This is a genomic window from Amycolatopsis sp. cmx-4-83 (assembly GCF_046548815.1).
In the GTDB taxonomy this organism is placed as follows: domain Bacteria; phylum Actinomycetota; class Actinomycetes; order Mycobacteriales; family Pseudonocardiaceae; genus Amycolatopsis; species Amycolatopsis pretoriensis_A.
Window position 1 is genome coordinate 508,698 of the sequence record NZ_JAEBEF010000003.1, and the last position, 54,343, is coordinate 563,040.

At 71.7% G+C, this 54,343-nt stretch carries 56 protein-coding genes and 3 pseudogenes (2 of these 59 only partly in view); 40 read left to right on the forward strand and 19 right to left on the reverse strand.

All coding sequences use genetic code 11. The features are described 5' to 3' along the window. The 6 genes in view from serC to ACLJQM_RS11845 are tightly spaced (at most 38 nt apart) and all read left to right on the forward strand, a layout consistent with a single transcriptional unit that may run on beyond the window. Positions 1–423, forward strand: the 3' end of a protein-coding gene (gene serC / locus ACLJQM_RS11820) for a phosphoserine transaminase (protein ID WP_360778185.1). Its footprint begins 810 nt before the window's first position; only the last 423 of its 1,233 coding nucleotides appear in the window; its start codon lies off the left edge, out of view; the stop codon is at positions 421–423. Beyond that, positions 416–1,570, forward strand: coding sequence for an FAD-dependent oxidoreductase (locus tag ACLJQM_RS11825; RefSeq protein WP_360778183.1), 1,155 nt, complete (start codon positions 416–418; stop codon positions 1,568–1,570). Before serC ends, ACLJQM_RS11825 begins: the two co-directional genes overlap by 8 nt. Before the next feature lie 38 nt (positions 1,571–1,608). Beyond that, positions 1,609–2,379, forward strand: a complete 771-nt coding sequence (locus ACLJQM_RS11830) for a class II aldolase/adducin family protein (protein ID WP_360778181.1) — start codon at positions 1,609–1,611, stop codon at positions 2,377–2,379. Continuing rightward, on the forward strand, positions 2,372–2,884 hold the full coding sequence (locus ACLJQM_RS11835; protein WP_360778179.1) for an NUDIX hydrolase: 513 nt from the start codon (positions 2,372–2,374) through the stop codon (positions 2,882–2,884). The genes ACLJQM_RS11830 and ACLJQM_RS11835 overlap by 8 nt, the downstream gene beginning before the upstream one ends. After that, positions 2,881–3,585: an HAD family hydrolase gene (locus ACLJQM_RS11840; protein ID WP_410631213.1), complete on the forward strand. Its 705-nt coding sequence runs from the start codon at positions 2,881–2,883 to the stop codon at positions 3,583–3,585. The genes ACLJQM_RS11835 and ACLJQM_RS11840 overlap by 4 nt, the downstream gene beginning before the upstream one ends. Continuing rightward, entirely contained in the window at positions 3,575–4,825 is a 1,251-nt protein-coding gene (locus tag ACLJQM_RS11845) for an MFS transporter (RefSeq protein WP_360778175.1), read from the forward strand. Before ACLJQM_RS11840 ends, ACLJQM_RS11845 begins: the two co-directional genes overlap by 11 nt. On the opposite strand, the gene ACLJQM_RS11850 is transcribed toward ACLJQM_RS11845, so the two are convergent. Then, positions 4,747–5,529: an AfsR/SARP family transcriptional regulator gene (locus ACLJQM_RS11850; protein WP_360778173.1), complete on the reverse strand. Its 783-nt coding sequence runs from the start codon at positions 5,527–5,529 to the stop codon at positions 4,747–4,749. The genes ACLJQM_RS11845 and ACLJQM_RS11850 overlap by 79 nt on opposite strands. 368 nt (positions 5,530–5,897) lie before the next feature. Here ACLJQM_RS11850 and ACLJQM_RS11855 point away from each other — a divergent pair, with 368 nt between their 5' ends. From ACLJQM_RS11855 to ACLJQM_RS11865, 3 genes are read left to right on the forward strand one after another with little or no spacing between them, the layout of a single operon-like run. Continuing rightward, positions 5,898–7,028, forward strand: a complete 1,131-nt coding sequence (locus tag ACLJQM_RS11855; protein WP_410631375.1) for a glycosyltransferase family 4 protein — start codon at positions 5,898–5,900, stop codon at positions 7,026–7,028. Between the two features lie 19 nt (positions 7,029–7,047). Further along, the gene (locus ACLJQM_RS11860; RefSeq protein WP_410631214.1) at positions 7,048–7,815 is read left to right on the forward strand and encodes a class II aldolase/adducin family protein; all 768 of its coding nucleotides are present in this window, start codon (positions 7,048–7,050) and stop codon (positions 7,813–7,815) included. Positions 7,816–7,850: 35 nt separating this feature from the next. Next, positions 7,851–8,288, forward strand: coding sequence for an NUDIX hydrolase (locus tag ACLJQM_RS11865; RefSeq protein ID WP_360778169.1), 438 nt, complete (start codon positions 7,851–7,853; stop codon positions 8,286–8,288). Here the strand turns inward: ACLJQM_RS11865 and ACLJQM_RS11870 are convergent. The 8 genes from ACLJQM_RS11870 to ACLJQM_RS11905 form a co-directional block, all read right to left on the reverse strand. Beyond that, the gene (locus ACLJQM_RS11870) at positions 8,252–9,319 is read right to left on the reverse strand and encodes a class I SAM-dependent methyltransferase (RefSeq protein ID WP_360778167.1); all 1,068 of its coding nucleotides are present in this window, start codon (positions 9,317–9,319) and stop codon (positions 8,252–8,254) included. The two genes, ACLJQM_RS11865 and ACLJQM_RS11870, sit on opposite strands and share 37 nt — an antisense overlap. Positions 9,320–9,839: 520 nt before the next feature. Then, complete coding sequence (locus ACLJQM_RS11875) at positions 9,840–10,412, reverse strand: alkaline shock response membrane anchor protein AmaP (protein ID WP_410631215.1); 573 nt, start codon at positions 10,410–10,412, stop codon at positions 9,840–9,842. Then, a complete protein-coding gene (locus ACLJQM_RS11880) occupies positions 10,409–10,936 on the reverse strand; it encodes a DUF6286 domain-containing protein (RefSeq protein ID WP_410631216.1) in 528 nt (175 codons plus the stop codon). Before ACLJQM_RS11880 ends, ACLJQM_RS11875 begins: the two co-directional genes overlap by 4 nt. After that, on the reverse strand, positions 10,933–11,298 hold the full coding sequence (locus tag ACLJQM_RS11885; protein ID WP_360778161.1) for an Asp23/Gls24 family envelope stress response protein: 366 nt from the start codon (positions 11,296–11,298) through the stop codon (positions 10,933–10,935). The genes ACLJQM_RS11880 and ACLJQM_RS11885 overlap by 4 nt, the downstream gene beginning before the upstream one ends. After that, on the reverse strand, positions 11,295–11,471 hold the full coding sequence (locus ACLJQM_RS11890; RefSeq protein ID WP_360778159.1) for a hypothetical protein: 177 nt from the start codon (positions 11,469–11,471) through the stop codon (positions 11,295–11,297). Before ACLJQM_RS11890 ends, ACLJQM_RS11885 begins: the two co-directional genes overlap by 4 nt. After that, entirely contained in the window at positions 11,468–11,776 is a 309-nt protein-coding gene (locus ACLJQM_RS11895) for a hypothetical protein (protein WP_360778157.1), read from the reverse strand. The genes ACLJQM_RS11890 and ACLJQM_RS11895 overlap by 4 nt, the downstream gene beginning before the upstream one ends. Beyond that, positions 11,773–12,246, reverse strand: coding sequence for an Asp23/Gls24 family envelope stress response protein (locus tag ACLJQM_RS11900; protein WP_410631217.1), 474 nt, complete (start codon positions 12,244–12,246; stop codon positions 11,773–11,775). The genes ACLJQM_RS11895 and ACLJQM_RS11900 overlap by 4 nt, the downstream gene beginning before the upstream one ends. Positions 12,247–12,504: 258 nt before the next feature. Beyond that, on the reverse strand, positions 12,505–13,203 hold the full coding sequence (locus tag ACLJQM_RS11905) for a hypothetical protein (RefSeq protein ID WP_410631382.1): 699 nt from the start codon (positions 13,201–13,203) through the stop codon (positions 12,505–12,507). Here ACLJQM_RS11905 and ACLJQM_RS11910 point away from each other — a divergent pair. From ACLJQM_RS11910 to ACLJQM_RS11930, 5 genes and pseudogenes are all read left to right on the forward strand, one after another. Next, positions 13,130–13,342, forward strand: a complete 213-nt coding sequence (locus ACLJQM_RS11910) for a glycoside hydrolase family 15 protein (protein ID WP_360778151.1) — start codon at positions 13,130–13,132, stop codon at positions 13,340–13,342. The genes ACLJQM_RS11905 and ACLJQM_RS11910 overlap by 74 nt on opposite strands. 119 nt (positions 13,343–13,461) lie before the next feature. Then, positions 13,462–13,698 carry a hypothetical protein gene (locus ACLJQM_RS11915; RefSeq protein ID WP_410631218.1) on the forward strand — a complete coding sequence of 79 codons (237 nt, stop codon included), beginning with the start codon at positions 13,462–13,464 and terminating at the stop codon, positions 13,696–13,698. After that, entirely contained in the window at positions 13,695–14,084 is a 390-nt protein-coding gene (locus ACLJQM_RS11920; RefSeq protein ID WP_410631219.1) for a hypothetical protein, read from the forward strand. Before ACLJQM_RS11915 ends, ACLJQM_RS11920 begins: the two co-directional genes overlap by 4 nt. Positions 14,085–14,196: 112 nt before the next feature. Then, positions 14,197–14,721, forward strand: a pseudogene (locus ACLJQM_RS11925) (pentapeptide repeat-containing protein); the annotation flags it as partial. Further along, positions 14,712–15,086, forward strand: a complete 375-nt coding sequence (locus tag ACLJQM_RS11930; protein ID WP_410631220.1) for a pentapeptide repeat-containing protein — start codon at positions 14,712–14,714, stop codon at positions 15,084–15,086. The pseudogene ACLJQM_RS11925 and the gene ACLJQM_RS11930, both read left to right, overlap by 10 nt. A gap of 90 nt (positions 15,087–15,176) precedes the next feature. Here ACLJQM_RS11930 and ACLJQM_RS11935 read toward each other — a convergent pair whose 3' ends face one another. The 3 genes from ACLJQM_RS11935 to sigK are packed head-to-tail and all read right to left on the reverse strand — an operon-like array spanning position 15,177 to position 16,739. Then, on the reverse strand, positions 15,177–15,371 hold the full coding sequence (locus ACLJQM_RS11935; protein WP_410631221.1) for a hypothetical protein: 195 nt from the start codon (positions 15,369–15,371) through the stop codon (positions 15,177–15,179). Positions 15,372–15,426: 55 nt separating this feature from the next. Further along, entirely contained in the window at positions 15,427–16,143 is a 717-nt protein-coding gene (locus ACLJQM_RS11940; RefSeq protein WP_410631222.1) for an anti-sigma factor domain-containing protein, read from the reverse strand. Further along, complete coding sequence (sigK, locus tag ACLJQM_RS11945) at positions 16,140–16,739, reverse strand: ECF RNA polymerase sigma factor SigK (protein WP_410631223.1); 600 nt, start codon at positions 16,737–16,739, stop codon at positions 16,140–16,142. Before sigK ends, ACLJQM_RS11940 begins: the two co-directional genes overlap by 4 nt. A 217-nt stretch (positions 16,740–16,956) precedes the next feature. Between sigK and ACLJQM_RS11950 the strand changes: the two are divergent. The 4 genes and pseudogenes from ACLJQM_RS11950 (at position 16,957) to ACLJQM_RS11965 (ending at position 21,582) form a co-directional block, all read left to right on the forward strand. Continuing rightward, positions 16,957–17,936 (forward strand): annotated as a pseudogene (locus tag ACLJQM_RS11950) (beta-ketoacyl-ACP synthase III). A 49-nt stretch (positions 17,937–17,985) separates the two neighbouring features. Next, on the forward strand, positions 17,986–19,569 hold the full coding sequence (locus tag ACLJQM_RS11955; RefSeq protein ID WP_410631224.1) for a molybdopterin-dependent oxidoreductase: 1,584 nt from the start codon (positions 17,986–17,988) through the stop codon (positions 19,567–19,569). A 110-nt stretch (positions 19,570–19,679) separates the two neighbouring features. Further along, positions 19,680–20,348, forward strand: coding sequence for a fasciclin domain-containing protein (locus ACLJQM_RS11960; RefSeq protein ID WP_410631225.1), 669 nt, complete (start codon positions 19,680–19,682; stop codon positions 20,346–20,348). A 382-nt stretch (positions 20,349–20,730) separates the two neighbouring features. Next, positions 20,731–21,582, forward strand: a complete 852-nt coding sequence (locus tag ACLJQM_RS11965; protein WP_410631226.1) for an aminotransferase class III-fold pyridoxal phosphate-dependent enzyme — start codon at positions 20,731–20,733, stop codon at positions 21,580–21,582. A 319-nt stretch (positions 21,583–21,901) separates the two neighbouring features. Here ACLJQM_RS11965 and ACLJQM_RS11970 read toward each other — a convergent pair whose 3' ends face one another. Further along, positions 21,902–22,852: a LysR family transcriptional regulator gene (locus ACLJQM_RS11970; protein ID WP_410631227.1), complete on the reverse strand. Its 951-nt coding sequence runs from the start codon at positions 22,850–22,852 to the stop codon at positions 21,902–21,904. 76 nt (positions 22,853–22,928) lie between these two features. Between ACLJQM_RS11970 and ACLJQM_RS11975 the strand changes: the two genes are divergently transcribed. Next, complete coding sequence (locus tag ACLJQM_RS11975) at positions 22,929–23,774, forward strand: alpha/beta fold hydrolase (RefSeq protein WP_410631228.1); 846 nt, start codon at positions 22,929–22,931, stop codon at positions 23,772–23,774. Further along, positions 23,771–25,147 (forward strand): MFS transporter, encoded by a 1,377-nt coding sequence (locus ACLJQM_RS11980; RefSeq protein WP_410631229.1) that lies wholly within the window; start codon positions 23,771–23,773, stop codon positions 25,145–25,147. Before ACLJQM_RS11975 ends, ACLJQM_RS11980 begins: the two co-directional genes overlap by 4 nt. 78 nt (positions 25,148–25,225) lie before the next feature. Here ACLJQM_RS11980 and ACLJQM_RS11985 read toward each other — a convergent pair. Beyond that, a pseudogene (locus tag ACLJQM_RS11985) lies at positions 25,226–25,690 on the reverse strand (tannase/feruloyl esterase family alpha/beta hydrolase); the annotation flags it as partial. On the opposite strand from ACLJQM_RS11985, the gene ACLJQM_RS11990 reads away from it, so the two are divergent. The 4 genes from ACLJQM_RS11990 to ACLJQM_RS12005 all read left to right on the forward strand — a co-directional run bounded on the left by ACLJQM_RS11990 (position 25,598) and on the right by ACLJQM_RS12005 (position 30,228). Beyond that, on the forward strand, positions 25,598–26,803 hold the full coding sequence (locus ACLJQM_RS11990) for an IS110 family transposase (RefSeq protein WP_410631230.1): 1,206 nt from the start codon (positions 25,598–25,600) through the stop codon (positions 26,801–26,803). The pseudogene ACLJQM_RS11985 and the gene ACLJQM_RS11990 sit on opposite strands and share 93 nt — an antisense overlap. Before the next feature lie 643 nt (positions 26,804–27,446). Next, a complete protein-coding gene (locus ACLJQM_RS11995) occupies positions 27,447–28,568 on the forward strand; it encodes a hypothetical protein (RefSeq protein WP_410631231.1) in 1,122 nt (373 codons plus the stop codon). Between the two features lie 119 nt (positions 28,569–28,687). Continuing rightward, positions 28,688–29,020, forward strand: a complete 333-nt coding sequence (locus tag ACLJQM_RS12000; protein ID WP_360783569.1) for an ArsR/SmtB family transcription factor — start codon at positions 28,688–28,690, stop codon at positions 29,018–29,020. After that, positions 29,017–30,228 (forward strand): GNAT family N-acetyltransferase, encoded by a 1,212-nt coding sequence (locus ACLJQM_RS12005; protein ID WP_410631232.1) that lies wholly within the window; start codon positions 29,017–29,019, stop codon positions 30,226–30,228. The genes ACLJQM_RS12000 and ACLJQM_RS12005 overlap by 4 nt, the downstream gene beginning before the upstream one ends. A gap of 43 nt (positions 30,229–30,271) precedes the next feature. Here the strand turns inward: ACLJQM_RS12005 and ACLJQM_RS12010 are convergent, their stop codons facing one another. Next, positions 30,272–30,742 carry an ArsI/CadI family heavy metal resistance metalloenzyme gene (locus ACLJQM_RS12010; protein WP_410631233.1) on the reverse strand — a complete coding sequence of 157 codons (471 nt, stop codon included), beginning with the start codon at positions 30,740–30,742 and terminating at the stop codon, positions 30,272–30,274. Positions 30,743–30,826: 84 nt separating this feature from the next. Here ACLJQM_RS12010 and ACLJQM_RS12015 point away from each other — a divergent pair, with 84 nt between their 5' ends. The 4 genes from ACLJQM_RS12015 (at position 30,827) to ACLJQM_RS12030 (ending at position 33,675) form a co-directional block, all read left to right on the forward strand. Next, positions 30,827–31,189: a metalloregulator ArsR/SmtB family transcription factor gene (locus ACLJQM_RS12015; RefSeq protein ID WP_410631234.1), complete on the forward strand. Its 363-nt coding sequence runs from the start codon at positions 30,827–30,829 to the stop codon at positions 31,187–31,189. Continuing rightward, positions 31,186–32,331, forward strand: coding sequence for an ACR3 family arsenite efflux transporter (gene arsB / locus ACLJQM_RS12020; protein ID WP_410631235.1), 1,146 nt, complete (start codon positions 31,186–31,188; stop codon positions 32,329–32,331). Before ACLJQM_RS12015 ends, arsB begins: the two co-directional genes overlap by 4 nt. Further along, a complete protein-coding gene (locus tag ACLJQM_RS12025) occupies positions 32,315–32,719 on the forward strand; it encodes an arsenate reductase ArsC (RefSeq protein WP_410631236.1) in 405 nt (134 codons plus the stop codon). The genes arsB and ACLJQM_RS12025 overlap by 17 nt, the downstream gene beginning before the upstream one ends. Before the next feature lie 320 nt (positions 32,720–33,039). Beyond that, complete coding sequence (locus tag ACLJQM_RS12030) at positions 33,040–33,675, forward strand: cation:proton antiporter (RefSeq protein ID WP_410631237.1); 636 nt, start codon at positions 33,040–33,042, stop codon at positions 33,673–33,675. A gap of 597 nt (positions 33,676–34,272) precedes the next feature. Here ACLJQM_RS12030 and ACLJQM_RS12035 read toward each other — a convergent pair. Beyond that, positions 34,273–34,887 carry a TetR family transcriptional regulator gene (locus ACLJQM_RS12035; RefSeq protein ID WP_410631238.1) on the reverse strand — a complete coding sequence of 205 codons (615 nt, stop codon included), beginning with the start codon at positions 34,885–34,887 and terminating at the stop codon, positions 34,273–34,275. Positions 34,888–34,988: 101 nt separating this feature from the next. On the opposite strand from ACLJQM_RS12035, the gene ACLJQM_RS12040 reads away from it, so the two are divergent. The 5 genes from ACLJQM_RS12040 to ACLJQM_RS12060 all read left to right on the forward strand — a co-directional run bounded on the left by ACLJQM_RS12040 (position 34,989) and on the right by ACLJQM_RS12060 (position 37,099). After that, positions 34,989–35,279 carry a muconolactone Delta-isomerase family protein gene (locus ACLJQM_RS12040; protein WP_410631239.1) on the forward strand — a complete coding sequence of 97 codons (291 nt, stop codon included), beginning with the start codon at positions 34,989–34,991 and terminating at the stop codon, positions 35,277–35,279. A gap of 12 nt (positions 35,280–35,291) precedes the next feature. Next, positions 35,292–35,807: a cupin domain-containing protein gene (locus ACLJQM_RS12045; protein ID WP_410631240.1), complete on the forward strand. Its 516-nt coding sequence runs from the start codon at positions 35,292–35,294 to the stop codon at positions 35,805–35,807. Positions 35,808–35,955: 148 nt separating this feature from the next. Further along, a complete protein-coding gene (locus ACLJQM_RS12050) occupies positions 35,956–36,315 on the forward strand; it encodes a hypothetical protein (RefSeq protein WP_360783583.1) in 360 nt (119 codons plus the stop codon). 106 nt (positions 36,316–36,421) lie between these two features. Continuing rightward, complete coding sequence (locus tag ACLJQM_RS12055; RefSeq protein WP_247022402.1) at positions 36,422–36,646, forward strand: DUF6480 family protein; 225 nt, start codon at positions 36,422–36,424, stop codon at positions 36,644–36,646. Between the two features lie 150 nt (positions 36,647–36,796). Continuing rightward, positions 36,797–37,099, forward strand: a complete 303-nt coding sequence (locus ACLJQM_RS12060; RefSeq protein ID WP_247022403.1) for a hypothetical protein — start codon at positions 36,797–36,799, stop codon at positions 37,097–37,099. A 58-nt stretch (positions 37,100–37,157) separates the two neighbouring features. On the opposite strand, the gene guaB is transcribed toward ACLJQM_RS12060, so the two are convergent. Further along, positions 37,158–38,669, reverse strand: a complete 1,512-nt coding sequence (guaB, locus tag ACLJQM_RS12065) for an IMP dehydrogenase (RefSeq protein ID WP_360783691.1) — start codon at positions 38,667–38,669, stop codon at positions 37,158–37,160. Between the two features lie 305 nt (positions 38,670–38,974). On the opposite strand from guaB, the gene ACLJQM_RS12070 reads away from it, so the two are divergent. From ACLJQM_RS12070 to ACLJQM_RS12100, 7 genes are all read left to right on the forward strand, one after another. Beyond that, positions 38,975–39,922 carry a RimK family alpha-L-glutamate ligase gene (locus tag ACLJQM_RS12070; RefSeq protein WP_360783588.1) on the forward strand — a complete coding sequence of 316 codons (948 nt, stop codon included), beginning with the start codon at positions 38,975–38,977 and terminating at the stop codon, positions 39,920–39,922. A 73-nt stretch (positions 39,923–39,995) separates the two neighbouring features. Continuing rightward, entirely contained in the window at positions 39,996–40,706 is a 711-nt protein-coding gene (locus ACLJQM_RS12075) for a DUF6875 domain-containing protein (RefSeq protein WP_360783591.1), read from the forward strand. After that, a complete protein-coding gene (locus tag ACLJQM_RS12080; protein WP_410631241.1) occupies positions 40,703–47,626 on the forward strand; it encodes an amino acid adenylation domain-containing protein in 6,924 nt (2,307 codons plus the stop codon). The genes ACLJQM_RS12075 and ACLJQM_RS12080 overlap by 4 nt, the downstream gene beginning before the upstream one ends. Beyond that, positions 47,623–48,444 carry a hypothetical protein gene (locus ACLJQM_RS12085; RefSeq protein WP_410631242.1) on the forward strand — a complete coding sequence of 274 codons (822 nt, stop codon included), beginning with the start codon at positions 47,623–47,625 and terminating at the stop codon, positions 48,442–48,444. The genes ACLJQM_RS12080 and ACLJQM_RS12085 overlap by 4 nt, the downstream gene beginning before the upstream one ends. Next, on the forward strand, positions 48,441–49,679 hold the full coding sequence (locus ACLJQM_RS12090; protein WP_360783600.1) for an MFS transporter: 1,239 nt from the start codon (positions 48,441–48,443) through the stop codon (positions 49,677–49,679). The genes ACLJQM_RS12085 and ACLJQM_RS12090 overlap by 4 nt, the downstream gene beginning before the upstream one ends. Continuing rightward, positions 49,676–51,508 carry an asparagine synthase (glutamine-hydrolyzing) gene (gene asnB / locus ACLJQM_RS12095; protein WP_410631243.1) on the forward strand — a complete coding sequence of 611 codons (1,833 nt, stop codon included), beginning with the start codon at positions 49,676–49,678 and terminating at the stop codon, positions 51,506–51,508. Before ACLJQM_RS12090 ends, asnB begins: the two co-directional genes overlap by 4 nt. Positions 51,509–51,534: 26 nt before the next feature. Next, the gene (locus ACLJQM_RS12100) at positions 51,535–52,728 is read left to right on the forward strand and encodes a tryptophan 2,3-dioxygenase family protein (RefSeq protein ID WP_410631244.1); all 1,194 of its coding nucleotides are present in this window, start codon (positions 51,535–51,537) and stop codon (positions 52,726–52,728) included. A 328-nt stretch (positions 52,729–53,056) separates the two neighbouring features. On the opposite strand, the gene ACLJQM_RS12105 is transcribed toward ACLJQM_RS12100, so the two are convergent. Both ACLJQM_RS12105 and ACLJQM_RS12110 read right to left on the reverse strand, forming a co-directional pair. Next, positions 53,057–53,350 carry a DUF1330 domain-containing protein gene (locus ACLJQM_RS12105; RefSeq protein WP_360783608.1) on the reverse strand — a complete coding sequence of 98 codons (294 nt, stop codon included), beginning with the start codon at positions 53,348–53,350 and terminating at the stop codon, positions 53,057–53,059. Positions 53,351–53,374: 24 nt separating this feature from the next. After that, on the reverse strand, positions 53,375–54,343 hold the 3' portion of the coding sequence (locus ACLJQM_RS12110; RefSeq protein WP_410631245.1) for an MFS transporter. It continues 417 nt past the right edge of the window; the window shows 969 of its 1,386 coding nt (coding positions 418–1,386); its start codon lies beyond the right edge, outside the window; it ends in the stop codon at positions 53,375–53,377.

The following is a 54,343-nucleotide window of genomic DNA, read 5'->3' on the forward strand; positions in this document are numbered from 1 at the left end:
ACCTTCAACACCCCGTCGGTGGCGTCGCTGTTCTTGTTCGCCGAGCAGATCGACTGGCTGCTCGGCCTCGGCGGGCTGCCTGGTGCCGCGGCCAAGGCGGCGAGCACGGCCGAGCTGGTCTACGGCTGGGCCGAGGATTCGCCCTACGCGGCACCGTTCGTCACCGAACCGGAGCAGCGGTCGCCGGTGGTCGCGACCATCGAGTTCGCCGAGCACATCGACGCGGCGGGCCTGGTCGCCGGACTGCGGGCGCACGGCGTTCTCGACTTGGAGCCCCACCGCAGTTTCGGCCGGAACCAGCTGCGCATGGGCATGTTCCCGGCGATCGACATCGCCGACGCCGAGGCGCTGTTGGCCTGCATCGACCAAGCCGTCGCACAGCTCGGCCGGCCGGCCGAGCGGGGAAGGAGGTCCAATGCCTGACGCACCCACCGCAGTGGTCGTCGGTGCCGGGATCGTCGGCGCGTCCATCGCGCACAGCCTGGTCCAGAGGGGGTGGTCGGTCACCGTCGTCGAACAGTACCTGCCGGGACACGTGCGGGGCTCCAGCCACGACACCTCCCGGGTGCTCCGGCTGTCCTACGGCGGCGGCCGCGACATCGACGTCTGGTACACCCGCCGGGCCTGGCGGGCCCGGGAACTGTGGCAGGAGATCGGGGCGGAGGAGGGCATCGAGCTCTTCCACAACGTCGGGGTCGTCTGGTTCGCCAGGGGGGAGGCCGAATTCGAGGAGCAGAGCGCACGCAGTCTCGAGAAGCTGGGCCTCCCGGTCGAGCGGCTGGCCCCGGAGGCGGCTCGCGACTTCTTTCCCGACGTGCGCTGCGACGACCTCGAATTCGTGCTGCACGAACCGAGCAGCGGGGTGTTGCGGGCCCGGCTGGGCGTGCTGACCCTGATGCGCCGCACCCTGCGGGCGGGAGCCAGGCTGCGCATCGCCGAGGCCCGGCCGGACGCGGAAGGCCGGGCCGTCGTGGACGGCGAGGTGCAGGCCGCCGACCGGACGATCTGGGCCTGCGGCCCGTGGCTGGGACGTTGGTTCCCGCAGCTGGTGGACATCGAATCGGTCCGGCAGAACGTCTTCTACTACGGGGTGGAGCCGCACTGGCGCACCCCCGGCGTCCCGGTGTGGGTCGACGGCGGCGCCTACGGGGCCGGGGACATCGACGACAGCGGCTTCAAGGTCGGTGGCGCGCTCGGCGCCGCTCCGGTCATCGATCCGGATCTCGCCGACCGCCGTCCCGATCCGGAAGCCGAGAAAGCCGCTCGGGGAGCGCTCGCCCACCGGTTCCCCGCGCTGGCCGGCGCGCCGCTGGTGTCCCGGCACGTCTGCCAGTACGAGCTGACCGCCGACCAGCACTTTCTGCTCGCGCCGGTGCCGGGATCGGGCGGCGGCTGGCTGGCCGGCGGGGGCGGGCACGCGTTCAAGTTCGGTCCTGCCTTCGGTGAGTACACCGCCGACCTGATCGAGGGTGGCGAACAGCCACTGCCCGAGTTCGGGCTGGGACCGCGGGAGAAATTCCAGAGCAGGAAGAGCACGACCCCGGGACAACTGGCACGTCAGCACCGCTGATCTTCCCGGATCGGTAGCCACACGACGAAGGAGAGAACATGTTGTACGAAGCCGAACGGCAGCTGCTCGTGGAAAGCATCACCGACATGGCCCGTTGGGGGCTGATCGAGACCACCGGCGGCGGTCTGAGCGTCCGGGCCGACAACGGCGACATCATCGTCACCGCCACCGGCTCGGCCTTCGCCCGCTGGAAGGTCACCCCGCGCGACATGACGGTGATCTCGGCGACCGGCGAACTGCGGGAGCGCACCGGGGGAGTGGCCCCGGTGGGCGCGCTGATCCACATGGCCGCCTACGAGATGTTCCCCGACTGCCGCGCGATCGTGCACGCGCACAACGCCTACGTGCTCGCGTTCGCCTCACTGGGCATGGGCATCCCTTCCTGCGTCAACCAGCTGGACACCCTGGGCGAGGTGCCCTGCTTGATCGCCGACGACACCGCGGTCAAGGGCGGGGTGCTCAGCGGTGAGTCGGACCGCCCCGAGATCAAGCTGCCCGACGGCATCGCCCAGCGGCCGGAAATCGCGGCAGTCGACACCTACCAGCTCATCCCGCAGCTGAAGGAGAAACTGGGCCCGCGGGCGGGCGAACTCAAGCGCCACGGCCTGGCGTGCGTGCTCTACCGCCATGGTGCCTTCACGTTCGCCCGTGGACTGACCGAGGCGGTGGAGAACCTGGCCAGGGTGGAGATGAGCGCGCGGACGGCGGTCTTCCAGGCGATCCTGCGCGGCGGGCTGGCCGGGGTCGAGCCCAACCTCCTGTTCCCGAAGGCCGGGCTGGGTGCCGAACAGCAGCTCGCGGATGTCTGACGGTCTCGCCGAAAGCGCGTACTACGCGCAACTGGCCCGGACCAGGGGCGCCGCCGGGGCGGTGCAGCTCGACGGCACCGGCCGGGTGCTCCTGGTCCGGCCCGCGTACAAGCCGGTCTGGGACCTGCCCGGCGGCGTGATCGAGGCCGGCGAGTCCCCGCTGGCCGCGTGTACCCGTGAGGTGCGGGAGGAACTCGGCATCACCCCGGTCATCGAGCGGCTGGTCGGAGTGGTGTGGTTCCCGCCCCGGCCACGCCGCGCGCCGTCGAACCTGTTCGTGTTCGCCGGCCGGCTGCCCGAGCCCGTCCAGGCGGTCATCGAGCCGGATCCCGGCGAGATCGCCGAATTCGGCTTCTTCCCGGTGTCGGCGCTCCCGGACGTGGAACCGCACACCGAACGCCGGGTCCGCTCGTGCGTCGAGGGATATCTCGGCGGAGGGACGGTCTACTACGAGGAGCCGACGAAACCGGCCTGGTACGGCGGTTCCGGGGAGAGGCCGGGATGAGCCCCCGTGAACCGATCGAAACCGTGCTGCTGGACGCCGGGGGAGTGCTGATCATGCCTGCCGCTGAAGCGGTGATCACGATCCTGCGGGCCGCGGGGGTGCGGGCCGACGTGGGTGTGATCGACCGTGCCCACTACGCGGCCACCGCGGCGAACGACGCGTCTCCTCCCCGTGATCGCCTGCTGTACCTGAGGGCGTTTGCCCGGGCGTGCGGGGTGCAGGACGAGCGTGTCGAGCGGGTGGCCGCTGAACTCTCCACCGCGATCGACGGTCCGACGTGGACCCGAGAGCTGCGTGGGGCCGCGAAGTCGTTGCGAGCGCTGAGTTCCTTGCCGGTCGTGCTCGGCGTGGTGTCCAACTCGGTCGGGGTGGTGGCCGCACAGCTGCGGCAGGCCGGCATCTGCCAGGTCGGGCCGGGAGCCGGGACCCCGGTGGCCCTGGTGATCGACTCCGCGCTGGTCGGGATCGCCAAACCGGATCCCGGGATCTTCCACCTCGCGCTGCGGGAGCTGGACGCCCGGCCGGGGCGGACCGTCTACGTCGGCGACACCGCCCGGATCGATGTGGACGGCGCGCTCGCCGCCGGGATCCGGCCCCTGCACCTCGATCCGCACCTCGACTGCCCCGATCCGCCGGGTCGGCACGAACACCTGCGCAGCCTCGGCGACCTGGCCGCGTGGGTGCACGCTCATGGACGGTAGCGCCGGCCGCACCCCGAACCGCTGGATCCTGCTCACTGTGAGCCTGATCGCCTGGGCGGTCGGTGCCACCGCCGTTTTCCAGCTCTCCCTGGTGCTGCCGGCCTTGCGAGCGGAGACCGGGATGTCGCTGGCGCTGGCCGGAGCTCTGGTCGGGGTCGCCAACGGCGGACTGACCGTGTCCATGCTGGGCTGGGGCCTGGTGGCCGACCGCTTCGGCGAACGACGTGCCATGTCCTGCGGCCTGACTCTCTGCGCCTTCTTCCTGTGCGTGGCCGCCGCCACCGGTGGTGTCGCGGCCCTGTTCGGTGTTTTCGCCCTCGTCGGGATGACCGCGAGCTCGGTCTACGCACCGAGCGGGCAGGCGGTGGTGCGGCGGTTTCCGGCCCGGCAGCGCGCTTTGGCTCTCGGCTTGACCCAGACCGCGACACCGCTCAGTTCGGCGCTGGCCGCGGCGGTCGTTCCGGGCGTCGCGGCTGCCTGCGGCTTGCCCGTCCTCTGGCTCGGTATGGCCGGGCTCTGCCTGCTGACAGCGGCGGTGGTGTTCCTGTTCGGCGGCCGGTCCCGGCCGGGCGATCCCCCGGCCGGTCCGGCGTCCGGCGATGCCGCGCCGGTGCCGTGGCGGCGGATGTACGGGGCCTGCGCACTGCTCATCCTGCCGCAGTCGGCGCTGCTCACCTTCAGCGTCAGCTACCTCGTGGACGATCGGGGCTGGAGCCCGGTGCGGGCGGGCTGGCTGCTCAGCGGGGCGTTGCTGCTCACCGTGCTCACCCGGCCGCTGGTCGGCTATGTCGCGGACCGTCTCGGCGCCCCGCTGGGACTGATGCGGATCTTCGCCTTCGGCAACGCCGTCGTGCTGCTGCTCGTCGTGCTCGGTGCGCTGACCGGGACCTGGCTGGGCACGGTCATGGTGTTCGTCGCCTGCGTCTCGACGGTCACCGGGTACGGGCTGGCCTCCACGGTGGTCGCCTCGTTCGCCGCGCGGGCCCGGCTGGGTCGTGCGCTGGGAGTCCAGCACACGCTGCAGAGCCTGGTGACCACCGCCGGCCCGGTGGTGCTGAGTGCCGTCATCGGCGGAGCCGGCTACGCGGGGGCGTTCGTCGTCATCGCGGTCGCCCCACTCGCCGGTGGGGCGCTCCTGCCGGTGACGGCCGAACGGCTCGGTCAGTCCCGGCAGCAATGCTCGAGCACTTCGCTGGAGGGCGCACCGGCGAGGATCGCCTGGTGGACGCGTCGGAGATAGGCGGAGGGCTCCACACCCGTCTGCGAAACCAGGTTCCGACGCGCGTCCAGGTACGCGTCCAGGGCCTCTCCCTTGCGGCCGGACCGGTACAACGCGAACATGTACTGCGACCAGGTGAGTTCGGAGATCGGGGAAGCCGTGACCAGCTCGCGGAGCTCACCCACCACTTCCTTGTGCAACCCGAGTCGTAGCCGGGCCTGGACGAGGTCGTTCAACACGTCGATCCGGCGCCCCTCCAGCGCCGTGACAGGCGCCATCAGCGCGGGGGTGACGCGGACGTCTTCGAGCGGTTTTCCGCGCCACAGAGCCAATGCGCCGCTCAGGCACTCGGCGGCCAGCTCGTGGTCGGACCGGCGCAGTGCGGCCCGGCCCTGCGTCGCGAGCCGGTCGAAGACCGACAGATCGAGTTCGTCGGCGCGCACGCGCAACAGGTACCCGGGCATCCTGGTGATCAGGCGGTCGCGCCCGGCGTCGCCGGCGGTGTCGAGCAGTCGGCGGACACCGGCGACATAGCTGTAGACGTTCGCGATCGCCGAGCGCGGAGCCGGGCCGTCCCACAGCATCGCGGTGAGCCGGTCCACCGACACGATGTGGTTGGCATTGAGCAGCAATATGCTCAGTAGTGCTCGTTGCTTCGGCGTCCCGAGGCCGCTCACCCGGCTCGCCGGGCCGACCTCGACCGGACCCAGCACGCGGAAATCCATTGTCATGCCCCCCACTGCTCCCGAGGATCGACTGACGACAGCGCATTCACGAGGTGCCACGCTGAAATGAATCGTTCCGTCTCGCACGCCCCTGGTGACACCCGGCTGTAAGGGATTCTCAGATGAGACGGGCCCGACCTCCCCTCCCTGTGGCACACCATTCCTTTCCGCCGCACCGTGATCGGCCAACGTTCGGGAAGGCGGAACGGTTTGGCCGAGCAGTCGGATGCCACCCGATCGGACCAAACTCGGCCGCGCCGCGATTGTGGAATTTTTGTGGCGTTCCCGTGGGTTCGGTTGGCAGAGTTGACCCAATGGTCAGTCGATGGGTACCGCGGTCACCAGCGAGCAGAACGGCCTTGCGGCGCGTGGTGCTGACGTGGCTGACAACGGCGTCCGGCGGCGCGGAGCGGTCGACACTCGAACTCGCGCAAGGTCTTCGCGAACTGCTCGGGGTGGACGTCGCCGTCGTGTGGTGGGACAACGGCGGCGCTCTCCGGCCGGGCCCGCAGGACGTCCGCATGAGGCAGGTCGCGGATCTCGACGCCTACGAACAGGCGCTGGTCACCGAACTCGGGGTGGACCCGGCCGGGACGGTGCTCATCGGAGCGCACCGGACGGCGATGGTCGACATCGCGCTGGCGGAGTCCTTCGCCGTGCCGGTGATATCGGTGCTGCGGGGAATCCTCGTCGCGGACCAGGGCCTGCGGACCGTCGATCCCCGGGAGCGGCGGCTGGTTCCGCGCCTGCCCGGCGAACTCGACTGGGACATCCTCTCCCGGGCCGGCTGCTGGGTCGGCGTCAGCGAGGCCGCGACGAGAAGCATCCGGGAATCGTCTCCGCGCCCGGTCAACGCGGTCACCATACACAACGCCGTCCGCCTCGACCTGTACCGGAAAGCGCGGAAGCCACCGCTGCCACGCAGGTTTTCGGTGGTCGCCCGCACCGAGCCGTGGAAGCTGATCGACCAGGTGATCCGTGCTTTCGCGCGCCTGCCCGAGGAACTCGCCGCGCGCGCACAGCTCAACATCTACGGGACCGGGACGGCGTTACCGGAGCTCCGGCGGCTGGCGGAAGAACTCTGCCGCGGCCAGGACGTCCGGTTCCGGGGTCACGTACCGGATCACCGGTGGCTGGCCGGTACCGATGTCCTCGTCACGGCCTGTGACATCGAGGGCTTCGGCCGTTCGGTGCTTGAAGCAGGCGGAGCCGGGATCCCCCAGATCGTGCCGGATCGCGGGGGCAGCACCGAACTGGTGGTGCCCGGGATCACCGGTCTGGTTTACCCCGCGGGCGATCCCGCCGGTCTCACCGCCGCTCTGGCCGAGGCCGCCGGGTGGCCCGCGAGCCGTCTCGACGCGCTGGGCAGCCGAGCCCGGCTCAACGCCCGATCGTTCTCCCAGACCCGTTGTTTCCTCGCCTACGCCCGGCTCGCGCAGGAAGTTCCCGAGTGGAGCCGGCACCCCTCACCGCTGTCCGCAGCCGACCGGACGGCATAGATCGAAAGGATCACCAGAAATGGGTCACGAAGCCGAACGCCACCACATCATCCGGTCCGTCAGCGACATGACGCGCTGGGGTACCCTGGATCCGGCCGGTGGTTCGGTCAGCGTCCGCGCCGGCTCCGGCAACATCGTCAGCACCACCGCGAGCTCCGCTTTCGTGCGGTGGGACATCACCGCCCGCAACCTGATGGTGTACAGCCCCGAGGGCTCGATCGTGGAGCGCGCCACGGACCTGGCGCCACCGGACGCGCCGCTGCACATGGCGATCTACCGGGAGTTCCCGAACTGCAACGCCATCGTGCACTCCCACGCGCCCTACAGCCTGGCGTTCGCCTCGCTCGGTCTCGGCGTGCCATCCTGCACGAACAAGCTCGACACGATGGGTGAAGTGCCCTGCTTCACCTCGGACGATCCCGCCGTCAAGGAGGATGTGCTCACCGGGCGGGTCGACATCGAGGTCGCCGAATGCATGGGATCACGCCCGGACGTCATCGCGGGCTACCTTCTCACCGTGAACCCCCAGATGTTGGAACACTTCGGCCCCCGCGCCGGCGAACTGGACCGGCACGGCCTCGGTTTCGTGGTCTACCGGCACGGTGTGTTCGTCTTCGCCCGCCACCTCGACGAGGCCGTCGAGAACCTGACGAGGATCGAGGTCAGCGCCCGGACAGCGCTGTTCCAGGCCACCCTGCACGGCGGGATCAGCGGGATCAAACCCGACGCCTTGCACAACCCCGGCGGCACCTGGTCGGACAGCGTGTACTCGGGGAACAGCCGCTGAACGCGCGACCGGGCACCAGGGGCGCGTCCGCGGGCATGCTGTTCGACGACCACGGACGCGTTCTCGTCGTCAAGCCCACGTACAAACCGGGCTGGGGCTTGCCGGGCGGGGTGATCGAGGAGGGCGAGTCGCCGCACGCGGCGTGCGTGCGCGAACTTCGCGAGGAACTCGGCATCACCCCGGTGCTCGGTCCGCTGGCCGGAGTGGACTGGGTACCTCCGCGGCCGGGCCGCGACGAGGCAAACGTGTTCGTCTTCGCCGGCCGGATCCGCGACGAGCTGCTTCCCGCGATCCGGCTTCCGGCTGATGAGCTGTCGGCGTGGCAGTTCGTCGACATGCGCCGGTTCCGGGAGCTGATGGCGCCGCGGATCGCCCGGCGGATCGAGGTGTGCCGCCGCGCGCACGACGTCGGCCGGGTGGCCTACATGGAATTCGGCTACGAGGTCTTGCCCGTGCCGTCCGGCCCGCAGTGATCGGCTGTCCGGCGGAACGCGAGCCACCCGAAGCAGCCGAACCAGAACTCGCTTTCCAGCACGAAACCCGCTGCCCGCGCCTCGGCGACCACCTGCGCGCGGGTACGCGGGCGCGCGACCGGATTTCTTTGTGCATAACGGAGATCGACCAGTTCCTGATCGTAGCTGCCAGTGCGGAAGTACGCCATCGCCAGGCACACCACACCGCCGGCTCGCACCAGCCGCATCATGCTCCGCCACATCGGCGCCGAATCCCGGAGGTAGTGATAAGCGCCGACCAGCATCGCACCGTCGAAGCACTGCGCACCGGGAAGGGTGAGTGGCTGTTCCAGATTTCCCCGGACAACGCAAGTGCGGGGGTCATCGGCGGTGCGTTCGGCCGAGACCCGGACGAAGTCCGCGCTGACCTCCACGCCAACGAACCGGCCCGCACCGCCGCCGTTCGCGTGCCGCGCGAGTTCGAGCAGGCCCAATCCGGTCCCGGAAGCCAGGTCGAGTAGGTTCACGCCCGTGGAAACCAGTGTGCGCACCGCACTCATTCGAGCGTACCGGTAATACGGCAACTGCATTCCCTGATCCCAGAGATCGGCGTTCGAGGCGTCGAAGCCCGACAATGCCTGCTTTTCCTCTCGGGTCAGCGATGCCACCACCCGGCCGAAACTCCCGCTGTACCCGAGCTCCCGGTAGCTCGATTTACCGGTGGCCAGCCGGATCAGCTCGTCGTCGATGGACCGCGGCGGCGCGTAATCGGCCACCGCACCGAAGCGCGTGGGCTGATCACCGACCCGACGAACCGCTCCGCACCTGTTCAGTGCTCCGAGCAGCAACTCGGCCACCGCGACCTTGCCCGGCACAACTCCGTGCCTGGCCACGAACTGCGCCACGGTCAGTGGCGTCTCGAGCTCGGCGAGCACACCATTGTCCAAGGCCGCGCGGTAGACGAACTCGTAGCCGGACCGGCGGTATTCCAGGTAGGCGGCAGCCATCCGCTCCGGCTGGATTCGCAAGAGTTCTTCGTCGGTCAAGTCCATGACTCATCCTTCACGGGGAAGAGTTGATGAGTGATCCCCCGTGGGGATTCTACGCGGTATCCGGGGTGTCGGAAGTGCATTCCGAGCCCAATTCCGCGATTCTCGATCGGAAGGTGGCAGCCGTATCGGAACAGCGGCACGCTCTCTCGCGGTCAAGGTCTGTCCGGGTGAAACCGGCTGTTGGCCGAGCCGAGCGCGAGCCCGCACTGCCCGGTCGCGGCGCGATCCGGCCCGGCCGGCGCCGGACGACCTGGCGGGGGACCTGGACAGCCCGCTCGTCGACGTCCACGGCGCGGGTCGAGAGCCGGCGGCGGTGTCGCCGAGAACCCGGACGTGGTTGCCGGGCTCGACTGCGGCCCGCCGGTTCGCGGCCGGGTGCTTCTCGTGCTCGTCTGTGGCGGCCGATCTCGGACTGGGTCGGCATCGGACCACTGCGGTGAAGAAACTCTTGTGCGACCGGTTCCGCGCGTCGAGCTGCTCACCCAGCTCCGGCCCGGGGTCGCTGACCGGGCGTGGCCGGTCAGCGGATCCGTGGTCCGACGCCGGTGGTGAAGCGGAACTCGAGGACCACCGGGAGGTCGTCGAGGTCTAGTGCCTGCCGCAGCCTGGGCAGGCCGTCGAGGTCGAGTCGTTCGCGGATCGTTGTGGGGTCGCCGTCCTGGGTTACGGAAACCACCAGGGCCAGGGTTGGTTCTTCCCGGGTGCCGGCCAAGGTGGCGCGGGCGGTGTGGACGCCCGGGTACGTGCGTAGTTCGGCTGTGAACGGCGCCACCGCGACGTCGGCCGCGAGTTCGGTGCGGCCGTGGATGGGTTCGGTGTCGAACCGCCATGCCCGTGTCCGTGGCCGGGGCGACAGCTGCGCGAGCATCCAGCGCAGCATGAGGAGACCGAGCACGACGGCTGTCCCGGCGGTGACGTAGAGCGCCCACGTCGGCGGGGCGGCGGTCCCGGTCACGAGCGGGGCCGAGGGGTCGACGACGCGCAGGCGGCCGAAGTGGGTCGCGAGCGCGAAGCCGCCCGCGGCCAGCGAGATCAGCCCGAGCAGGAACAAGGCGACCCGGTTGAGCCGCGCCGGGCGGTTGAGGCTGGTCATGGGTTCCTCCTCGGGGCTCGGACGCGCACGGTCACGGTGGGCCGGCCGGCCGGGCCGATCTGCTCGAGCCGCTGGGTGACCGCCGCGTGGACGGCGTCGGCCAGGCCCTCCGGCCGGCTCCGGGTGGTGTCGACCCGGATCTTCGCCCGTCGCTTGCCGAGCTTGACCCGGGCGCGGGCGACACCGTCGACCCCGGCCGCCGCGGCGCGCAAGGTCGACCGGTAGCCGCCCCGCGCGGCGCCGGCGTCGAAGAGGCCGTTCAGCGGCAGCACGGTGGCCGCGCCGGGAACGACCGCGGCCAGTACCAGCACGAGACCGAGCAGCGCGAGGACCCCGCCGGCCACGGCCGGGAGCACGTCGGTCCAGCGCAAGTCGTGCAGCGTGCCGGCCACCGCGTCGTAGCTGAGCCACGGCCGTTCGCCCAGGAGCATCTGGACCGCGACCACGGTGATCACCACGCAGGCGCCCAGCAGCACCAGCGCGCTGAGGAGAGCCGGAACACTCCGGCGGGGCCGCCGCTTCATTCGATCCTCCTGCCCGTGGTGACGTCGGTGTGCAGGGCGGTGACGGTGAGGTCGACGCGCGTGACGCTGAGGCCGGTCAGCTCCTCCACCCGCTGGACGAGGTGCGCACGCGCCCGTTCCGTGGTGCGGGTGACCGAGGCGGGGTAGGCGATCGAGAGCCGCACGTCGAGGGCGACCGTCGTGTCGGCGACCGAGGCCGTGACCTTGGCCGAGCGCTCCGGATCCTCGCCGCCGAGGCTGACGCCGAGAAGCCGGCCGGCCGCTCCGCCGACGTCGTCCACTTCGCGGACCGCGTGGGCGGCGAGCCGCTGCACCACCTGGTCGGCGATGGTGAGCGTGCCGCGTTCGGGTTCGGTGCTCACCCGCGATCGCGCCCGGTGAGCCGGGACAGGTCGAGTTTGCCGTCGAGGAAACGGCCGGCCAGCAGGCCGATCACGCCCAGCAGGGCGACGGCGGCGAACGCCCCGAACCCGCCGAACGCGACGGCCAAGCCCAGGGCGAGGCCGGTCAGCAGGCCGAGCTGGGTTGAGTTCACGAGACCTTCTCCTTCGGTTCTTCCTCGGTAGCGGGTGGATCGGTGAGGTCCGCGAGCACGACGTGCACGGGCCGCCCGGTGACTCCGGCGGCGGCCCGCACGGCCGTGGCGATGGCGCCGGCCACGACCGGGTACTGCGCGATCACGGCGACGGTCACCTCGTCCTCGCGGACCCGGACGCCGACGACCCGCCGCGGTGGGTCCAGGGTGGCGATTTCGCCGAACCGCCCGCCGTGCAGGCCGGTCACCCCGGGCACGGTCCGCACGGCGGCGGCGATCCGGGCGGCGTCCGGTTCGGTGGTCACTGCACCCGGCCGGCGTCGGTGCTTTCGCCCTCGTCGTCGGAGGGGAGGTGCAGGTCACCGACGTGGATGTTGACCTCGACGACTTCGAGGCCGGTCATCCGCTCGACCGCGGTGATCACGTTGCGGCGCACCGACCGGGACAGGTCGGCGATGGAGACGCCGTACTCGACGACGATCTGCAGGTCGACCGCGGCCTGCTTTTCGCCGACCTCGACCGAGACTCCCTGTCCGGCCGAGGCGGTCGCGCCGGGGATGCGTTCGCGGATCGCGGAGAACGCGCGGGCGGCGCCGCCGCCGAGCGCGTGCACGCCGGAGACTTCCCGGGTGGCCAGGCCGGCGATCTTCTGGACCACGACGTCGGAGATCGACGTCGAACCCTGGGTGGTCACGAGGGCGCTGTCGGCGGCGTCCTTCCGGCCGGCGTCGGGCGAGCTCTGCTGAGCGGGGACCTTGGTGGCGGCGTTCGTCATGCTGACTCCTTCGCGCGGATCACTTGTGTTCGCAGGGGAAGCACCTCGATCCTTCCTCCACGAACGACAGACCCCACGCCGAGAAGATCGTCACGACCCGATCGTGTGAAGCGGGCCACGGTCGTGGCGTGGGGGAGCTACCTGGCCGGGTGAGCACTTCGGGCCGTCGCCCGAGCCGCGAGTGCGACCACTGCCGCGCCTTCACCGGGATGGATCAGCCGTACGGCGATGATGGGGACATCGGTAGCCGGGAGCTGTTCATGGTCCGGACAGGCGTTGCTTCAGCTCGCCAGCACCTGCGGGGAGAGGATCTCGAGCGTGGCGTTCGTCCACTCGAGCTGCCGCAGCGTCCGCGGGGGAGAGCGGGGCGGCAAGTGCCAGCAGGTCGGGGTCCTTGACCGCCTGGGCGCCCTGGGCCACCAGTGCCCAGCCGAGGGAGACCCGCGGCAGCTGTTCGCGACGGCGGCCCGCCACGACCACCTCACCACGGACACCGAACGCGCCGCCGACTTCTGCCTCGACCTGATCACGCGGCGCCGGGACGAGCCGGAAGCCGGAGTCCGGGAACCCGCCGACGACTGGTGCTCCCGCTCTCGCCCCGCCTGTGTCGCGGGCCTGCGCGCCTTCGCCCGGCACCGCGGCGGCCGCCGCGCGGCCGAGTTGTCCGGCCTCGCCGACACCTTGCTCGCCGAAACCGCCCGCCGCTGCATCGACCACGGCGGCGGCTGGCAACGCAGCCCGACCCCGGCCGGTACCGACGCGGCGCTGCTGCTGCCCCCGGTCCGCGGCGCCCTGCCGGCCGAGGATCCCCGCACGATCGCAACACTGCACGCCGTGCGATCGGAACTGTGCGAGGACGGCTCCGTGTACCGCTTCGCGCCCGATGACCGTCCACTTGGCGACGCTGAAGGTGCGTTCCTCCTGTGCGGGTTCGGGATGGCGCTGGTTCGAGCGCAACCGCGCGGCTGCGGTCCGCCGGGGGCTGCTGGCCGAGGAGTACGACGCACGGCAGCGGCAGCTACGGGGCAACTTGCCTCAGGCCTTCGTGCACGCTCTCCTGCTCGAAACCGCGCACCGGCTTGGGGGAGAGCCATGACGCCTGCTTCGTGGCCCGTGGGTGAGGATGTCGGACCGTCCGACGGCCGGAACAGAGGCCGGTGTTAAAGCGGGCCTGCCCCGGACGATTGATCGAACGTGACGCGGTGGGGAAACGAGGTGGCCAGGCAGCCCGCCGTCGGCGTGCTGGTGCTGGGTGGGGTGGCGTTGCTCGCGGGTGGGGTCGGGCTGGCCGGATGGGTCGACTGGCCGGCCGTGGGCCGCTGGGCGCGTCCACACGCACCGTCGTTCGCTCTGTTCGCCGTCGGTGCGGGCCTTTCGCTCGTCGGCGGCAAATGCTGCGTCGTGACCGAAAGCCCGGCGATCGCGGCCCGGGCATCCGCACCTTCGGCATGAGCTGGTGGGTGGTCACCGGTGCCGCGGTAGTGGTGGTCGTCGTGGCGTGGGCCGCTACCGGCTGGCTCCTCGACGAGGCTGCTGCGGCGAAGGACCCAGGCGCCGCGCGGGTCGAGGCGATCAAGACCGGCCTCGGCATCGGTGCCGGTACCACGGGGATCTTCGCTCTCCTGCTGGCGGTGCGACGGCAATGGCACAACGAGTACGACGCGGTCGAGAAGAACCTCACCGAGCTCTACACCAAGGCCGCCGACCAGCTCGGCTCCGCCGAGGCCTCCGTGCGCTTGGCCGCCCTGTACGCGTTGGAACGGCTGGCCCAGAACAACGTCCGCCAGCGCGTACCTGCGCATGCCCGACGACTCCCCGGAAGACGATCGGGGGGCTGAAATCCGGCTGGCTGCTCAGCGCATCCTGGCCTAACACCTCCTTCCCGACAGCGGAGTCTTCTGGGACGGCATCGACCTCGACCTCACGAACGCGAACCTGGTCGATTTCAACCTGGGTAACTGCCGAGTGCGCAACGGTCGCTTCGCCGGCGCGACCTTCGTCGGCGACGCCGCATTCGGTGGTGCGACCTTCACCGGAGACGCCCGCTTCGGCGGTGCGACCTTCACCGGGAACGCTCGTTTCGGCATGACGACCTTCGCAGGCACGGCCCAGTTCGGCGCCGCCGGCTTCCTGGGAGAAGCCCGGTTCGGTGCGGCGAAATTCATGCGGGCGGCCACGTTCGGCGCGGCTAAATTCGCCGGGAATGCCCAGTTCTTTAATGCGCTGTTCGCTGAGAACGCGCAGTTCGTCGGTGTCGTCTTCTCGGGCGATGCCTACTTCAAGAATGTGGCATTCGCGGGGAACGCCGGTTTCGCTGTCGTCACGTTCACTCGCCGGTCCGTGTTCCGAACGACCAGGTTCGGTGGCGAGGCGAGGTTCCACAACAGCACCTTCGGGAAGGACGTCGCGTTCACCGGTACGGATTTCGTCGGCGACGCTCGGTTCGGAAAGGTGACGTTCAACGGATGCGCTACCTTCGAGGAAGTTTCGATCGGACCGGTTTCACGGCCCATGCGAGTTTTGGTGGCGCGACGTTCGCCGGTGAAGCCCGGTTCGGCAGTGCGGCGTTCGGTCGTGGCGCCGGCTTCGGCAGCACGACGTTCGCCGGCGGCGTCGGGTTCGAACGGGCGAGCTTCGCGGGCCGACCGGAGTTCGGCGACGCGACCTTCGTGGGTGACGTCCGGTTCAGTGGTGCGGTGTTCACCGACGGCGTCTTGCTGGACGGTGCGACTTTCGACGGCGAGACCGGTTTCGAGGGTGCGACGCTCGGTGGGGTTCTGGCGTTCGAACCGTGGAGCAGGCGGCGGCCGAGGCGGAGTGGTGGTGGCGACAGGTCATGAGCGCGCTCACCGGCGAGCCGGCCGCACCCACGGCGGACTCCGCGGTGTGGATCTGCTCGACCCGGGCTCTTGTCGACCTGCCGGCGACGTTCACCCGAGATGTTCTTCGGCACCTGGGTCCCCGACGACGGCCCGGCCGCCGCCGCCCCGCGGCGGCGCCGGCTCGTGGCCGAGTGCGGGCCGGCACGACAACGCGGTCGCGTGCAGGAGGTCCTCGGCGCCGAGGTCACCGTCAGCGGCCGCCGCTTCGAGCAGCGCCGTGAGCGTGGGACCCAGCCGCTCCACGAAGGAGCCGGTCGGCCCTTCGAACGCCGGATCGCCCGAGTGGGGCCCGGCGGGTTCAGCTCACCGCGAGGCCGGCGATCGACGGTGTCGTCGGCTGCAGCGATCCGGTGGCGGGTTCGATGGTCACCGCCACACCGTCGGTGCCGGCCGGGAGGGCTGCCTCGACGGAGCCGTCGGGGTCCACCAGGCCCGCCGACCTCGGGGCGCCCGGCCCGGTCAGCCACACCTCGTAGGCGTGGCCGGCATCCAGGCTCGGCAGCGCTCGCGCGGCGACGAGGACCTTGCCCAGCTGCCGGGAGGCGGTGGCCGAGACGGAGCCGCCGCCGACCGCGGTCGTGCGCACAGTGGTCGCGTCGGGCGCGGACGTCACCGCGCCGCCGTCGGCCACCGGTGCCGGACGGTCCGAGACCGACTGGTCCAGCCCGATGCCGATCCCGCCGGCGAGCACCGCCGCGGCCGCGGCGACGGAGGCCAGCCCGATCACGGCCCGCCTGCGCCACGGGGTGCGCCGTGCCGGCACCGCCGGCTCGGCGACGCGGGGCGGAAGCTGCCGCGTCTGGGAGACCTCGGCGAGCACGTTCCGGCGGAAGCTCTCATCCGGGCCGGCGGCGGCCGCGGTGCCCAGCAGGGCGGCGGTCTCCCGGAAACCGGCGACCTCCTCGGCGCAGACCGGGCATTCGCCGAGGTGCCGGGTGAACGCGGCACGTTCGAGGTCGTCGACAGCGTCGAGGGTGTAGGCGCCGGCGAGGATGTGGGCGTCGGCGGTGGTCATCGGTGCACTCCCAGAGCGTCGCGCAAGCGGACGAGTCCGTCCCGCAAACGGGTTTTCACGGTGCCGACCGCGACACCGAGTCTTTCGGAAACCTCCCGGCAGGTGTAACCCTGGAAGTAGGCGAGCAGGATCGACTCCCGCTGGAGCTCGGTCAGCGCCGCCAACGCGGCACGGACCTGCACCCGGTCGAACCGATCCAGCGTCGACTCGGTGACGTCGTCGTAGGGGCGGCGCAGGTCCAGCCGCTCGGCCCGGTCTTCCCGGTCGGCCGCGGACTGCTCGGACCGGACCCGGTCGATCGCGCGCCGGTGCGCGATGGTCAGCGCCCAGGTCCGCACCCGCCCGCGGGCGGCGTCGAACGACGTCGCCTTGCGCCAGATCTCGAGCAGGACCTCCTGGGTCACTTCCTCCGCGTGCGCCCGTGAGCGCAGCACCTGGAGCACGACGCCGAAGACCGGTCCGGCCAGCTGGTCGTAGAGGGCGGCGAAGGCCTGCTCGTCCCCGAGCGCCGTGCGGGCGAGCAGCAGCTCCGGCGTGCTCTGCGGTTCCGCCACCGTGGTGGGTCCGCTGCGGAGCGCGACTGCGCGGGCGGTCATGGCACCTGCTCCTTCCCGGCGGGCGCCGAGTCGCGCGCCGCGGTCGGCGGCGCCTCGGGAGGAGTTCGTCCCGGCCGCCCGCGCGGATGGGTGCGGGTGCGGAGAAACCCGCACCGCCACCCACCCGGAGGAGTGGTCGGCGGCTGTCCACAGTGGATCGGGCAAGCCGTGCTGCCGGGCGGTCCGAACGAGAGGTGGACTCGATGAGGGGAAAGCGATGGCAGGCTCGACTGTGGTCTCGTGCGGGCACTACCAGCCGGGCCGGGTGGTGACGAACGACGAACTGGCGGACCGGCTCGGAACGTCGGATGCGTGGATCCGCGAGCGGGTGGGGGTGCGCAGCCGCCGGGTCGCGGCCCCCGGCGAGTCGGTCGCCGACATGGCGACGGCCGCGGCGGACGCCGCCCTGCGGCGGTCCGGTCACCGCGCCGCCGACGTCGACCTCGTGCTCGTCGCCACGTGCACCGCGTTCGAGCGGATGCCCGCCATCGCCTGCCGGGTCGCCGAGCGGCTGGGGATCAGCGCACCGGGTGCGTTCGACCTGAACGCGGCGTGTTCGGGGTTCTCCTACGCGCTGGCCGCGGCCGACCACGCCATCCGGGCCGGCGCCGCGACCCGGGCGATCGTGGTCGGGGCCGACAAGATGAGCGACTTCCTCGACTGGACCGACCGCTCGACGTGCGTGATCTTCGGTGACGCCGCGGCCGCTGCCGTCGTCGAGCGGGCTCCGGCCGGGATCGGACCGGTGGTGTGGGGATCGGACCCGGCGAAGGGCCGCTTCATCACGCTCGAGTCCGGCGGGCCCGGCGCCTTGCCGGCGGTGTTCCGGCAGGAGGGCCAGGCGGTGTTCCGCTGGGCCACCACCGCGCTCGCCCCGATCGCCCGAGAGGCTTGTCACCGCGCCGGCGTCGACCCGGGCGCGCTGGGCGGTGTCGTGACCCACCAGGCCAACGTCCGCATCATCGAAGCGCTGGCCCGCAAGATCGGCGCGACCGGCGCGGTGATCGCCGCGGACGTGGCGGAGTCCGGCAACACTCGGCCGCGAGCATTCCGCTGGCGTTGTCGAAGCTCGTCGCGCGGCGGGAGATCGCGGCGGGGTCGCCGGTGCTGCTGTTCGGGTTCGGCGCCGGGTTGACCTACGCCGGTCAGGTCATCAGCTGCCCGGGAAATTCCGGCTTGTCACCCGACCAGGTGTGACGGAACCGGCGAGACCAATACTTCGACCGGGCTGCGTCGAAACACTGACATGACCGCCACCGAGCTCGACATCCCAGAAGCGCCGGAAGCACCGCCGCGTGCCCGGCTGCGATTCTTCGCGGCCGCTTTCACGGGCGTCCTGGCACTGGCCGCCGCGTTGGCGGCCGGGCACCTGGTGGCGGGGTTCATCAGCGTCAACGCTTCCCCCTACCTCGCGGTGGGCAACGGCGCGATCGACCTGACACCGGTCGAGCTGAAGGACTTCGCGGTCCGCACGTTCGGGACCTACGACAAGCTGGTGCTGCTGGGCAGCATGGCGCTGGTCATGCTGGGCGTCGCCGCGCTCGCGGGTGTCCTTTCGCGACGGTCACCCGTTCCCGGCACCGTGCTGATCGCCCTGTTCGGGCTGGTCGGCGGGTTCGCCGTGTTCGAGCGCCCGGACCTGACCGCGGTCGCGCTGCTGGCACCGGCCGCGAGCCTGGTCGTGGGCATCGTCGTGTTCCTCCTGCTGCACCGGATCGCCCCGCGTGTCTGGCGGGAACCGGACTCGGACGAGAAGGCCGGGACTTCGCGGCGGTCCTTCCTGCTCGGCGGTGCCGGCGTGGCCGTCGGCGCGGGGGCATTGGGCTTCGGCGGCCAGCTGATCAGCTCGTCGCGCGACGCCACCGCGTCGCGGGAGGCGGTCGGCAAGCTCGTGCCGGCCCGGACCGCGCCGATGATCCCGGCGGACGCGGACTTCGCCAAGCTCGGCACGCCGCCGTTCCTGACGCCGAACGACAAGTTCTACCGCGTGGACACCGCGTTGTCGGTGCCGCAGCTGCGCACCGAAGACTGGAGCCTGCGCCTGCACGGCATGGTCGACCGCGAAATCCGTTACAGCTACAACGACATCCGCAGCCGGCCACTGGTCGAGCGCACGGTCACGATGACGTGCGTGTCCAACGAGGTCGGCGGCGACTACGTGTCGACGTCGAACTTCATCGGCGTCGACCTGGCCGACCTGCTCGCCGAAGCCGGCGTGAAATCCGGTGCCGAGCAGCTGTTCTGCACCAGTGTCGACGGCTGGACGTCCGGGACGCCGGTCGCCGCGGCGCAGGACCGCGGGCGGGGCGCGATGCTGGCGATCGGGATGAACGGCGAGCCGCTGCCGCTGGAGCACGGGTTCCCGGCGCGGCTGGTCACCCCGGGGTTGTACGGGTACGTGTCGGCGACGAAGTGGGTCGTGGACATCGAGGTCACCACGTGGGCCGCGCGGCAAGCCTATTGGCTCAAGCGCAGCTGGGCCCGCGAGGCGCCGATCAAGACCGAGTCGCGCATCGACTCCCACCGCGGCTTCGCCAACGTCCCAAAGGGAAAGGTCCGGGTCGCCGGGGTCGCGTGGGCGCAGCACACCGGGATCGAGAAGGTCGAAGTCCGCATCGACCAGGGCCCGTGGCAGGCGACCACGCTGTCGCAGGAGGTCAACCCGAACACCTGGCGGATGTGGTGGACCGAGGTCGACATCCCGTCCGGGGTGCACCAGGTCTTCTGCCGCGCCACCGACAAGTCCGGCTACACCCAGACCGACCAGCGCGCGGGCACCGTGCCCGACGGCGCGACAGGGTGGCACAACGTCACCTTCACCGCAGCCTGAGATTTTTCCCGATCGACCAATCCGATTCCCGCCGGGTCCCGAATACCCAGTAACAAAGGCGGTTGCCGAAATCATCGCCTCAGCCGCGTAACCAATTGGAGTGAATTCTCGTGCGTAACCTTCGCATCGCCGGTATCGGCCTGACCGCGGCCGCCGCGCTGACCCTCACCGCCTGCGGCAGCAGCGACACCGCTTCGTCGGGCAGCTCCAGCGCGCCGGCCCCGTCCTCCTCGGTGGCCGCCCCGTCGTCCAGCGCCGCCGCGGGTGGCGATGGCATGACGACCAACGCCGACGTGTTCGGTCCCGCGTGCAGCCAGCTGCCGCAGGGTTCCGCCCCGGGTTCGCTGGACTCGATGGGCCCGCAGCCGGTCGCCTCGGCCGCCTCGACCAACCCGCTGCTGACCAAGCTGGTGGCCGCGGTCAAGGCCACCAACCTGGTGGACACGCTCAACAGTGCGCCGGCGATCACGGTGTTCGCGCCGGCGGACCCGGCGTTCGCGGCGCTGGGCGACGCGAAGTTCGCCGAGCTGGCGGGCAAGCCGGCCGAGCTGTCGCCGATCCTGCAGTACCACGTCGTGGGCAAGCGCTACGACGCCAAGGGGCTCGCGTCGGCGGGTTCGCTGGACTCGCTCAACGCCGCCGGCGGCCCGCTGAAGATCGAGGGTTCGGGCGAGAACATGACCGTCAACGGCGCGAAGATCCTGTGCGGCAACATCCCCACGAAGAACGCCACGGTCTTCGTGATCGACAAGGTGCTGACCCCCGGCACCAACAAGTAACACCGGCTCGGCCGCCGACGGGCGGCCGGTACCGGACGGCCGCCCCGGGCTCCCCGAACCTCCTGGAGCCCGGGGCGGTCGTCTTCCGCTGTCCCGGTCCGGACAGCGAGCACAGCTCGGCGGCGGGAAGCAGGGGATCCGCCGCCGGGGACGCCGAAGCTGCGGCGTCCGCCGATCGCCGCCACCGCCGGATCACTCCCAGGCCGTGGCGGCGATCGGCCCTCGGCAGGGCGGGATGAACCACCGTGACGATCATCCCTTCCGCACCGCGATCCGCTGCTGCGCCGGTGGACGCACGGGCCGCCGGCTGGGACTCCGCGACACGGTTCAGTTCCGCGGTGGTGGCCGATGCCGACGACTCCACACCCTGCGGCCCACGGTGGTGAAGGCCGGGACCGCCGGCGCGGCCGGGGCCGGAATGTCCGAAGCCGACGTCGGCCGGCCCGCGGAGCCGGGCGGGCGAGGGCAGTCGTCCAGCGTTCTGGACGACCTGGTGGTCGCGCGCTTCAACGACGTGCCGCTGGCCGAGCGCTTCCTGGGCGAGGCCGTCGAACGCGACCTCGCGGCGGTGCTCGTCGATCCGGTGATGAGCAACGCCGGTGTCGAGGCACCCGAGCCGGAGTTCCTGTCCACGCTGCGAAACCTGTGCGACCGCCACGGCGTCGTCCTCGTCTTCGACGAGGTGATCGCCGGCTTCCGGATCGCACGCGGCGGCGCGGCCGAGAAGTACGGCGTGCGCCCCGACCTGTCCGTTTTCGGGAAGGCGATGGCCGGCGGATTCACCCAGAGCGCCGTCGTCGGCCGGGCGGACCTGGTCGACCAGGTGACGGACGGCGTCGTCCACGCGGGAACGTTCAACGCCAACCCGATCGCGCTCGCCGCCGTCGAGGCGACGATGCGCGTCCTCGCGGATCCGGCGGTTTACGAAGCGCTCGAGGAGACCTCGTCCGAGTTCGAAGCTCTCGTCGGCGGCGCGCTCGGTTCGGTTCCGGGCTGCGGCGGCTTCACCCGGGTCGGCTCGCTCCTCCAGTACGTCCCCGCGGGCGGGGCCACCGGCCTGCACGGCACCGGCGGTTTCTGGACGGTGCTCCTGGAAGGGATGCTGCGCCAGGGCTTCCTGTTCATGCCCTCCGGCAAGTTCTTCCTCAGTACCGCGCACACCACTTCGGACATCGAGGCGACAGCCGAGGCGCTCGGCAAGCTGTTGCCGCCGGGAACCGGGTGCTCCCGCTAGCGCCGGAGCTGCGCCGCGACGTCCCGCAGGCACCGCAAGAGCAGGGTGCCGTACTTCGGGTCCGGTTCGCCCAGGCGGGCTGAGTGAGGTGCAGGCCGCCGCAGCGCGGGAGACCGAGCCGAACTCGGCCACCGCGCGAAAGTGGTCGAGCTGACGCAACTCGAGCATGAGGCGATGCCATGCCTCGGAGGCATGGCATCGGCCGATGACGGGCATTTGTCGAATACCCGCGGGACCTGACTCCTCGGGCTCGGTGTCCACGGCCACACGGTTCGCGCCGATCGCCGTCAAGAGCCGGGAGAGCGTCCGCACCCGGTGACTACCGCTTGACCGACCGGGCTTCGCGGCGGGCGAGGACGTCGTCGAGCCGGGAGCCGGCTTCGGCGCAGTTGGCGCGGACGACGTCCAGGAACGCCGCGAGCACCGGGGAGTCGTCGGCCGCGCGGAAGGACAGCTGCAGGTCCGGGAGGCGGACCTGCGGGGCGATGTCGCAGAACCAGACGTCCTTGCGGGCGATCAGCCGCATCCGGGCCGGGCCGAGGCCGACGCCGACGTCGCACGCCGCCAGGCCGATGATCGTGTGGACGTCCCGGGACACCGTGGCCGCGTCCAGCGTGGCCGCGCCGGCGCCGAACAGGTCGCGCAGGCGTGCGGCCACGGCGGGTTCCTGCGCGGGCGCCGACATGATCAGGCGCTCGGCCGCGAGCTGCTCGAGCCGGATCTCCGCGCGGCCGGCGAAGGGGTGGGCGGTGCCGACGACGGCGACCAGGTGGTCGGCGCCGATGGGGACGGTGACCAGGCCGTCCACGCGCGCGCCGCGCGGGGTGCCGCGGCCGACCGCGACGTCGAGTTCGCCGGCGACCAGGGCGGCCGTCCCCTCCGCGCTGTTCATCTCCCGCAGGTCGAGCCGGACGTCCGGCCGGGCCTTGCGGAACCGGCCCAGCACGCCGGGCAGCGGGTCGAGCAGGGCCGAGCCGATGAAGCCCATGCGCAGCTGTCCCGTCTCGCCGCGGGCCGCGCGGCCGGCTTCGACCGCTGCGGCGGTCATCTCGCCCAGCGCCCGCCGGGCGCGGGCCAGGAACGCGGTGCCGGCCGCGGTCGGGAACACCCCGCGGGGCGTGCGGTCGAAGAGCCGCTCGCCGACCTCGCGTTCGACGGCCGCGATCTGGGTGGACAGCGGCGGCTGGGCGATGCCGAGGGACTCGGCCGCGCGGCCGAAGTGCTGGTGCTCGGCCAGCGCGAGGGCGTAGCGGAGGTGACGGGACTCCATATTTTCAGGATATCGCGCGAGGGTGATTCAGCTATGAAACTGGATAGCGCACTCGTCGGACGGTGGGGTGGGTTCCATGACCGAAACCACCGCTTTCGTCCTCGTTCACGGTGCCTGGCACGCCTCACTGCACTGGGCCGCCACCCAGCGGGCACTGGCCGCGCAAGGCACCGTCGGCGTCGCCGTGGACCTCCCCGGGCACGGCGTGACCGCGCCGCTGCCGTCCGGGTACCTCCGGCCCGGGCAGCCCGGGCTGGCGACCGAGCCCTCCGCGCTCGCCGGGCTGACCACCGAGGTGCTCGTCGACGCCCTGATCGCCGACCTCGCCGAGGTGCGCCGCCGGTTCTCCCGCGTGGTCCTCGTCGCGCACAGCGCGGGCGGCGGCCCGGCCTCGGCCGCGGTCGAGCGGCACGCCGACCTGGTCGACCACGTCGTCTACCTGTCGGCGTTCGTGCCCGCCGGACGGCCGCGCTTCGGCGACTACGTGACGGACCCGGTGAACGCCGGCGCGGCCCACGCACCCCGGACCGGCGACCCCGACGTCCTCGGCGCCTTCCGGATCAACCCGCTCTCGCCCGACCCCGCCGAGGTCGAGGCGATCCGGCTGGCGTTCCTGACCGACTGGCACGCGGACAAGCCGGGCTGGCGCCTGACGCTGCACCCCGACGAACCGATGGCGTCGCTCGCCGGCGCGTACCCGGTGACCGCCGGACGGTGGGGCCGGGTGCCGCGCAGCTACATCCGGCTGACCGACGACCTGGCGCTGCCGCCGGCCACCCAGGACCTGATGATCGCCGAAGCGGACCGCCTGACCCCGGAGCACCCGTTCGCGGTGCACTCCCTGCCCGGCGGGCACTCGCCGTTCCTGACCCGCCCCGGCGAGCTCGCCGAGCTCCTCGGCCGGATCGCGAAGCAGGCATGAGGCCCGCCGCGCAAGCCGTGCTGTTGTCGGGGACGTTCGTCCAGCTGATGAGCGTCACCGTGATGCAGCTCGCCGTCCCGCGCATCCGCCACGACCTCGCGGCCGGTTCGGGCGCGGGCCAGCTCGCGCTGGTCGGCTACACGCTGACCTACGCCTGCGCGCTGATCACCGCGGCCCGGCTCGGCGACCGGTTCGGCTACCGGCGGGTGTTCGTCACCGGCACGGCCGTGTTCACGCTGGCGTCGCTGGCCGCGGCCGCCGCGCCGGACGTCGGGACGCTCGTGGCCGCCCGGCTGGTGCAGGGCGCCGGCAGCGGCCTGGTCGCGCCGCAGATCCTGTCGCTGATCCAGACCGCGGTGCCCGCGGACCGGCGGGCCGGGGTCCTGGGCCGTTACGGGGCGACGATGGCCGTGGCGTCGCTGGCCGGGCCGCTGTGCTGCGGCGTCCTGCTGCACTTCGACCCGTTCGGGCTGGGCTGGCGGCTGGCACTGGCCCTGCCGGTGCCGGTGGGGGTCGTGTCGCTGGCCCTGGTCCGGATCGTGCCCGGCGGGCGCGGCCCGGCGGACGCGAGCCGGGTGGATCCGGTCGGCGCCGCGTTGTCGCTGACCGGGCTGGTCCTGCTCGTGCTGCCGTTGACGCTCGGCCAGGACGCGGGCTGGCCGGCCTGGACGTGGGCGAGCCTCGCCGTCGGGCTGGGCCTGCTCGCCGCCTTCGCCGCGGCACAACGCCGAGTGCGCGACCCCTTGGTGCGGCCGGAAGCGCTGAGCGCGTCGAGGACCCGGTGGGGCATCGGCGCGGTGTTCCTCTTCAACGCCGGGATCCCGTCGTTCAGCCTGCTGCTTTCCTTGCACCTGCAGGGCGCGCTGCACCGCGACCCGCTGGTGACCGCGTTGACCGTCGCGCCGTACGCGGTCGGCGCCCTGCTGGGCAGCGCGGTCGCCGAAGCCGCGGCACGCCGCTTCGGCGCCGCGGCGCTCGCCGCCGCGTCCGCCGGCCTGGCCGCGGTGTCGCTGCTGGTCATTCCGGTGCTGGCCGGGCCGGCGCCGGTCCTGTGGGCGGTGCTCGGGGGCGGCGGCTTCGCGTTCGGCGTTTTCACGGCATCGGCGTTTTCCCTGGTCCTGAACCGGGTTCCGGTGTCCGTGGCCAGTTCCGTGTCGGGGTTGCTGCCCACCGCGCAGCAACTCGGCGGCACACTCGGCGTCGCCCTGGCGGGGGTCGCCTACACCGCCGGGGCCCTGGACGCGGCGATGGGGTACGAGGCTGTGGTGTTCCTGCTCGCGGCCGCGGCCACGGCCCGCTTGCGGAAGCCCGCCACGGAAAGTCCTGACGGTGTGTCGTGGCAAAGTTCGCTCTCCCGGCCGAAGAACTGCTGAGCACCACCCGCGAACTCGGGCACCGGCCGGGAAAGCAAGTGCGGCCGGTGTGCGAGGAGCCGGCGGGTTGACGTGGTTGGCGCCGGGCACCACGTAGAAGCGGGCGAACCGGTCGGTGGCCTGGTGGCCGACGGTCTGCCGGACGCGGGCGAAGTACTCGGCGGTGGAGCGGGGGCTGACCAGCTCGTCGGCTGCTCCGTGCAGGATCAGCAGCTTCCCCCCGTTACCGTTTTCGTAGTTCCTGATCAAGGAGCTGTGGTCACCAGGTCCGGCATGACTAACGCCCCCAGTCGCTTCCATGATCCGGGGGGTGGTGTCACCGGGCCTGGTGGCATCGAGGGACCGCTGAATAGGGACACGGCCACCAGAAGGTAGGTCTCGTCGCAGGCGTGGGTGCCGGCCATCGATGCCAGACCGGTGACCACCCGCGGCGAACGAACGGCATGGTGGATGAGCAGCACTTTCAGCGTGTTCCTCGGCCTGGACGTCGGCAAAGACGCCCATCACGCCGTCGGGCTCGACCCGGCCGGCAAACGGCTGCATGACGGGCCGCTGCCCAACACCGAACCGAAGCTGCGAGCCCTGTTCGACAAGCTCGCCCAGCAGGGACCGCTGCTGGTTGTGGTCGATCAGCCGGCCACGATCGGGGCGTTGCCGGTCGCGGTCGCCCGCGCGGCCGGTCACCAGGTGGCCTATCTGCCAGGTCTGGCGATGCGCCGCATCGCCGACCTCTACCCGGGCCGGGCGAAGACCGACGCGCGGGACGCGTTCATCATCGCCGACGCGGCCCGCTCGCTGCCGCACACGCTGCGCCCGGTCGACGTCGGTGACGACGCGCTGGCCGAGCTGGAGGTACTGGTCGGGTTCGACGACGACCTGGCCGGCGAGGCCACCCGCATCGCCAACCGGATCCGCGGTCTGCTCACCGGCATCCACCCCGCCCTCGAACACGCGATCGGCCCGCGGATCTCGCATCCGGCGGTGCTGGAGATCCTCTCCCGCTGCGGCGGCCCGGCCGGCATCGCCCAGGCCGGCCGCCGCAAACTGACCGCGATCGCGAAGGTCCATGCGCCTCGCATGGGTGAGCGGCTGGTCGAGGCGATCATGACCGCGCTCGGCGAGCAGACCGTCACCGTCCCGGGCACCGCCGCTGCCGACACTGTCTTGCCGCGGCTGGCGGACAGCTTGAAAACCGTGCTGCAGCAACGCAAACAGGTTGCTGAGCAGGTTGAGGGGATACTTGATGCGCACCCTCTTGCCGGGGTCCTGACCTCGATGCCCGGCATCGGCGTCAGGACCGCAGCCCGCATCCTCCTCGAGGTCGGCGACGCCACGAACTTCGCCAGCTCGGGGCACCTGGCCGCCTACGCCGGCATCGCCCCGGTCACCCGCAGCTCCGGAACATCGATCAAGGGCGAACATCCGGCCCGGACCGGCAACCGCCAGCTCAAACGGGCGTTCTTCCTCGCCGCCTTCGCCTCGTTGTCCGACCCGACCAGCCGGGCCTACTACGACCGCAAACGGGCCGAGGGCAAGAAGCACAACGCCGCCCTCATCTGCCTGGCCCGCCGACGCTGCGATGTCCTCTACGCCATGCTCCGCAACGGCACCCACTACCGACACCCCGAACCCACCCCAGCCCCAGCTGCGGCTTGACAACCCCATAGGGACACCCCCCGGCCCGGGCGAAGGGCCGCAGGTCGGGATCGTCGACGTCCTGCAGCGCCGAGAGCTCGCTGATCCGCGGCGTCCACGTACCCGGGCGGCGGGGGTCGAGGGTGAGGGAGTCCCGGGGGAATGGTGACCATCCGATTGAGGTGGCTCACAACGCCACCGACTCGCACGCCCGGGTGGCCGCTGGCGAAGATTCGCCCACTTGCCGAGGTGCTCCGGCTCGAAAGCGCCGGCGTGCGGATCGCGGTGCGCCCGGGCAGGGTCAGGTCCTCGCCCACGCCGATCTCGTCCCCGTACCGCAGCACGGGGGCTGCCCGGCACGGTGAGCAGCAAGCTGTAGGCCGGTTCCAGCCGCCGGTCGCTGTCCAGCACGCCGGCCGGCCCCTGGGCCGGCCCGGGCGTCGGGCCTGGTCGAGCCCGAAGTCGTAGAGCTTCGTCGCGCGGTACCACCGATCCACGGTGCGGCGGCTACCCGTGGGCCGCGCGGCGCGCCGGGGGACAGCGCCCGCACGCCCGGGCCTTCGGTGCCCGGCGGGTGGCAACGCCGAAAGAGGCGGTCGTTTGCCGGTGGCCGGGCCGGGAACCCGGAGAGCTCATTTCGGGGAAACCGAGGAAAGGCTCGAGGATGACCGCCCAGCGTGCGCCGGAGGCCCTCGTCGTGGGCCTGCTGACCGATGACGGGTTACCGGGGCAGCTCGCCGGGAGGATCGCGGACGGCCTGCCCGCCCGCCTGGCCCGTGACCTCGGCGAGGAGACGACCTGGCGTGTCGAGCACGAGACGCAGTCCCTTCCCTTGAACGACGAGGGCGACATCCCGATGCTGGATCTGGCGCAGGAGCGCCGAGCCGCGCACGGCTGGGACCTGCTGGTGCTCATCACCGACCTCCCCCGGCGAGCCGGGACAGTGCCGATCGCGTCGGATTACAACGCCGACCACGGCGTGGCGATGGTGTCGCTGCCCGCGCTCGGTGCTCTGCGGCTGCGTGGCCGGGTGTCCCGGCTGGTCGTCCACCTGGTCCGGCACTTGGTGGCGCACCGGTCGGCGAAGGAGGCCGATCCGCCGCGGGGGATGCTTGACCGGCTGCGGGAGCTGGTGGCGCCGACGCGGCACATCCGCGGCCGCGGTGCCGCTGACGAGCACTTGGCGCTGGTGGGTGTGCGTGGCCGGCTGCGGCTGCTGGCCGGGATGATCCGGGACAACCGCCCGTGGCGGCTGGTGCCCAATCTTGCCGGGGCCGCTGCGGCGGCGGCGGCGACGGCCGCGTACGGGATCATCACGACGTCGTTCTGGAAGCTGGCTGAGGCGTTGCCCGGGTTGCGGCTGGCTGGGATCACGGTGCTGGCGATCGTGGTGATGGCGGGTTGGCTGATGGTGCACAACCGGTTGTGGGATTCGCCGTCCGGGCACCTGGATCGGCGGAAAGCTTTGTTGTACAACGCTTCCACGGTGTTGACGTTGTCGATCGGGGTGGCGTGCATGTACGTCATCCTGTTCGTGCTGGCGTTGGTGGCGTCGGTCGTGCTGGTCGAGGGCACTTATTTCGGGGAGGTTCTCGGTCACCCGGCGGGGCCGGTGTCGTACTTGAAGTTGGTGTGGTTGGCGACGTCGGTGGGGATTGTTGCGGGGGCGGTGGGTTCGAGTGTCGAAGATGAGGAACGGGTCCGTCGGGCGACGTACAGCCGGCGTGAGCGGGAGCGGCAGCAGCGCAACCGCGAGCGCGCTGAAGCCGAAACCGGCGGGGACTGAGCGCGCGCCGGTCAGGGTTTGAGGAGGACCTCCGGGTGCGGCCGCCGGCCGGCGCGGAGCACGGCTTCCGCTGAGCGCTTTTATCGCCTATCGTCGATCGACGATGGAAGGAGCCGGCCGTGCTGGACCGGGAGACCGCCAAGACCTACGCCGAGTGGTTCCGGACGCTCGCCGATCCGACCCGGGTGCAGATCCTCAACCTGCTCGCCGAGACCGGCGCGCCGATGGCGGTGGGGGAGGTCGTCGAGCAGGTCAGCGTCGGGCAGTCCACCGTCTCGGCGCACCTCAAGGTCCTGGCCGATACCGGGTTCGTGCTGGTCGAGCCGCGGGGGACCGCTCGGCTCTACCGGGTCAACGAGGAGTGCGTGTCCTGCTTCCCGAGTGCTGCGGACGTCGTCATGGGGCGCGGGGTCCGGTCGTTCGCCGGGACCGTCGACGAGGAGGCCCGATGAACCCCGATCGCGACGCCGTCCATGAGCGCTACGCCACCGCCGCCCGGCTGGCCTTGGCCGGGGAGGGGACCGGCCTGCTGGCCGGCGCGGGGGACACCGACCGGCTCGGCGCTGTTCATTACGCCGGTGCGGAGCTTCCGGCCGAGATGACCGCCACCAGCCTCGGCTGCGGCAACCCGCTCGCCGTCGCCGAGCTGAAGCCCGGGGAGACCGTGCTCGACCTCGGCTCCGGCGGCGGGCTGGACGTCCTGCTCTCCGCTCGCCGCGTCGGGCCGGAAGGCCGGGCGATCGGCTTGGACATGACCGACGAGATGCTCACTCTCGCCCGTCGGCACGCCGAGCAGGCCGGGGTGACCAACGCCGAGTTCCTCACGGGCACCATCGAGCGGATCCCGCTGCCGGACGCCTCGGTCGACGTCGTCATCTCCAACTGCGTCATCGCCCTGTCGCCGGACAAGCCCGCGGTGTTCGGCGAGATCGCCCGCGTTCTGCGGCCCGGTGGCAGGCTCGGCATCACCGACATCCTGGCCGACGACAGCCTCACCGACGCCGAACGCGCGGCCCGCGCCGGCGCGGTCGAGTGCCTCGGCGGCGCGCTCACCGCCGACCGCTACCGGGAACTCCTGCGCGACGCCGGGCTCGGCGGTGTCGACGTCCGGCTCACCCACGAGACCGGCGACAAGCTCCACTCCGCGATCATCCGCGCCACCAGGCCGGTCGAGGTCGTCGCGATGACGGCCGAGCACGCGGACCGGGTGCTGGCGATCTACCAGGCCGGGCTGGACACCGGTCAGGCCGGCTTCGAGACCACCGCTCCCTCCTGGGAAGCATGGGACGCCGCCCACCTCCCGGAGCACCGGCTGGTCGCGCTCGACTCGGGCAGCCGAGTTGTCGGCTGGGCCGCGGTCTCGGCCGTGTCCTCGCGGTGCGTGTACGCCGGGGTCGTCGAGCACAGCGTCTACGTCGACCCGGAGGCGCGGGGCCGCGGTGTCGGGCAGGCACTGCTGGCCGCGCTGGTCACCTCGACCGAGAACGCCGGGGTCTGGACGATCCAGAGCGGCGTGTTCCCCGAGAACACCGCCAGCCGCGGACTGCACCGCCGGGCCGGGTTCCGGGAGATCGGGGTCCGCGAACGCGTCGGCCGGCAGCACGGCGTGTGGCGGGATGTGGTCATGATCGAGCGCCGCAGCTCGCGGGTCGGCGGCTGAGCGGAGCCGGTGCGCCCCTCGATCGCGCACCGGCTCCGGGCCTTCAGCTGCAGCAGCCCGCCGGCTTGGCGGTCGCGCCGGTCCCGGCGTCGGGCGTGCAGCACGTCGCCGGGGTGACCAGGGCGGCGCTGTCGGTGCCGAACGTCGTCGAGTCGCCCTTCACCGTGTAGACCTCCCACGGCTCCTTGCCGGGTCCGTGGACCCACACCTTGTCCTGCACCGCGTAGCAGCACGTGGTGTCGTCCTCGGTGAGCGTCTCGAGGCCTTCGCCGGTCAGCCGCCGGGTGGCCGCGTCGACCTGGCCGGTCGACTCGACCTCGACGCCGAGGTGGTCCATCACCGTCTCCTGGCCCGGTTCGCCCTCCAGGAGCACCAGCTTCAGCGCGGGCTCCTCGATCGCGAAGTTCGCGTAGCCCGGCCGGAGCTTCGCCGGCTCCGCCCCGAACAGCTTGGAGTAGAAGTCGATCGATCCGGCCAAGTCGCCGACCCGTAGGGCCAGTTGTACCCGCGACATCTCCGCCACCTCCTTGAATAGACATTTGTCTAACCAGACGCTACTTAGATTGCCGTCTATATGCGAGTCTGTCAATATAGAGCGATGCCGAAGCAACTGCCGCTCGTCGCGATGGACGCCTGCTGCGCGCCCCTGGACCGGGAACCGCTGACGCAGGACCAGGCGCTCGAGCTGTCGCACCTGTTCAAGGCGATGGCCGACCCGGTGCGGCTGCGGCTGCTCTCGCTGATCGCGTCCCACGCCGGTGGCGAAGCGTGCGTGTGCGACCTCACTGAAGCGTTCGACCTGACCGGTCCGACCATCTCCCACCACCTGAAGGTGCTGCGCGAGTCCGGGCTGATCACCGGGGACCGGCGCGGCACGTGGATCTACTACCGCGTGCACCCCGAGGTGCTGGCGCGGTTGTCGACGGTGCTCACCACCACGGGCGAAACGGTTACCGCGTGACGACGCTCGAAGCACCGCCGCGTCTGTCCACTCTGGACAAGTTCCTGCCGGTCTGGATCGCGGCCGCGATGGTCGCCGGGCTCTTGGCCGGGCGCTGGGTTCCCGGCCTCGACACCGCGCTGTCCGCGGTGCAGGTCGACGGCATCTCGCTGCCGATCGCCCTCGGGCTGCTGGTGATGATGTACCCGGTGCTGGCGAAGGTCCGCTACGACCGGCTCGGCACGGTCACCCGCGACCGGCGGCTGCTGTGGCCCTCGCTGGTGCTGAACTGGCTCGTCGGCCCGGCGCTGATGTTCGCCCTCGCCTGGCTGCTACTGCCGGACCTGCCCGAGTACCGGACCGGCCTGATCATCGTCGGTCTCGCGCGCTGCATCGCCATGGTGATCATCTGGAACGACCTCGCCTGCGGCGACCGGGAAGCCGCCGCGGTGCTGGTCGCGCTGAACTCGGTGTTCCAGGTCATCGCGTTCGGCCTGCTGGGGTGGTTCTACCTGTCGGTTCTGCCTGGCTGGCTCGGCCTCCCGCAAGCCGACCTCGCGGTGTCCGGGTGGCAGATCGCCAAGAGCGTGCTGATTTTTCTTGGCATCCCGCTGGTCGCCGGCTACCTCAGCCGCCGCGTCGGCGAACGTGCCAAAGGTCGTGACTGGTACGAGAGCACCTTCCTGCCGAAGGTCGGGCCGGTCGCGCTGTACGGGCTGCTGTTCACCATCGTCATCCTTTTCGCCTTGCAGGGCGAGCAGATCACCAGCCGTCCGCTCGACGTCGCGCGCATCGCCGTTCCGCTGCTGGTCTACTTCGGACTGATGTGGGCCGGGTCCTACGCGCTGGGCAAGGCCGTGGGACTGACCTACGAGCGGACCACCACGCTGGCGTTCACCGCCGCGGGCAACAACTTCGAACTCGCCATCGCCGTGGCCATCGCGACCTTCGGGGCCGCGAGCGGGCAGGCGCTCGCCGGGGTCGTCGGCCCGCTGATCGAAGTTCCCGTGCTCGTCGCCCTCGTGTACGTCTCCCTCGCGCTGCGGCGCCGCATCGCAAGGAGCAGCCGGCCTGGCGGTGGCGTCGGTGTGCGGCGTCGTCTTCGCCACGACGCTGCCTGTCCCACCCGTCGAAGGGGAGTACACCGTGACCGGCAAGCCTGAAGTCCTGTTCGTCTGCGTGCACAACGCCGGTCGCTCCCAGATGGCCGCCGCGCTGCTGGCCCACCACGCCGACGGTGCGGTCGACGTCCGCTCGGCCGGCTCCGCGCCCGCCGAGAGCATCAACCCGGCCGTGCGCGACGCGATGGCCGAGCTCGGGCTCGACCTCTCCCAGGAGGTGCCGAAGAAGCTGACGACCGACGCGGTCGAGGCCGCCGACGTCGTGATCACGATGGGCTGCGGTGACGCGTGCCCGATCTTCCCCGGCAAGCGCTACTTGGACTGGCAGCTCGAGGACCCTGCGGGCCAGGGCGTCGAGGCGGTCCGGCCGATCCGGGACGAGATCGATCGGCGGGTGCGACAGCTGCTCGCCGAGCTCCGCGCTTGCTGATGACCGCCGGGTCGGTGGTCGGTGTGGTGGTGCTCGCCGCCGCGCGCACGCAGCCGGCCGTGCGGCGGGTCAGCTCGGTGCAGAAGGCGTGGCCGGACATCGCCCTGGGGTAGCGGGCGTGACGATGACGAGCACGACGATGGCGACGACGAGCGCCATCGTCGGCAGCAGGAGGGCGAGGTCACCGCGAAAGGCCCAGCGCGGGTTCGATCGCGTCTCCGGTTTGCACCCGGCCGGATCTTTACGCGTGGAGTGCCGGGAAGTCTGGTCGGCCCTCCGCCCGGAGTGGGCGGAGGTGGCGACTCGAGGACGGATTCTCCATGGCGCTCGTGCTGGCGTTCGGCGTCGTCCTGCCGGTCACCGCGCTCGCCGACATCGCGCTCTTCACGGTGTTGTTCACCGACGGCCAGCGAGCCAACGGCCGGGCGTTGCGGGAAGGCTGGCAGCTTTCGGGCCGGGCGCTGGGCCTGGGCATGCCGCTGACGATGGTCGGGATCGCGGTCCCGGCGCACTTCCTGGTCGGGCTGGACTGGCCGACGGCCCTGCTGCTCGGCGCGATCCTCTCGCCGACGGACCCGGCGATCGTCGGCCGCGACGACGTGCCGCTGCGGCTGCGGCGGCTGCTCAACGTCGAGTCCGGTCTCAACGACGGGCTCGCGTTGCCGTTCGTGCTGATCTTCCTGGCCACGGCCACGGCCGCGCACGCCGACTCCGACCTGGGAAAGGACCCGGGCCACTCGGAGGCCCTCTGGTGGTCGCTGGCGCTGGGCGCCGACTTCGGCGGCAACATGACGGCGATCGGCGCCAGCGCCAACGTGGTGCTGCTGGGGATCGCGGCCCGTTCGGGCAGCCCGATCTCGTTCTGGGAGTTCACCCGCAAGGGCGCCCAGGTCACGCTGCTGACCGTGCTGATCGCCGCGCCCTACCTCTGGTTGCGCTACTTCGTGCTCGGCTGAGCGGCAATCGTCAGGTCCACCGCGCGGTTCGTGCGGGACAGTGAGGTCCGGCGCCGGCGGCCGAGGCGGCCGTCGTGAGCGAGGGACGTGTCATGGTTTCGGGGCGCAAACTGTTGGCGTAGGCAGCGGCGATGCCGGGGAACGGCGGAGGGGGCATGGCCACTTGCGGTGTCGAACGGCACTTCTGGATCGGTCCGGGGAGGGTGCGCTGACGCCGAGCCTGCCCGGCTCGCCGGCCTTCGTGGCGCCGAGGATCCCGAAGATCTCGCCGCGTTCGCGATGAACGAGACGTCGTCGACCGCGGCTTCGTCCCCGTACCGCTTGCGGAGGTGCTCGACCTCGATGACCGGCATGGCGCCCCTTGGGGGTGGCGGTGCGAGGTTGAGCGCGATGTCCTTCGTGGACAGTGGGGTCGTACCCGGGCGCGACCAGCCCTCAGGTTCCGCGCAGGTGGTCTCGAGTGCGTACTGCGCGTCCTCGGCGGTGACGAGACCGGCGGTATCGGCTTCGAGAAGCTCGGCGGAGTCCGTGGACACTGGCCCGGCGGCGGCCTGGCGCCAGCCGTCGGTGATGGTCTTCTCGACCGTGTGCGGCGAGTTACTTCGCCGGCGAAGCGGCCGGCGCCCGGCGGCGTCCTCGTGGTGGCCGGGCCGCGGGCACGATGTCGGAGAGAAGGGACGTCACGGTGTCGGTGATGGTCGTCAGGTCCGTGTCGTCGTCGCTTTCCAGCCACTTGCGGTAGGCCGTACCGAAGATCTGGCTTCCCGTACTGGCTGCCAGCTCCGCGGTGTCGGGATCGACCCCGCGCTCGCCCAGTGCCCGGCGGAACCCCTCGGCCATCTGGTGCCGCTTGATCAGATCGCGTTCCAGCAACCCGGGGTTCGACGCGATGAGCCGGCTCCGCCGGCGCAGGAGGTCTCGTGAGCCGAGTTGTTCCCAGTCGTACCCGGCCAGGGTCCGGACCACGGTCCGGAGTGGCTGTTCGAGGTCGGGCGTCCGCAGGAGTTCCTGGACGAGCGCCGCGTTGAGCAGGTCCGCGTCGGCGAAGAGGATTTCTTCCTTGTCGGGGAAGTAGCGGAAGAACGTCCGGGTGGTGACGCGGGCGCGGTCCGCGATCTGGACCGCCGTGGTGGCCTCGAAGCCTTGTTCCTCGAACAGCTCCATGGCGGACTGCTTCATCCGCTCTTCGCTGCCTTCTTCCCACCGGGGCATGGCACCAGGATACCCGCGTCGATGACGCGGCGGGACATCAGTGCTACGGTGATGTCACGTCGAGACATCAGGCCCGGCGAAGCACTCTCGAAAGGGAAAACATGCCTCCGAACCCCGGCACGGCACAGACGTTCATGGTGGTCGGAACCCTCCGGGACGACACCGACCTCGCGGAATTCGCCGCGCTGAGAGAGGACGAGCACCAGCAGCTGGAAGTGTTGCGCTCGCAGGGAAAGGTCGGCGCCCACTACGTTTCCCCGGCGCGGCGGGCGACGTTCGTCGAGATCGTGGCCGCCGATCAGGAACAAGTGGCGGAGACCCTGGCCACCTTGCCCTTCGCCCGGTTCTTCGATGCCGACGTCTACCCGCTCGCACCCGCGGACGCCCGCTGAGAGGACGCGATCGTGAAGGAAGAGAAGAACGCCGTCTCCCCGCATGGCGTGCCGTTCATGGCCGGGAGGGACACCGCGCCGGCGTACTGGGCGTTCGGCGTCCTCTGGGTCGTGCTGGCGGCCTCGGAACAGACCGGGGGAGCGTTCTCGGTGATGGAGCAGTGGATGCCGGCGGAGGGCGGGCCGCCGCCTCACGTGCACCCGATCGACGAGTGGTTCAACGTGCTCGAAGGCTCCATCGAATTCCGGGTCGGGGACCAGCCGCCGATGCGCGCGACGGCGGGTGACTCGGTGTGGATTCCGCGCGGAACGGTGCACGGTTTCACCACCCGGAGCGCCGCGCACGTGCTCAACGGCTACACGCCGGGCGGCTTCGAGCAGGTCATCATGGGGTTGGGCACTCCCGCGGAGCGGCGTGAACTGCCGCCGCCCGACCTCGGCTTCGACCCGCGCTCCGCGGCGCAGCTGATGGACAACTTCTGGTCGGCGAGCGCCGACACGGCCTGGGCCGCGAAGTGGACCCACTGAGCACGGCCGCACTTCCAGTCCCGCGGCGCCTCTCGATCGGGTGACTCTCCGACGGTAGCCGGTTTACGGCAAGTGCATCGGTTTGTTGTCGATTCGACCGGGTATGCGTCCGGTCTGGTGCTCGAGACCGATGCGAAGGATGTGACCGATGCCCGCGTTGACCCGCGTCCTCGGAACGGCCACCGCCGCTTACAGCGTGACGATCATCGCCGCGCCGAAGGTGCTGGCCAAACCGTGCGGCCTGACCACTCCCACCGGCGGGGTCACCGCGGGCGTGCGGACGCTGATCGGCGGCATCGGGGCCCGGGACGCCGTCATCGGGCTCGCGATGATGTTCGCCCCACCGGGTCGTCCGCTGCGTGTCGCCCTCGCCGCGCGCGTGGCCTCCGACGCCGCGGATGCGCTCATCTTCGGCGCCACCCTGCCCGACCGCTCCGCGCGCGGCAAGGTCGCGGCCTTCGCCGCCACGTGGGCGGCGTTGTGCGCCGCCTCCGCCTTCGTAGCCTGACCAGCCCCGCCGGCGAACGCATCCACGGCCGTTGGCCGCCCCCTCCCGGAGAATAGGTGATCACGATGTCGGCCCAGCCCTCGACGGACGTCCCGGCGGCGCGCTCATGACCGCGCCGGGACCCGAGCCCGACGAGGTGCCGGGCCTGGAACGGGGCGGTTCGGTCACCCCGGGCGACACCCCGCCCGACGCCGGGCAGACCTCCGGCCTGTCCCACCCGCAGCCGATGCCGTCGAAGACGGTTCCGGTGCTCGCGCTCGTCCTGATCGGGGTCATCGTGCTGGGGGTGGCCGCGTTCTTCCTGCTGCGCGCCTTCGACCTCTTCGGCTGACGACCGCTTCCCGGGACGAAGGCCGGCTCGCGTCGTGGGCCGTGCATCACTGTGCCGATCGGGTGATTGCCGGGGATCCGCGTCAACCGGCGGTCGCGGGTGGACGTGTCGGCTTCGCCATGGGACAGGTGCGAACCAGGGGAGCGGCGAATGAAGAAGGCAGCTGCGGTTTCGATGATTGCCGGCTTGGTGGTCTCGGGTGCGCTCGCGACAGCCGGTTCCGCTTCGGCGGAACCGTGGCCGTCCGGGTGCACCTGGGGAATTTCGGGGCTGTACACCACCTACGCGAAGTGCACCAAAGGTCCCGGCAGCTACCGCGCGGTCGCCAAGTGCACGAGCACCAGGTACGCCTACGGAAGCTGGCAACCGGCCGGCAGCTACCCGGGGCAGTCCACCGCCAACTGCGTCAACGTCCGTCCGATCTCGGCGAGCATCGGCCTGAGCCAGTCGTGAGCGATGCGGCGAGACCGATTCGGCCCCCCGCGTTGTGCGGGGGGCCGAATCGGCCGGCTCAGCGGCGGCCCGGTGAGTTGTAGTTGGGGGCGTCGGTCGTGATGGTGATGTCGTGCGGGTGGCTTTCGCGCAGACCGGCCGCGGTGATCCGGACCAGCTGGGCCTGCTGCAGGTCGGCGATCGTGCGGGCGCCGACGAAGCCCATTCCGGCGCGCAGCCCCCCGACGAGCTGGTACACGACGTCGGCTACCGGTCCACGGAACGACGTGCGTCCCTCGATGCCCTGCGGGACCAGGTTTTCCTCCGCCAGGACATCGCCCTGGAAGTAGCGGTCCTTCGAGAACGACTTGGTGCCGTTGCGGGACTGCATGGCTCCCAGGGAGCCCATGCCGCGGTAGGTCTTGTACTGCTCGCCGTCGATGTACACGAGTTCGCCGGGCGCTTCGCCGGTGCCGGCGAGGAGACTGCCGAGCATCACGGTGTCGGCTCCCGACGCGAGCGCTTTGGCGATGTCGCCGGAGTACTGGATCCCGCCGTCACCGATCACCGGCACGCCGGCGGCGGCGCAGGCGAGCGAAGCCTCGTAGATCGCGCTGATCTGCGGGACGCCGACTCCGGCGACCACCCGGGTGGTGCAGATCGAACCCGGGCCCACGCCCACCTTGACGGCATCGGCGCCCGCGTCGATCAGCGCTTGTGCTCCCGCGCGCGTGGCGACGTTCCCGCCGACGACGTCGACCCCGTCGGCGAAAAGGCGCTTCGCGGCGGCCACCGCGGTCAGGACGTCGCCCTGGTGACCGTGGGCCGTGTCGACCATGAGGACGTCGACGCCGGCGTCGACCAGCAGCTTCGCCCGGTTGAGGGCATCTTCGCCGACGCCGATCGCGGCGGCCACCAGCAGGCGCCCCGCCTTGTCCCGGGCGGCGTCCGGGAACTGCTCGTTCTTCGCGAAGTCCTTGACGGTGATCAGCCCGACGAGCCGGCCACCGTCTTCGACGATCGGCAGCTTCTCGACCTTGTTTTCGCGCAGGAGCCGCAAAGCCTCTTCGGGAGTCACGCCGACCGGAGCCGTGATGAGGGGGGACTTCGTCATCACCTCGGCGACCGGGCGCTGCGTGTCCATTTCGAACCGCATGTCGCGGTTGGTGATGATCCCCGCCAGCTTGCCGTCGTCGTCCACCACCGGCACACCGGAAATGCGGTACCGGGCGCAAAGCGCGTCGACTTCGGCGAGGGTCTGGGTCGGCCGGCAGGTGACCGGGTCGGTGACCATTCCCGCTTCGGAACGCTTCACGGTTTCGACCTGGCGTGCTTGGGCCTCGGCCGGCAGGTTGCGGTGCAGAACGCCGATGCCGCCCTGCCGGGCCATGGCGATCGCCATCTTGGCTTCGGTGACGGTGTCCATCGCCGCGGAGACGAGCGGCATCTTGAGGGTGACGTTCCGGGTCAGCCGCGTCGTGGTGTCGACCTGGCTGGGAATCACGTCGGATTCGGCGGGGAGCAGCAGCACGTCGTCGAAGGTGAGACCGAGGGAGTCGAACTTCGCCGGGAATACTTCTTCGCTGACCATGCGCTCGTGTACACCTTTCGCTTCCAACGTGGACCCCGCACAGTGTAGGGCAGGGCCGATGACCTGGAACGACGTGCCGCACCGGGCGTCCCGTGCCCCCGGCTCCGCCCGTTCGGCCGGACTCGTCCGGACGTTGTCGGTGATCGGGACGGGTGATCATGGTCACCTTGCCCCGCCGGTGTCCGCCTTGCTTCACTTCGGACCGGCGGCGGGAGGGCCGCTGTGGGTTCGTGCCGTCTCGGCGCGCATCAATTGTGGGGGGAATATTCGTGCTGCGCGGAAACGTGCGCCGGACGGTTTCGTTCGTGCACCATCCCGACGACTTCCCGGACGCGTGGCTGCGCGGCAAAGAACGGAAACTCCTCGACCTTTACCTGCCGGCCGCCGAAAAGTCCGGTTTGGGTTTCGAATTCGTCCCGGCGCGCGAACTCGTCCCGGCGGTCGGCCGCCGTCCGCACCTGTACCGCGCGGAACGCGATCTGCTCGAAGAGCGGGGCTGTTTCCTGCTCGAGCAGACCAGCGCCGATCCGCAGGCCGCCCAGTTCCTCGGAGCGATCTACGAGGTCGTCGCGGCCAGCGACAGCGTTCTGGTCAACCGCACCACCACGGACCTCGAGTTCCTGGAGCGCGACAAGCTGGCCATCGCCGACCGGGCGGGCGCGCTGGGCGTGCCGCACCTGCCGACGCTGGTCGTGCCACCCGGCAGGCACGCGCAGCGGGTGCTGCGGCACCTGCCCCTGCTCGGTGACGGGCCGTGGCTGCTCAAGCCCCGCGAGATGTCGATGGGCCGCGCGGTGCTCAGGTTCTCGAGCGAGGAAGAACTGCGTTCGGGACTGGATCTGGTCGCCCAGAGCGGCAGCAGCTACGTGCTCCAGCCGTACCTGGTCAACGAAGGTGACCTCCGGGTGTACCTGATCGACGGCGTCGTCTCCGGTGCGCAGCTGCGCCGGCCGGCCGCGGGCGGCCTGCTGGCGAACACGAGCAGGGGCGGTCACGTGAGCACGTTCGACGTGCCCGCGGAGCTGGGTGACTGGTGCCGCCGGATCACCGACAGCCTGGGCGCCCGCTACCTCTGCGTCGACTGGCTGGTCACCGGCACGGGCTTCGTGCTGAACGAGTGGTGCACCACCCTGGGTGGCTTCAGCTTCCTCCCCTCGCCGCAGCGGGAAGAGCGCGCGGACGCCTTGTTCGCGTTCATCGCGCGGGAGATCGAGCGAGCCGAAAGCCCGCAGCGCCAGACCGTCACCGCTTGAGGGCGAGCGCGTGTTCCACACCGGGCCCCGCGGTCACGCCGCGCCCGGGCACCATCGAACGGGGGAGTCGAGGATGAACAGCGAGCTCGCGGAACTCGCGGCCACCGAACCGGATGCCGCGGCACTGGTGGGCGTGGCGGAAGCGGCAGTGCTGGCGGAGAGCCACCCGTGGTACGTCGACGGTCTGCGCTGGCTCGACGAATTCATCATGCGGCCCGACCGGCGATTGGGGCGGCGCGGGGCGGTCTGCCCGTTCGTGGCGCCCGCGCTGGCCCAGGACATCGTCTGCTTCACGACCCTCCGGTCGCCGGGGCGGACCGCGAGCGACGCCTACGAACGCTGCCTGGTCCTGGCCGACCTGTTCCTGGAGCGGTTCGCCGGAAAGCCGGAGTTCCGCTCGGCGGCGCTGCTGGCGTTCTTCCCGGACGTCGAGCCCGAGGCCGCGGCGGACTTCATCGACGGCGGCCACCGGCTGCTGCGGATGCCGTTCGTCCGGCTGGGCCTGATGATCGGCGAGTTCCACCCGCGCAGCACCGTCGCCAGCGTGCACAACCCCGAGTTCACGGTCGGCCGGTCACCCGTCCCCATCTTCGCCGTGCGCGCGCTTTCCGGGCACGACCTCATGTTCCTCGACCGTGACGACTACCCACCCGCCGTGCGCTACGAGTTCGTCCGGCAGTTCGACCGGTACCTGGGCGCCCAGCTCGGGCCGGCGGCGCGCGCCCGGCTGGACCGGCGGCTCGAAGACCTGCGCGAAGCCGCGCTGGAGGGCGGAAACCGATGACGCTCCAGGACTTCACGACACTGTCGGCGGCGGTTTCCGCGTCGATGGAGCGGTTCGCCGGCCGGGTCGCGGTCGAGCCCCACGACGGCGCGCCGATCACCTACGCGGAACTCCGGGACCTCGTGGACGGCGCGGCGTCGACGGTGCTGGGCGCCCTGCCCGAGGCAACCGCCGCGCAGCACCTCGTCGCCCTGGTCCTGGACCGGTCCGCGGACTACGTCGTCGCCCTGCTCGGCGCACTGCGGTCCGGCGGCGCCTACCTGCCGCTCGACCCCGCCCAGCCCGCCGGGTACCTCGGCCGGGTACTGCACGACGCGCGGCCTGCGGTCGTCGTCACCGACGCCGCCCACCGTGCACTGGTCGCGAGCGTCTTCGACGGACCCGTGGTGTGCCTGGACGACGACGTGACAGCGGCGGGCACGCCGTTCCCGGCGGAGGGCCACGACCCGGCCTACGCCATCTACACGTCCGGCTCGACGGGCACGCCGAACGCCGTGCTCGTCGGCAATTCCGCGATCCTGGCCTCCACCGGGGCCCGGCTGGAGGTCTACGGACCGGCGGAGCGCCTTCCCCTGATGCACTCGGTGGCGTTCGACGTCACGGTCGGGACCGTCTTCTGGGCGCTGCTCGGCGGCGGCACCCTCGTACTGCCCGGTCGCGGGTTGAGCGATGTCGGTGCCACGGTCGCGATGCTGACCGACCGGCGCGTCTCGCACCTGCTGTACCCCTCCTCCCTCTACGGCGTCCTGCTGGAGTACCTCGCCGAGGCCCCGCCGGCCACGCTGCGCAGCGTCAGCGTCGGCGGCGAACGCTGGAGCGACGCGCTCGTCGAGCGGCACGCCGCGGTCCTGCCCGGAGCCGCCCTGCACAACGAATACGGACCTTCGGAGGCGACGGTCTGGTGCAGCCAGGCCAAGGTGTACGACCCCGCCACGGGCAAGACCGGTCCGCTCACCATCGGCAAGCCCATCACCGGGACGAACTTCGTGCTCGACGCGCCGGACGGCGGCCCGGTGCCCGCCGGGACCCCGGCCGAGCTGCTGGTCACCGGAGCCAACCTGGCCCTCGGCTACCTGGGCCGGCCGGAGCTGACCGCACGGCGCTTCGTCACGCTGGCTTCGGGGGAGCGGGCCTACCGCACCGGTGACCTCGTGCGGCGCACCACCGACGGCGACCACGTGTTCGACGGCCGGGTGGATCGCCAGGTCAAGGTCAACGGCCACCGGGTCGAACCCGGGCAGGTCGAGGACGCCTTGCTCGACGTGCCGGGGGTCACGAGCGCGCACGTGACGACCCGCCACCAGGGCGGCACCCCGGTGCTGGTGGCCTACGCGGCCGCTCGGAGCGCCCCCGCGCCGACAGCGGAGTCGCTGCGCGCCGAATTGGCGCGACGGCTTCCCGCGTTCCTGGTGCCGTCGACCGTCGTCGTGCTGGCCGAGCTGCCCTTCACCGGCAACGGGAAGGTCGACGAGGCGCGGCTGCCCGAACCCGTCCGGCCCTCGGCGGTCGCCGACGAGCCGCTGCCGCCGCTGGAGGCCTCGGTGCGCGACGCCGTCTCGGCCGTCCTGGGCCGCACCGGCCTCGCCCCGGACGCGCTCCTCACCACGCTCGGGGCGAATTCGCTGTCCTTCGTCCGCCTCTCGTTGGCGTTGAAGCAGAGCCACGGCGTCGACGTGCCGATCAGCGACCTGTTCGGCAACCCGACGATCACCGGGATCGCCGGGCTCGTGCGGGCCGGCATCGCCACCGACCGTCCGCTCCCGCGTGTGGCGGAGCACGGCGACGTCACGCCGCTGAGCCCCCAGCAACAGCAGATCTGGTTCCTCCGCGAACTTTCGCCCGACGCTCGCGCCTACAACGCGCAGTTCTCCCTCCACTTCGAGGGCTCGGTCGACCTCCCCGCGCTCGAGCGGGCGCTCGCCGGGATCGTGGCGGACAACGAAATCCTGCGCACCGTCTTCACCGAGGTCGACGGTGAACCGGTGCAGCGCGTCGTGACGCCGTGGCAGCCGCGGGTCGAGGTCACCGACCTGCGGGAGGCAGGCGATCCGGAGGCGCGGGCCGCGGCGGCGATGCACGCGGCCATGCGGGTCCCGTTCGACGTCGAAGCGGTGCCGCTCGTGCGCTGGCACCTCTACCGGCTCTCCGCGAGCCGATCGATCCTGCTGCAGGTCGAGCACCACTTCGTCCACGACGGCTGGACCGGGGCCCTGTTCCTCGGCGAGATCCGTGACCGCTACGCGGCCGCGCTGGCCGGAGATCGCCACGACGCGGCGCCCGGACTGCGGTACCGGGACTTCTGCCACTGGTACCGGCAGTGGACGGGCACCCGTGACTACGGGACGCAGCTGCGGTACTGGCGTGCGCAGCTGACGGGCTGCCGCGAAGGCGTCACCTTCCCGGCGGACCACGCGCGCGGCGCCGTCCAGGCCTTCGACGGCGACTGTCTCCGCGCCGACGTTCCGGCGGCGCTCGTCGACCGGATCGACGAGCTGTGCGCCGCCGCCGGCGTGAGCCGCTTCGCGGTGTTCCTGACTTCCTTCGCCCTGCTCGCGGCCCGTCATTCCGGCGAGACCGACATGGTCGTCGGTTCGGCGTTCGCCAACCGGCGGCTGCCCGGCACCGAATCGGTGTTCGGCATGTTCGTCAACGCCCTGCCGCTCCGGCTCCGCGTGGCCGAGGACGTGGCCGTCCGCGAGCTGGCCGGTTCGGTGATGCGGGTGCTCCTGGGCGCCCAGGACCACCAGGAGCTGCCCCTCGTCGACGTCGTCAAGCACGTCGACCTGGCTCGTGATCCGCGCCGCAACCCGTTGTTCCAGCTGATGTTCGCCTTCCACGACAGCCCGATGCCGCGCTTCGACCTGCCGTCGCTGCGGGGCGAGTTCCGCATCGAGCACAACGGCTCGGCGAAGAACGACGTCAACGTCGTGTGCGTCCCGCGCGCGGCCGCCGCGGGCTCGGGGCGCCGGCACGACGGCGTGTCCGTGCTGTGGGAGTACGACAAGACACTGTTCCGGCCGGAGACGGCGCACCGGCTCCTCGGCGGGTTCCTGCACACCCTGACGGCGCTCGTGGACGGCTGGGACGGGCCGGTCGCGGACGTCGACGTGCTCCCTCCCGCCGAGCTGACCGAGGTGCTGGCGCTCGGCACCGGCCCCGTCGTCGAGCCCGGCCACCGGACCCTGCCCGAAGGTGTGCTGGACCAGGTCGAGCGCAACCCCGGCGCGCCCGCCGTGGTGCAGGGCGACCGCACGGTGACCTACGCCGGGCTGCGCGAGCTCGCGGACCGCATCGGTCACGCGGTGGCCACGCTGGTTCCCGACCTCCGGGGATCCGTCGTCGCGGTCACCGCGGCGAAGTCCCCCGAGCAGACCGCGGCCTGGCTGGCCGTCACGCGGGCCGGCGGCACCTACCTCTGCCTCGACCACACGGCCCCGGCGGCGCGGCTCCAGCTGATCACCCGGGACGCGAAGCCCGTGCTCGTGCTCGCGTCCGCCGAGAGCGCGGTGTTCGACGACCTCGGCGTGCCGGTGGTGCGGATCGACGACCTGCCCGCCGCCGCGCCCGCCCGGGTGCCGGCCGCGGCCGCCGAGCCGTCGTCACCCGCGTACCTCACCTACACCTCGGGGTCGACCGGCGAGCCGAAGGCCGTCGTGACCACCCACGCCAACGCGGTGACGGCTCTCACGGCACGGACCGCGCACTTCGGAGCCACCGCCCCGACGACGCTGGTGACGCTGCCGGCGGTGTTCGACGTCGCCGGCTCGATGACCTTCTGGACGCTCTGGCTCGGCGGCACCGTCGTCCTGCCCGAGGGCGACGACGCTCGTGACCCCGAAGCCGTCCGCGCACTGACCGACCGGCACCGGGTCACGCACGTCAACTTCGTGGCCTCGTTCTACGCCCAGCTCCTTCGCAGCACCCCGCCCGGTGGGTGGCGGCCCGGTCTGCGGGTGGTCGCCATCGGCGGCGAGCCCTGCACCACGGAACTGGTCGGTCTGCACGCGCGGCACCTTCCCGGGGCGTCGCTGCACAACGAGTACGGCCCCACCGAAGCCACCGTGTGGTGCTCGGCGAAGACGGTCTACCGCCCCGGGCAGCCGGCGAGCACGGACATCAGCATCGGTACGCCGCTGGCCAACTACGCCATGGTCGTGCTCGACGGACGGGACCACCCGGCCCCGGTCGGCGCACGGGGGCAGCTCCACATCGCCGGTCCGGGCGTCGCCGCCGGGTACCTCGGCCGCGACGCGCTGACCCGAGAGCGGTTCGCCGTCCCGGCGCGCGGGCCACTCGCCGGGTGGCGGCTGTACCGGACCGGGGACGAGGCACGGCTGCGTGCCGACGGGGAGTTCGATCTGGTCGGACGGCTGGACGACCAGGTGAAGGTCCGCGGCTACCGCATCGAACTCGACGAGGTGCGGCAGAACTGCGTCGCCCACGCCGACGTGGGCGACGCCTACGTCAGCGTCGACCGCACCGGCGGGACCGACCGCCTGGTCGCCTACGTCCTGCCGGAAGAGGACCGCGAAGTCACGCCGGCCGCGCTGCGGCGGTGGCTCGCGCAGCGGCTGCCCGGCTACATGGTGCCGAGTGCGATCGCGGTGCTGCCCGCCCTGCCGCTGACCGCCACCGGCAAAGTCGACCGCGCCGCGCTCCCGCCCGTCCGGGACGAGACGGACGCCGTCGATTCCGAGGCCGCCCGTCCGACCGGTCCGGTGGAAAGCGCGCTGGCGGACGTGTGGTGCGCGGTTCTCGGCCGCCGCAACGTCGGAGCCGAAGACGACTTCTTCGACCTCGGTGGTGATTCCCTGCTCGCCATCCGGATGGTGGCACGCGCCCAGGCGGCCGGCGTTCGCGTCACCGTCGCCGACCTCATGCGCGAACGCACCGTCCGCGCGCTCGCCGCCCTGGGGCCCGCCGACGTGGCGGTGGCCGTGCGACGGCCGGGCGGAACGGTCCTGCCGCCGACCGGGATCCAGTCCTGGTTCTTCGCACAGGACTTCGCCGACCCGGACCACTTCAACCAGGCGCGGATCGTCCGGGTGGCGCCGGAGGTCACCGACACCGCCCTCACCACGGGGCTCGTCCGCCTGACGCACCACCACGACGCCTTCCGCACCACATTCACCCGGAGTGGCGACGGCCCGCGGGTGGTGCTCGCGGACGCACCCGCACCCGTCGAGCTGAACTGGCACGACGTCGGCAACGCGGACGACCCCGCGCTCGCGGCCCACGCCGATCGCGTGCACGCGAGCCTGTCCATCGCCGACGGGCGGCTGTGGGCGTTCTCCGGGATCCGTGCCGCGAGCGGCGAGCGCTACCTGCTCCTGGTGCTGCACCACCTGATCGTGGACGCCGTTTCCTGGAACGTCCTGCTGGACGACCTCGGCCGCGCCGTCCACGGCGAACTGCCCGGAACCGCACACGGACTGCCCGCCGCACCGCCACCGGAACCGGACGCCGCCGAGCTCGCGCACTGGCGTGCACTCCTCACCCGCGCGGCGGCGGACGCCGGCGACCGGTGGCCCTCGGCCACCTTCGCGGATGCGACGGTCGTGACCCGCGTGCTGTCCGCCGCCGCGACCCGGTTCCTCGTCGACGATGCGGAGGGCTTCGACCTGGGTGGCCCCACCGCCCTGCTCCTCGCCGCCCTCGGCCGGGCGCTCGGGCGGACGTCGGACCTGTACGTCTTCCTCGAAGGCCACGGACGCAACGACGTCCCCCACGCCCACGAGATCGTCGGCTGGCTCACCGCGCTGTACCCGGTCCGGTTGCCCGCCCCGGCGGGGGACGGCCTCGCCGAAACGGCCCGGGCCTACCGGCGGCAGCTCGACGGCGTTCCCGGTGGTGGAGCGGGGTTCACCCGAGCTCGCTACCAGCACGGCTTGACCGGGCACCCCGCGGACGGGCTTCCGCAGATCACGGTGAACTACCTGGGCGAGCAACGCACCGGTGCCGAGGCCGGCCCGCTGGTCCCGGTGGCCCTGCCCACCGGCACGCCGATCGCCGGTGCGAACGTGCTGCCGACGCCGGTCGACGTGTCCGCTGCCGTCCGCGACGGCCGGCTGACGGTCCGGCTGGCCGCCGCGGATTCCGCGCTGACCCCGGCACGGGCGGCCGGCGTGCTCGACGACGTCATGGCGGCGCTGGAAGAACTCGCCGGGGTCGTGCCGCTGTCCACGGACGGCTCGGGCCCGGCTCGGTTCTTCGTCCACCCGGTGGGTGGCTCGGTGCACTGGTTCCGGCCACTCGCCGAACGGTTGCGGAGGACGGCGGCCCACGGGCTCACCCAGTTCCGGGGAGCCGGCCCGGCCGGTATCGGGGAACTCGCCGAGAACTACCTCGACCGGTTGGCGGCCCGGGGTGCGCGGTCGCCGCTGCGGCTGGCTGGCTGGTCGTTCGGCGCCGCGGTGGCGGCCGAGATGGCGGTGCGCGCGACGGCACGCGACGTCGTGGTCGGCGCGCTCACGCTGGTGGATCCGCCCCCGCTCGCGCCCGGCGAGCGCGCCGACCCGGCGGTGCCCGCCCACCTGCTCTCGGCCGTTCTGCCCGGGTGGAGCGCCGAACGCGTGCGCGCCGAACTGGACCGGCTCCCGGCGGGCGGACCCCGCGCCCAAGCGCAGGATCTGTCAGCGGCGTACCTGTCCGGCGCGGACGACCCGGTGCTGCTCGACCGCGTGACGACCTTGCTGCAGAACCAGGCGGCGCTCGAGGCCTGGATCCCCCGCGGCGGCCTCGGCCACGTGACCATCGTGCTCTCGGAGACGACGAGCGCGCGCTGGCGTGATCTCGCCGGGTGGCGCGGGCTGGCCGCGTCCGTGGACGTGCACACGGTGCCCGGAGACCACGTCTCGATGCTGCGCGACGCCGGTGCCGAGCGCATCGCGGCGCTACTCGACCAGGAGGAGCTCACGTGAGCCACCGGCCGGAAATCGTCCACATCCACGACGCCGAACACGCCGCCCAGGTGGTTCCGGGTGAGCTCGACGGCATCCCGCTTCGTGCGGTGCCGCTGCACGAGCTGGTGCCGGTCGCCGGATCGCGGCCACGCCTGCTGCTCGGCGACGAAGACCTGCTGACCACGCCGAAGGCCTTCTGGATCGACAGGTATTCGCCCGACCCCGCGTCGGCCCGCTTCCTCCAGGCGATCCACGAGACGGTCCGGTTGCACGGCAGCCTGCTCGTCAACGCGCAGCTCGACCGCGCCGACCAGCTCGAGGCCGACCGGCTGGCGATCGCCTGCCGCGCGGCGGCGCTCGGGATCCCGGTCGCGCCCACGACCGCGGTGCCGTTCGGGCGGTACGCGCTGCACGCGCTGGAGCCCGCCACCCGCACGGGCGGCAGCTCGTGGGTGGTCCGCGGGCGAACGGACCCCACCGGCGCCGCGGCGCGGGCCGACGATCGCGGGCAGCTCACGACGTTGCTCGCCATGGCCGCCCGGACCGGCACCGGCCACGTCGTGCAGGAAAACGTCGAGCACAGCGACGTCTGCCGGGTGCATTTCCTCGCCGGCGAGCCGGTCGACACCGGCGACCTCCCGGCGGACCTGCGCGGCCACTGCGCGCGGCTGGCCGGGAGCCTGCGTCCCGGCTACCTGTGCACCCGGTGGCTGGTCACGCCCGGCGGTGCCGTCCTCGACGGCTGGAGCACGAGCCTTTCCACTCTCGACGCACCCCACCTGCGCAGCCGGTTCGGCACGTGGATCCGCGCCGCGCTGGCCCAGGCGGCCGCGTGAGCTCCGCGCGCGGGAACGTCCCGCTCTACCTGGTGCTGGCCATGGTCTGCGCCGACATGCTCGCCGCGGGTTCCGCGCTCCCCGTGCTGCCCGAGGTGATCCGGACCCTGACCGGGGGCGACAGCGGTGCGGCCGCCATCCACCTCGCCTTGATGATCGCCGTGATGAACGCGCTGCAGTTCGTGGCCGCGCCGGCACTCGGGGCGCTGAGCGACCGCCTCGGCCGCAGGCCGATGGTGCTGCTGGTTCTCGGCTGCAGCATGCTGAACAACGCACTGATCGCGTTCGTCCCGAGCCTGGGAGTCCTGTACCTGACCCAGGTCATCACCGGCCTCGCGGTCGCCAAGGTCGCCGTGATCAGCGCGTACATCGCGGACATCTCCGGCCCCGAACAGCGGATCCGCAACTTCGGGCTGCTCGGGCTCTGCATGAACGGCGGGTTCGTGCTCGGGTCGGCGACCGGTGGGCTGCTCGGCGCCGTCAGCCTGCACCTGCCCTACCTGGTCGCGGCCGCGCTGCAGGCGGTCAACCTGATCTTCGCGCTGACCTCGCTGCCGGAGTCGCACCCGCCGGAAAAGCGCCGGCCGGTCCGGTTGCCGCAGCTCTACCCGTGGCGCGCGCTGGCCGTGCTGCGCTCGACCCCCGCCATGAGCCGGGTGTCCGCGCTCGTCCTCTGCTACTGCTTCGCCACCTTGACCTTCCAGAGCATGTGGGTGTTCTACTCCGGCAAGCGGTTCGGCTGGGGCCCGCTGCAGAACGGCATCCTGCTCGCCGTTCTCAGCGCCTGCATGGGATTGGCGCAGAGCAAGCTGGTCCCGGTCATGGTCGCGCGGCTGGGGGAGCGGCGGGCGATGCTGGCCGGCCTGGCCAGCGCGGCGGTGGCCCTCGGCGGTCTGGCGTTCGTCGGGAGCCCGTGGATCGTCGTGCCGTTCGTCCTCTGCTACACGGTCGGCTGCGTCATCACTCCTGCCTCCCGCGCGGCGGCCGCACGAGAGGTGGCCGCGGAGGAACAAGGCCGGGTCCAGGGTGCGCTCGCCGGCCTCAACAGCCTGGACGCGCTCGTGGCGCCCCTGATCGGCAGTGCGCTGTTCGACTACTTCACGGGGCCGGAGGCGGTCGTCGCCTTCCCCGGGGCGCCGTTCTTGCTGTGTGGCCTGATCCTGCTGTTCGCGATGCGCATCGTCCGGCGGAAGCGGTGGCCCGCCGGAACGCGCGACGAGGTGGGCGTTCGATGACCTACTCCGGCTGCGGGATCTCGGGCGTCCGGCGGTTCGCCGATGCGCGGGACCAGCGCGGGGACGCGGCGGCGGTGCGCCGGATGACCCGGGCGCTGGCCCACCGCGGCCCGAACGGGGAAGGCTTCGCGCAGAGCGAGGGCGTGACGCTCGGCCATCGGCGGCTCAGCGTGGTCGGGCTCGGCGAGCAAGGCGCGCAACCGATGAGCCGCGACGGGCTCACCATCGTCTACAACGGTGAGCTCTACAACCACCGCGCTCTGCGCGCGGAGCTGAGCCGCTCGGTCTCGTTCAGCTCGGGCACCGACACCGAAGTCGTCCTGCAGGCGTGGCGCCGGTGGGGGCTCGCCGCCGTGGACCGGTTCGACGGGATGTTCGCGTTCGCGGTGTGGGACGAGCGGGAACGCGCGGTGTGGCTGGTCCGCGACCGCCTCGGCGTCAAGCCGCTGTACTACCACCACGACGACCGGCGTCTCGTGTTCGCTTCCGAGGTCGAAGCCCTGCTCGAGTCGGGTCTGGTGACCGCCGAACCCGACCTGGAGGTGTTCCGGCGCCAGCTGCTCTGTTCGTCCACTTTGGACTGGGAGGTCGACCGCACGCTCCTGGCCGGGGTCCGCTCGGTCGCCCCGGGCGCCGCCGCGCGGTTCGACGACGACGGGACGGTGTCGTGGCACACCTACTGGCGGCTCCCCGACACCCGGCCCGATGTCACCGACGAACGAGGCTCCGAGATCGAGGAGTTCGGTCACCTGCTACGCAGCAGCCTCGGCGGCATGCTGCAGGCGGACGTTCCGGTGAGCACGTTCCTCAGCGGGGGTCTCGACTCCTCCGCGATCGCGGCGCTCGCCGCCGGATCCGGACCGGTGACCTGCGTGACCGTGGCGTTCGGCGACGCCGACGGGGCACCGCCGTCCCCGGCGGGCAACGAAGACCTGCGCTACAGCGAGGAGCTCGTCCGCTCCCTGGGCGCGGGGCGGGTCCGGCACCACGTGGACGTCCACGGCGGCCGGCTGACGCTCGATCAGGTGGACGAAGCGTGCGACCTGGCTGTCCTGGGCGACGACCCGCGGCACCCGACGATCGCGGCGAACTACCGGTCGGTGCGCGACCTCGGGCTCCGCGTGGTCCTCAACGGGCAGGGCGCCGACGAGATCATGGCCGGGTACGTCGGCTTGCCCGGCTTCACCCGCAACGTCCACGACGTCGATGAGCCGGCGAACCCGAAGTTCCTCGCGATGCCCGCTTCGAGGAGGGCACCCGGGCTCTCGCCGGCGGTCCTGGGGCACGCCGAAGTGGTCGAGAAGGGCTTCCGGGACTTCTGCGCGGGCCTGCCGGGCCCTCCGCTGGAGCGGGCACACCGGTTGCTGGTCGCCACGCAGCTGCACCGCGTGCTCCGGTTCGAGGACTTCCTGAGCATGCGCAGCGGCGTCGAAGCGCGGGTGCCGTTCCTGGATCACCACCTGGTCGAATGGTGCTTCGCCCGGCCTCTCGAACGGCACGTCGACCGGGCTCGCCGCCGGGGCAAGGACGTCATGCGGCGAGCGCTCGCGGGTGTGCTGCCCCCGACCCTGCTGGAACGCCCCAAGCAGGTGTTCCCGTTCCCGGGCAAGGCGGCACTGCAGGCGGCACTGGCGGCGCTCGTCCTCGAACACCACCCGGTGCTGGCCGCGGACGACCTGGTCCGGGAACTGCTATCGGTGCCTCCGGCGGACGAGGTCGAGCACACACCCATCCCGCACCTGTGGCTGCTGCTGAGCACGTGGCGCTGGCACGAGAAGGTGCGGCGGATCCGGGCGCGCACCGGGCCGGTCCGCGGGCAGTTCACGTGAGGACGGCAGAGAAACAGGGGGAGCACATGTCGGAGGAGCACCTGCGCCCGGAAGCCTTGATCGAGCTGCTGCGGGAAGCTCGCGCAGGACGGCGGTCGCACCCGGCGCTGGAAGTCGCCCACCACGTCCAGACCGTGGGCGTGGACTTCCTCGCGGCGGAGCTGAAGGCCGAACTCGATCTGGCGAGGCGGGCGCCGCACGTGAGCGCGCTGGCCCGGGAACAGCTGGATTGCCTGCTGGACAAGGAAGACGGCCGGTACTCCTACGACACCTACTTGGCGCTGCCCCTGCTGCGCGCGATGACACCGGAGGGCACGGCGCGCCGGACGTCGGCGGCGGCGCTGATCATCGACGTGGTGCAGTTCGAGCTCGCGGCGTTCCACGGCGACCACGGCCGCTTGCCGCTGTGCCGGCCGGCTGCGGGAACCGTGCGCAAACGCGTGAACCACGCACTGCGGCACCTCGGCCGCCACGGGTTCGCGGCGCTGCCCGCCGGCCTGGACGTCTTCGACCGCGAAGCGGTGCGGCGCTGCGCCGACGTGGTGAGGGCAGCCGTCGATCCTGAATTCCTCGAGCTGCTGCCGGCCACGGTCCAGCCGGTTTCCCCCGTCCACGACGAGTACATGTTCATCCGGGTGCTGCAGAGCTACGAGAGCGTCTTCGACGAACTCGTCGACCGGGCCGCGGAGACCATCACCGCGTTGCGAGCGGCCGATCTGGCGGCCGCCGTCACTCGGCTCTCCCACGCCGCGGAGGCGCTGGAGCGGGCGAGCCTGCTCTTCAGCCTGCTCGCCACGATGACCAGCGACACCTTCCACGCCTTCCGGGACCGCACGGAAGGCTCGAGCGCGATCCAGTCGGCTCAGTACAAGCGCTTCGAAGCCTTGTGCGACACGCCCTCCGCCGAGCGGCTGCGGTCGGACGCGTTCCGCAGCGTGCCGGCGGTGCGCGCCGAGGTGCTCGCCGGCCAGGACACCATCGCGGCCGCGTACCGGGCGCTTTGCGCGTCGCGGAACGAAGAACCGGCCCACCGCGCGTTCGGCGCGGCACTGGCCCGGCTCGAAGCCGCGCACCAGCGCTGGAAGTCCACCCACCACAAGATCGCCGTCCGCATGATCGGTGACCGTCCCGGCTCCGGTTACACAGCGGGAACGCCCTACCTGAAGGACCGGATGGACGGCCGGCTCTTCTCGACGACTGACCGACGGCAGACGGCCTGACACCACGCTCAACCTCGGGCGGCAAGCAACGAGGGCAATCCAGGCATGGAAGTTGTTCCGGTGCGCGTCATCGGCGGCAACTGCTGCCCGGGTGCGGCGGCGGACTGCTCGGCCGGCGGCTGCGACTGTGACCCGGCCAGGCCGGTTGTCCGCGCTGTCACCCCGCGGCGCAAGATCATTCGAGTTCTTGACCGACTGGTACCAGCGTCGTCTGCGACGGCGAGTGGGAGCACGAGGATCTCGGCTCCGGCCGGGCAAGTTCGTGTCCTGAGAGGACCGTTGGTCCGGGTCGCTCGACCGCCCACCCGCCGCCGCGCCGGCTCGATCGTCAGTCGAGGCCTTCGATGATGCGGAAGTCGCGCTCGACGCCGTCGGCGAGTGCGGCCAGCGCCTCCTGGTAGGCCGCGCTCGCCCGTGCCGCGACCGCCTGCTCGAAGCTGTCGAACTCGATCAGGATGGTGCGCTCCGCGACGCCGGCCTCGTGGGCGACGACCCGGCCGTCGCGGGCGAGCACCCGGCCGCCCGCGGCCTTGACCGCCGGACCGGCCAGCTTGTTGTAGGCAGCCAGTTTCTCGCGGTCCGAAATGGACCGGTAAACGCTGACCCAGTAGCCCTTGGGCATGGAACCTCCAGTGTTGTGTCCGACTTACGGGGTGGTCTCGGGCGAGCGTCGCCGGGCGAGGGCGAGGCTCGTCAGCGTAGTGATCGCCATGGCGCCGATGCCGACCAGCGCCGCGGTCGTGTAGGCGCTGTCGTCGGGTAAGACGTGGCCGGGGCCGGTGCCTGCGGCGAGGATCAGGCCGCCGATGGCGCTGCCCAGCGAGTACCCGACGCTGCGGACGACGTAGTTGAAGCTCATCGCGCTCGACGTCTCGCTCTGGGGGGTGACGGCCAGGATGACGCCGGGCATGGCGGCCGAGAAGCTGCCGACGCCGAAGCCCAGCACGCCCATGGCCGTGAGCAGTTCGGCCAGACCGGACCGCGCGGTGGCGAACAGGACGAACCCGCCGCCGACGATGGCGGCGCTGCCGGCCAGGAGCAGGGGGCCGTCGATCCGCGCCCGGACCCGCGGCGTGAGCTTGCCGGCGACGAACCCCAGCACGGAGAACGGGATGAGGACCAGCCCCGCCACGAAGGTGTCCAGCCCGAAGCCGTAGCCGGCGCTGCGCGGTGTCTGCGCGTAGCGGGTGATGAGCGTGAGCAGCAGGTACATGCCGCTCCCGCCGGCGAACATGGCGATGTTCGCCCCGGCGACCGCCGGGTGCCGGACCGCCCGGACGTCGACCAAGGGCGTCCGGGTGCGCAGTTCCAGAACGGCCCAGACGCAGAGCAGGAGTACGGCGGCGACGGCTAGGGTCACCGCCACAGCGAGGTGCCTGCTCCACAGACTCCGCTCGCCGGCCAGGAACAGGACGAGGAGCAGGCCACCTGCCAGGACGAGCGCACTGGGCACGTTCACGTGCGCGGAGCGGCCTTCGGGAGCCGCGGGCACGGAGCGCCACGCGGTCACGAACGCGATGGCGGTGACGAGCAGGCCGAGGCCGTACGCGGCCCGCAGCCCGCCGAACTCGGCGAGCAGCGCCGCCAGCGGGTAGCCGACGCCGGCCCCGATGAT

Excerpts from the sequence above, each read along its gene's own strand:
- ACLJQM_RS11825 (WP_360778183.1), top strand. The coding sequence starts at position 416 with ATGCCTGACGCACCCACCGCAGTGGTCGTCGGTGCCGGGATCGTCGGC.
- ACLJQM_RS11830 (WP_360778181.1), top strand. The coding sequence starts at position 1,609 with ATGTTGTACGAAGCCGAACGGCAGCTGCTCGTGGAAAGCATCACCGAC.
- ACLJQM_RS11835 (WP_360778179.1), top strand. The coding sequence starts at position 2,372 with ATGTCTGACGGTCTCGCCGAAAGCGCGTACTACGCGCAACTGGCCCGG.
- ACLJQM_RS11840 (WP_410631213.1), top strand. The coding sequence starts at position 2,881 with ATGAGCCCCCGTGAACCGATCGAAACCGTGCTGCTGGACGCCGGGGGA.
- ACLJQM_RS11845 (WP_360778175.1), top strand. The coding sequence starts at position 3,575 with ATGGACGGTAGCGCCGGCCGCACCCCGAACCGCTGGATCCTGCTCACT.
- ACLJQM_RS11850 (WP_360778173.1), bottom strand. The coding sequence starts at position 5,529 with ATGGATTTCCGCGTGCTGGGTCCGGTCGAGGTCGGCCCGGCGAGCCGG.
- ACLJQM_RS11860 (WP_410631214.1), top strand. The coding sequence starts at position 7,048 with ATGGGTCACGAAGCCGAACGCCACCACATCATCCGGTCCGTCAGCGAC.
- ACLJQM_RS11865 (WP_360778169.1), top strand. The coding sequence starts at position 7,851 with ATGCTGTTCGACGACCACGGACGCGTTCTCGTCGTCAAGCCCACGTAC.
- ACLJQM_RS11870 (WP_360778167.1), bottom strand. The coding sequence starts at position 9,319 with ATGGACTTGACCGACGAAGAACTCTTGCGAATCCAGCCGGAGCGGATG.
- ACLJQM_RS11875 (WP_410631215.1), bottom strand. The coding sequence starts at position 10,412 with ATGACCAGCCTCAACCGCCCGGCGCGGCTCAACCGGGTCGCCTTGTTC.
- ACLJQM_RS11880 (WP_410631216.1), bottom strand. The coding sequence starts at position 10,936 with ATGAAGCGGCGGCCCCGCCGGAGTGTTCCGGCTCTCCTCAGCGCGCTG.
- ACLJQM_RS11900 (WP_410631217.1), bottom strand. The coding sequence starts at position 12,246 with ATGACGAACGCCGCCACCAAGGTCCCCGCTCAGCAGAGCTCGCCCGAC.
- ACLJQM_RS11910 (WP_360778151.1), top strand. The coding sequence starts at position 13,130 with ATGACCGTCCACTTGGCGACGCTGAAGGTGCGTTCCTCCTGTGCGGGT.
- ACLJQM_RS11920 (WP_410631219.1), top strand. The coding sequence starts at position 13,695 with ATGAGCTGGTGGGTGGTCACCGGTGCCGCGGTAGTGGTGGTCGTCGTG.
- ACLJQM_RS11930 (WP_410631220.1), top strand. The coding sequence starts at position 14,712 with ATGCGCTACCTTCGAGGAAGTTTCGATCGGACCGGTTTCACGGCCCAT.
- ACLJQM_RS11940 (WP_410631222.1), bottom strand. The coding sequence starts at position 16,143 with ATGACCACCGCCGACGCCCACATCCTCGCCGGCGCCTACACCCTCGAC.
- sigK (WP_410631223.1), bottom strand. The coding sequence starts at position 16,739 with ATGACCGCCCGCGCAGTCGCGCTCCGCAGCGGACCCACCACGGTGGCG.
- ACLJQM_RS11955 (WP_410631224.1), top strand. The coding sequence starts at position 17,986 with ATGACCGCCACCGAGCTCGACATCCCAGAAGCGCCGGAAGCACCGCCG.
- ACLJQM_RS11970 (WP_410631227.1), bottom strand. The coding sequence starts at position 22,852 with ATGGAGTCCCGTCACCTCCGCTACGCCCTCGCGCTGGCCGAGCACCAG.
- ACLJQM_RS11975 (WP_410631228.1), top strand. The coding sequence starts at position 22,929 with ATGACCGAAACCACCGCTTTCGTCCTCGTTCACGGTGCCTGGCACGCC.
- ACLJQM_RS11980 (WP_410631229.1), top strand. The coding sequence starts at position 23,771 with ATGAGGCCCGCCGCGCAAGCCGTGCTGTTGTCGGGGACGTTCGTCCAG.
- ACLJQM_RS11990 (WP_410631230.1), top strand. The coding sequence starts at position 25,598 with ATGAGCAGCACTTTCAGCGTGTTCCTCGGCCTGGACGTCGGCAAAGAC.
- ACLJQM_RS11995 (WP_410631231.1), top strand. The coding sequence starts at position 27,447 with ATGACCGCCCAGCGTGCGCCGGAGGCCCTCGTCGTGGGCCTGCTGACC.
- ACLJQM_RS12005 (WP_410631232.1), top strand. The coding sequence starts at position 29,017 with ATGAACCCCGATCGCGACGCCGTCCATGAGCGCTACGCCACCGCCGCC.
- ACLJQM_RS12010 (WP_410631233.1), bottom strand. The coding sequence starts at position 30,742 with ATGTCGCGGGTACAACTGGCCCTACGGGTCGGCGACTTGGCCGGATCG.
- ACLJQM_RS12015 (WP_410631234.1), top strand. The coding sequence starts at position 30,827 with ATGCCGAAGCAACTGCCGCTCGTCGCGATGGACGCCTGCTGCGCGCCC.
- ACLJQM_RS12030 (WP_410631237.1), top strand. The coding sequence starts at position 33,040 with ATGGCGCTCGTGCTGGCGTTCGGCGTCGTCCTGCCGGTCACCGCGCTC.
- ACLJQM_RS12035 (WP_410631238.1), bottom strand. The coding sequence starts at position 34,887 with ATGCCCCGGTGGGAAGAAGGCAGCGAAGAGCGGATGAAGCAGTCCGCC.
- ACLJQM_RS12040 (WP_410631239.1), top strand. The coding sequence starts at position 34,989 with ATGCCTCCGAACCCCGGCACGGCACAGACGTTCATGGTGGTCGGAACC.
- ACLJQM_RS12050 (WP_360783583.1), top strand. The coding sequence starts at position 35,956 with ATGCCCGCGTTGACCCGCGTCCTCGGAACGGCCACCGCCGCTTACAGC.
- ACLJQM_RS12055 (WP_247022402.1), top strand. The coding sequence starts at position 36,422 with ATGACCGCGCCGGGACCCGAGCCCGACGAGGTGCCGGGCCTGGAACGG.
- ACLJQM_RS12060 (WP_247022403.1), top strand. The coding sequence starts at position 36,797 with ATGAAGAAGGCAGCTGCGGTTTCGATGATTGCCGGCTTGGTGGTCTCG.
- guaB (WP_360783691.1), bottom strand. The coding sequence starts at position 38,669 with ATGGTCAGCGAAGAAGTATTCCCGGCGAAGTTCGACTCCCTCGGTCTC.
- ACLJQM_RS12075 (WP_360783591.1), top strand. The coding sequence starts at position 39,996 with ATGAACAGCGAGCTCGCGGAACTCGCGGCCACCGAACCGGATGCCGCG.
- ACLJQM_RS12080 (WP_410631241.1), top strand. The coding sequence starts at position 40,703 with ATGACGCTCCAGGACTTCACGACACTGTCGGCGGCGGTTTCCGCGTCG.
- asnB (WP_410631243.1), top strand. The coding sequence starts at position 49,676 with ATGACCTACTCCGGCTGCGGGATCTCGGGCGTCCGGCGGTTCGCCGAT.
- ACLJQM_RS12100 (WP_410631244.1), top strand. The coding sequence starts at position 51,535 with ATGTCGGAGGAGCACCTGCGCCCGGAAGCCTTGATCGAGCTGCTGCGG.
- ACLJQM_RS12105 (WP_360783608.1), bottom strand. The coding sequence starts at position 53,350 with ATGCCCAAGGGCTACTGGGTCAGCGTTTACCGGTCCATTTCGGACCGC.